The organism is Anaeroplasma bactoclasticum (assembly GCF_003550015.1).
GTDB classification, from domain to species: Bacteria; Bacillota_I; Bacilli_A; order Acholeplasmatales; family Anaeroplasmataceae; genus Anaeroplasma; species Anaeroplasma bactoclasticum.
In genome coordinates this window covers 173,015-230,246 of the sequence record NZ_QXEV01000002.1, presented here as the reverse complement: position 1 = coordinate 230,246, position 57,232 = coordinate 173,015, and the positions used below count along the sequence as shown (strand labels likewise).

Here is a 57,232-nt window from a genome sequence, read left to right as displayed (position 1 = left end):
TAAAAGAATTCAAGTCTTAAATACATTACTAACATATGTAATGTTTTTTAGCAATGTCATAAATATGAAGGCTGTAGGAAAAGCAATAAGAAAAATCAAAAAACAAATAAGAGAAAAGGTACTATTTTGGTTATATAGAATAAGCGATGGAATAAAAGGGGTTATTTCATTTTTTAGCAAGGACTTAATTTCAATAATTTACCCTAAAAGAAATAAGCGAAGACGAGATTTGTGGACTGTAATGGGGGTCAGATTTGACATCTCCTAAAATTGACAAAATTTCGTATGAATTTAAAAATGGGGAAACTCAAATTTATATTCTTTATTACATATATTATTAAATTGTTCTTTTAATATATAATAATCCTTTTTTACTGTAGTTAAGAATTGATACATAGTAATTAAATTAGCTATAGATACATCCTTTAAAGATAGATTTGCAAGTAGTCTTGCAAATGTATTTTTCATAAAGTATTCTTTAATATTGATATTGATCTCATTAATATTTTTAGGTGTAACTATGGATAGCGTTCCGCTATCATCCCTTAATACTTTAATTTCTAAAGATTCTTTATATATAATTGTATAATCATCCTTTAACATAAAATTTAGCATAATAACACCCCAAATAACATATTTTAATATCTATGATTATATTTTACTATTAGTAGATTATTTTATAAAGATAAAAAGAAAAACTCCTAAAAAGGAGTTTATGTAGTATTAATTTCTTATACTTCAGTAATAGTAAAGTTAGATTTTAATACATCTTCTGGAATTTGATAAATTATACGATTGGTACCAAAAAGAGTCGGTTCAGTTGCTGTAACAACCCTAAAGCAATGGAATGGAAAATTGTTATTATATAAGCCACTTGATTCTTTAAGTGTGTATTCTTTTGCATTATCTAGATTTATAGAATTATCTAATAATTCATTTTTTATTAAATAATATTCTGTAAAGTCTTCATGTTTCATATCTAAATAATAAATTCCTAAGAATTCATTATCAGCTACTGAAATGTATTTATTATATGAGTTTCCATTCATCATAATTTTACAATATGCATAATTATCGGATACATATAATTCATTATCTGAATAATGTATTATCATTCCTAAAGAAGGATATCCCTCTTTATTAGAATAAAATGCTCCATTCATATAAGTTAAGAAACTTGAAGCTATAGATTCACCATATGAACTAGAAACGCTAGTATAAATATCTGCCTTACCAGATACCTTAAAATTTGTTACATTAAGTCCATAGTTATCCATTTCATAGTATTTATAACCATCTAAGCTAATGCTTGTTTTAACTATAAAATTATCATCCTTTAAAACAATCTTAGTTTCTACTTCATTGGTATAAGTTAAATCATTTTCTTTAAAAATACATTTTTCATAATACCAATAATTTTGATTCTTATAATCAATAATCGTCTTACAATAAGTAGTTCTTGTATAATCCTTAGAAATACGATAAGACTTAGATACTCCTACTATAGAAGAATATCCATTTATATATTCTTCTAAGCCTTTAGAATCCGCTTCATAATCATATGAAGATACACTTTCAATAAATTCAGTCTTTTCTTCACCAGTTAATAATTTCGCATTAGAATTCACTTCTGGTATTGTTAATTCAAAATCTTTAGATGTACTTAATTTTTGATCTTGGCCAGAGCAAGATGCAAGTGCAATACCACTAACTACAATACCAAATAAACCAATTAATTTCTTTTTCATATTTTTTTATCTCCCTCTCAAATTTTTAATGCAATTACATATTAATACTAAATAACTTTTCTGTCAAATAATATACCCAAAAGAGATGGATACCATCTCTTTTGTAAAGCTAATTTTCTTCTACTTCAGTAATAGTAAAGTTTGATGCAACTACATCAGCTGGTATTGTAGAAACTAGCTTATAATTTCCCAAGATAGATCCAATCGTAACATTTCCAAATTGATAAAATGGAAACTCTTTATGCTTATAATAATAGTTTTCTTCATAAGTGTATTCATTTGCACCATCAAGATTTATTGAATCATCTAATAAACTATCCTTAATTAAATAACACTCATAGAATTGTTCTCGGTCAGTACGTTTATAATAACTACCTAGAAATTCATTATTCGATATAATAACTTGTTTATTGTCGTCATTTTCTAATTTACTATAGGTATAATTATTTAATGAATATATATCAATAGATGAATCCTGGCCTCTATTTACTAAAGAAGCATATCCTTGACTTAAAGAATAAAAGGACCGATTCCAAGAAGGTAATTCAATAAATATATATAAATCATAATTACTAGATACGGTTGTATAAATATCTGCCTTACCAGTTATTCTTGAAACTAATGCATATTCATAGCCATCATCACTAGATTCCCAGCCACTTACGTATTCATGATTATTTAAGTTAATACTTGTTTTAACAAGAAAATTATCATCTTTATATACTATTTTAGTTTCAACTTCATCTGTATAAGTTACATCATTTTGTGTACGAATAAATTTTTCATAATACCAATAGTTTTTATTCTTATAATCAACAATAGACTTAAAATATCCAGATAGAGTATAATCATCCCCCAGATAATTCGTTTTAGCTACAATTACCATGGAAGAATATCCATTCATATATTCTTCTACCTTTGCTTCATCCGATGATTCATAAATATGAGAAGAATTTTTCTCTATGAATTGAGTTTTTTCTTCACCAGTTAATAATTTCGCATTAGAATCCACTTCTGGTATTGTTATATCAAAATCCTTTGATGTACTTAATTTTTGATCTTGGTATCCGCAAGATGCAAGTGCAATACCTAAGGCTGCAATACCAAATAAACCAATTAATTTCTTTTTCATATTTTTTTATCTCCCTCTCGCATTTTTAATGCAATTACATATTAATACTAAATAACTCTTCTGTCAAATATTTTTTATAACACAATTATAAAATATCATATATATTTATATATATGAAAAGGACAAGTCATCACGACTTGTCCTTTCCAATATATGTGTATAACTCTCGCCATAGAAAAAGGGAATTTCTATTAACTAATACTATTATACCCTATTCTTTTATTATTTCAAGTATACTTTTAATTTTCTATCAAATTGATAGTTTATATATCATTATGATAGAATTTTTATAACAATATGCTTTTAGATATGTTTTCATATACTTTTTTTAAATAAGGCTATTTTTATTATATCAACTATCAATTGGGATAGAAGCATTTTCTTCTGTTTCAATAACTACTTCAATATCTCCTTGAATACCATTAATTCTATATATATTCTTTTCTTTATCTAAGCACTCTATGCTAGTAATTAAAGTATCATCATTAACTCCTACTGATTTTAATTTATAGCCATCAACAACATTAATTTTTAATATTATTGCACCAGAACCATCCTTTACTAATGCACCAGTAGATAAATCTCTACTCCACGCATTATTAAGTACAATGGTAGGATTTAATGTGTCTAAAGAATTAAACACTTGAACCATATATGTATCGCCATTACTAATTCCTATGGAATAGGCATCATTAGATGCATTTACATAATAATTATATACATAATCTAAAGATTTATGTAACCAATCCATTAGCCATTCTACCTGCCCCATCCAAGTATGGATTTCAACAAGTTCCGTTGGATTTGGCCATACATATTTTTCTAATATGTCCCATTTAATAAAATTCCTTTCAAAAGAATTCTTAAGATCATCTGTTTCTTTCAAAATATTATTAAATAATTTACATATCTTTATATAATTATCCTTTAAATAATCACTGACTAGATTTTTAAATTCATCTATTTCAAGTAGTTTATTATACCAAGGGTTTCTTTGTTTTGCCCACAATGTTAAATAACTATTTGCTGGATCTGAAATATTATAATTATAATTACCTGAGCTAATATCAAAGTCCCATAAAGGTCTAGATTTTAATTTTCCATCTTTGTCTTTATATATAAAAACTAGAAACAGATACGTCTAACATATTCATTATTTCATGAACAATATATGTTTTTGCAAAAGAATCAACATCAATATAATTCTTAACATCTTCATAGTTTTTACTTAATATTGAATTAAATGAAGTATTTAAATACTCTTTGATATAATTCGTAAATTCTACGGTATAAAGAGGATCATCAGGTTCTGGAGATTTTATTGCATAAGGATATGAATTTAGCTTAAACCAATCCTTGCCCTCTTCTATTCCTTCATCTGGTGCTCTTCTATCTAATTCTAATAGATAACCTGTATTAACATCTCTATAGGATTCATCTATTTCAACTCTATTTTCGCCAACCTCATTTTGTTCACAAACTAAATAGACACCTAAATACTCACCATTTAAGAATAACTCTATAAATTGAGTAGATGTTACATAATCCGATTCTAATAATTTACCCATGGAATATGCGATATAATTTCTTATCATAGATTTATCACAATAATTAGCAATCAATGTCCATGTTTTGGCTTTACCATTACCAAATAAATCTATTTTCTTATCAAATTTTAATTTATATGGCTTTTTAGCCATATTCCAAGTTGAATTTCCTCTACCTTTTATTTTTCCACTTAAAGAATCAAAGCAGTATTCATATAAAGCATTAGAAACAGAAACATTACAATTAACATATTCATCCTTAGAAATAATTGGAGCATTATCTTGTGTATATATTTCCATTATAGGTAATTCATAAGCATCAATTTCAAAATTAGCAACTAATACTGTATCTTCTGTAGGAGTTATACGAATCGTTTCATCCTTTTCTCCATTCGACCAAGATACAAATTTATATCCAAGATTTGGTATAGCAGTAATCTCTTCTGATTCTTCATTTTCAAGTAGAATTTGGTTAGTATTACCCTCGATATGACCATAATAGGAATTATTTGGTAATGCAGTAACATTGTAAGAAATTATCTTTTCAATCACTTCTTGTTTAACGATTACCTCACCACAAACCTCACAATGGGAACCTTCTGTTAGACCGCATTCATAAATCGTTGGGGGCAACCATAGGGTCCTCTACAACTTTATGACCAAGTGGGGCAATTTCCTCCTGTGCAATTAGTACTTTTCCACATGTTTCGCAGTGGCTACCTTGTGTCAACCCTGGTTTTGTACAGGTTGGGGCAACCATAGGATCCTCTATAACTTTATGATCTACCATTGCAATTTCTTCTTGCGCAACGAATACTTTTCCACATGTTTCGCAGTGGCTGCCTTTTGTCAAGCCTGGTTTTGTACATGTTGGGGAAACTGCTAAATCCTCAACATAATGATGTCCTAATGGATCTATTACCTCTTGCGACTTTAAAATCTTGTTACACACCTCGCAATATATCTCTGGTGTTAAGCCTGGCTCAGTACAGCTTGGTGCAACACCAAAAGCCTCTTTTTCCTTGTGTCCTAAAGCCTCAATCACCACCTGTGCTTCAAGAATTTCACCACAATCCTTACAATGGGAGCCATCAGTAAGTCCACTATCCGTGCATGTTGCTGCATATCCTTTATCGATAATAATATTTTGATGCTCGCATTTCTTTGAGCAGCTTGATAGTATCAATAAAAGAAATATTCCAAATAAAAAAACAACACTTTTCCTCATAATTGCACGAATACAAGCATTTAGATTATTCTAAATGGTGCTCCTTTCAAAATTATTCCATTGAATAAATTTCAATTTCTATAATTATAACACAAAATCACCGTTTTTGCGTTGTTATTATTAATTTTATGCACCACAATTATTTAAAAATACTAAAAAAGAACTGGTGCTAACAGTTCCTTTTCATTCTTCTTTCTTTATCTTTTTTGCATATTTATATTTTTTAATAGAATATTTTAGTTTTACTACTCCATAATAAAACCAGTGATGAATATATAAGAATGGTAATAATATATAGCCTATTTTATGTCTTAATATAGAATATCTATTCTTCATATAAGCTATATTAGGGAATACTTTTTTGAATAACCATTTTATCGTTGAGTCATGCTCAAGCTCCCTTTCCATCATTTGATGCATAGAGCCATAGGTTTTATCATGTAATAGCTTATTAGTGAATTCTTTATATTCTTCTTTTTCTGTGAATAAATCTTTTATATATTCTTCTAAATAGATACAATCGTCATAAAAGCTAGTCATTTTATATATTTTATGAATGTATTCATAATCTAATTTATTATTTTTTAAGAATAAATATAAATCAATAAAATTCCTAAAGCCAATACCATATTCCTCATAATGCTTTAAAAGATGACAATAATAATATAAATATTCATCTTCTTTTCTTTTAAAGATATATTCATTTGAATTCTCTATTTTCATCATTAATGAAAATGGATTCTTAAAATATGATCCTCCATATTCCTTTTGTGAAATCAATCTATAATGAAGTTCTATATTAAATGGATTTTTAATATAGCCTTGATCATGATTTGTAAATTCTCCCTTAGAATAGCCTAAATCTATTAAGATTTTACCTGCCTTATAGAAATCCTTTTTATCTACTAATACATCAATATCACACATAAATCTTAAAAAGGATTTAGGATAATATTTTCTTAAATGAAATCCCTTTAATATGGAATATTTAATTCCATTATCATCCATTAATTTAATGAATCTATTATATTCTATATCGAGCATGGAATCATATAAAATATAAGCATTAAATTTTGATTGTATTTGTTCTTTTATATCTATAGATGTATTTTCATCCATAGATAGATATAAAAAGGGTAATAGATGAGATTCATTTGCAATTCTTAGAGAATCCTCATCAACTACATATTTCTTATTCTCATTTTCTATTACTGATTTTATACATTCAAATACAACCATATACTTAATCTCCATTACTGATATTATACAATAATATATTAGATATTTTAAATAACAAAAATGATTTAATAATTTTATATATAAAAATAATAAGCGTGTAAGTTGATTCTTCTTTTTATAAATGATAAAATACATTCAGTTTAGATGTGAGGTATATCATGGGAAAATTAGGTAGACTATTTAAAAAAATGCATATTAAGAATTTAAAAATGTATACTGTTTTCGGAAGAAAAAAGTATATGAAGCATTTATGTAAAATATATAAAAAATATGGAGTACAATTTGAATCACAATTACCAAGATTTATTGCATCAGATGTATATTTTGATACAACTGCAAAAATATTTATTGGAGAAGGCACAACTATTACTTCAAATTGCTTACTTTTGACTCATGATCATGCAATTGAATATGGATATTATGCATGTGAGGCAAATTATAATAAAGAATTTAGAATTCAAAAAGAGATAAGAATTGGAAAATGGAGCTTCATAGGACAAAGAACCATTATTTTACCAGGAGTAACTATTGGAGATAATGTAATCGTTGGTGCTGGTTCTATTGTCACAAAGGATTTAAAGAGTAATGGTGTATATGCTGGTTCTCCTGCAAAATTCATTTGTTCCACAAGTGATTATTACAAAAGACGAAGCGAAATAGATAAAGAATATATTGTAAATACAAATTAAAAGATAGGCAAGCTTGCCTATCTTTTTTAATCTCTTCTAAATAAATCTCTTGTATATACTTTATCTTCTACATCATCAAGTAATGGTTCATATCTATTCGCAACAATAACATCTGAGATGTTTTTGAAATCATTTAGATCATGAATTACTTTATTTTCAAAGAAATATTCATCCTTTAGTGTTGGTTCATAAATAATTACATTAGCGCCTTTAGCTCTTAATCTTTTAATTACACCTTGAATGGCAGATTGTCTAAAGTTATCACTATTGGATTTCATAGTTAATCTAAAAATACCAATGGTTACAGGCTTACCTGGAATTCCACCTAATCCCATCTCATAGTCAAAGCCAAAGAATCCAGCCTTAGCTAAGATTTCATCAGCGATGAAATCCTTTCTAGTTCTATTGGATTCTACGATAGCTGAAATTAGATTTTCTGGTACATCAGCAAAATTAGCCTTTAACTGCTTTGTATCCTTTGGAAGACAATATCCACCATAACCAAAGGATGGGTTATTATAGAAATTACCAATTCTTGGGTCTAGGCATACTCCATCAATAATATCTTTAGTATTTAAACCCTTCGTTTCAGCATAAGTATCTAGCTCATTAAAGTAAGCTACACGAAGAGCTAGGTAGGTATTCGCAAATAGCTTTACTGCCTCTGCCTCAGTTAAGCCAACAAATAAAGTTGGAATATCTTCTTTGATTGCGCCTTCCTGTAAAAGTGATGCAAACTTCTTAGCATAGCTAAGTAGCTTTTCATCTCCCTTAGGGTATCCAACAATAATTCTTGATGGATATAGATTGTCATATAATGCTTTAGATTCTCTTAAGAACTCTGGAGAGAATAAAATATTATTTGTATTATATTTCTTTCTTACACTTCCAGTGTAACCTACTGGAATTGTAGATTTAATAATCATAATTGCATTAGGGTTAACACTTAATACTAATTCAATTACCTGTTCAACATATTTTGTATCAAAGAAATTTCTTTTAGAATCATAATTTGTTGGAGTTGCGATGATGACAATTTCTGCATTCTTATATGCTTCCTTCGCATCTGTAGTTGCAACTAAATCAAGTTTCTTCTCCTTCAAATATAATTCAATATAATCATCCTGAATAGGAGATATATGATTATTAATCTTTTCTACCTTTTCAGGTATAACATCAACAGCAGTTACATGATTATGCTGTGCAAGTAATACAGCTAAGGATAATCCTACATAGCCTGTACCTGCAACTGCAATATTTACTGGTTTAGAATCAATACTCTTTACCTTTTCCTCTTCCATAAAATAATTAATAGGTTCTAGATCAAATAATTCACACAATAATTCTACTTTTTCAATAGATGGCATGAATTCATTTTTTTCCATTTTACCTAAAATGATTCTAGAAATACCAGTTTTTTCTTCTATATATGTTTGAGAATACTTTTTTTCTTTTCTTAATTTATAAATATCTTTTGCAAACTTCTCCGAATTAAACTTTTTCATAGTTATCTCCTTGTTTGAAATAAAAAAATTCAAATAGATTATATATCCATTTGAATTTTTAGTCAAATAATTTTGTTATGAAATTCTTTGTTACATTTTTATTTATACAATTCTAAATATTTCTTAATTGTATTATCAATTTGATAACAATCAATACTTTTTTCTATTTTAGTTAATAAATCATTTATTACGTTTGTATCTGCAACAGCTTTTAATGCATTCGATAATTCATTAATATTATTAGGATCTACTTCTAATCCACCTTTTATATTAGATATGATTTCATGGATGCCACCATAGTTTGTGCCAATAACAACACAACCATTAATCATAGCTTCAATTACAACCATACCAAATGGTTCTACCCATAAACTTGGTACAACCACTATATTGGAAGATTCATATTCCTTATATAGTTGTTCTTTATTGATTTTACCTAAATAAGTAATATTTGAATTTTTACTCGTAGCTTCTATTACTTTATCCTTTAATGGTCCATCTCCACATATTTTAAGCTTATATTTATTATCTTTTAATAAATTGAATGCTTCAATTAGATTTAAGATACCTTTCTTTTCAACTAATGTTCCAGCAAATAAATATGTGTATTCATTTATATTTTGATTCTTTTTCTTATTGATTAATTCAAAGGTTTTATTTAAATCAAATTCAATTCCATTATTTACAAAATGGAATTTAGCATTTTTAAATAAATTAGATTTTTTAGCAACATCTAATGTGGCTAAAGATGGGGCAGTAACTATATCAACAAATTTAGAGTATTTCTTAAAATAATGCTTATGATACATTTTGAATAAGAAATTCTTACTCTTATAGCTAAAGCCATCAAAGAACCAATAATCTCTAACAGTTTGAACTTCCTTAACACCTTTTTCTTTTAGTGCCTTCCATACAATTGGAGATAGTCCATATAGATTGTTCAAATGGGCTACATCAGGCTTAAATTCATCAATTACTTTTATTAATTCTTTATAAATGGTTTTATTATTTGTTTCAACCAATTTATTCTTTAATTTTTGAAAGAAATTACCCTTATCATTGATTCTAATATCTACATTAAATTTACCAGGATTAGCTCTATAGATTTTTACTCCATTAACTTCTTCATCTTTTGCATGCTTTAAACAAAACACCATTACATCGTGTCCTGCTCTTTTCATACCTTCAGCAATTAATTGAGTAGATCTTTCAGCTCCACCAATAATATTAGGATAATAATAAGAATTAATAACTAATACTTTCATAGATAAAAATCCTTTCTATGATTTATACATATCTATATTGTATACTTTTCTATTCATTCTTTTAAATACGATATACATTGGTCCTTGAATCAAACCAAATATAGCTATAGATACACCTAAATTTATAATCATATTTACTATAAGATTCTCTACATTAAATGGTATAAAATAACAGATTAAACAACTTATAGTTGTTGATATAATAAAACTTACACCAAAGATTATGTATTTCTTTGGAGAATATTTGGAAATATTCTTAAAGAAAGTAATTGTCTCCCAGGGAATATCAATTAATACCATAGATAATATTGTAGAAATTAAAATACCATAAATACCTATAAAATTAACTAATATAATATTAACAATTAAATTGAAGATACAGGATACAATTGGTTGTATCTTATTATCCTTCCAAGCTCCAAAGGCATCTCTATACATGATAATTGTTCTTCTTATCATATGTAAATAGAAATAAATACAGAATAAAATAACTGTAAAGAAATCAAACATTAATTCTTTTCCAACCCAAAATTCAACAAACAATTGATAAAGGTTGAAAAAGCAAATTGTGCAGAAAGAAACAACAACACAATTTATCAAAAATACTCGATTAAAGAATCTTTCATTTTCTTCTTTTGTTTTTACAATTAATGAATTACCAACACCAGCGCAAAGTGATGTAAAAATAATTATAATAAATGCGGATATCGCACTTAATAGATAATAATAATTATTGTAGTTAGACAATACAACAAGTCCCAAGAATGCAGAAATTACAATATTGTCAGCACTATTAACAACTACTCCACCAACCTTATGGCACAATAGTGCTGCCATATTGGTTTTAATTTCTTTTCTTACATCTTCATCAAGCTCACCAGTTGGGGTGATATCTTTATATTTCTTTTTTACGTAAAAGTATTTTATTACATTTAATAGTAATGTAGTAATAGGTAAAAATATAATGAATAAATAATAGTTAGGATGTATGATTAAAACAATAATTTGAGCTGCATATAATAAAACATTTACAATTAGGTTTGCTATAGAGTTTATATCTTCTCTTTGATATGCAGATAAAAGAGATGCTCTATAAGCTAATCCAAAATAGCTTATAAATGTATTTAATACATATATTCCATATAGAATATATAAATTAACTGAGCTTGGAACATCATCTTTCACCAAGAATTTCAAAAATGGTAATACAGCTGCGCCAGCAACTAAAATGATTATACTGATAATATAGTATATTTTTCTATAATACTTTAGTATTGCAGATAATTTACTCTTATCATCCTGTGCAACTGGTTTATACATAGAATAAACCATTGCAGTTCCAAAGCCTAATTCAGCTAAGCTTAACACTTGCAAAATGGAAGTAAATAAGCTTCCTAAGCCTGAATACTCAGAGCCCATTATTTTAATAAGAAGAGTTCTAATAATAAATGGACATACTAATGAAACAATCTTAAAGATAAAGCCCCAAGCAACGCTAATTCTAGCGTTTCTTTCTTTATTTAGTACCATTCTTACGATTCTTCCTTTTCTTATTTAAATAACGAACTAATCTAAACTTTAATAAGAATGCCTTAAAGCCTCTTTTTCTAGATTCCATCTTTAGATATTCTTTAGAACCATCATACATATAATTATTCTCCGTGCAGTAAACAGGCTTACCAGATATTTTATTAATATCAATAGCCTGATTTATTTCACTTTCAATGAATAATTCATCCTTACTATTCTTATATACTTCTGCCTTAAATGAAGCATGAAGATTCTTTTCTCTTCTTTCTTCTGCAGTAGCATTTAGCATAACTAATTCATTATATTCAATATTATTTTTCTTTAACCATTCTTCTGTATAAGATCTATACTTTTCTAAACGGCTAGTTACAATCTTATCAATCTTTACAGTAGGAAGCATCTTTACTTCTGCATTTTTGATAAAATCAATATATTTATCTCCATCATCATTTTGTTCATTAGTAGGATCAATACATAATACTCCATCAATGTCGAAGCAGCTATTTGAAATTACTCCCTTATGATGGAATAGATTCCATTCAAAGACTCTAGGTTGAGGTAATATTTCAAAGAATATATCAACCATTTTCTCTTTTCCTGGTTCAACATAGGCTGCTAAATATATAAATTCTACATCTTTAATGGAAGACATTTTTTCCTTACAACTAATAATTGATGCACCACTAGCTACTGAATCTTCTACAATCAATACTTTCTTACAATCCTTGGGTAGCTTTGGAGAAACATTTTTTGTTTTTCCAGAAGCGATTAAGCGATTATCTAAGTATCCATTTAGATCTGTTAAAGTCTTATTCATTAATAAAGCAATCATATTTGCAACTAATAATCCAGACCTAGGAACACCAACTACTAAATCAATGTCCCAAGGAATGTTTTGTATATTATTTTCAATTAATGAACTCAAATCTGAAAAACTACGATAATTCATACCTTAACATATGCATCCTTTCATCAAAACTTAGCAATTTGTTAACATAAGTTAACAGTTTGCTACAAACATAAGTATTATACACTATTTCAAATAAAAATAAAACACCATCAAATAATGGTGTTTATGAAAGCGTATTGTTATTTACACTCTACTTTATAGAATTCTTTGTACCACTCTGCAAATTTTCTTAAGCCTTCTCTAAGTGGAGTTGCAGGCTTAAATCCGAAATCTCTTTCTAAATCAGTAGTATCTGCATAAGTTACAGGTACATCTCCAGCTTGCATTGGAACTAGCTTCTTATGAGCTTCAAAATCATAATCCTCAGGTAATACTTTAGCTTTGATTAATTCTTCTTGAAGAATTTGAACAAAGTCTAATAGACTTTCTGGATGATTATTTCCAATGTTATAAACCTTATATGGAGGAATTGGTAATCCATCCTCCCCATCCTTCTTTTCAGGTGCCTTATCAATAACTCTTTTTACACCTTCAACTATATCATCTACATAAGTAAAATCTCTTAAGCAGTTTCCATAATTAAAGATTTGAATAGTTTCACCCTTAATTAATTTATTTGTGAAACCAAAGTATGCCATATCTGGTCTTCCTGCAGGTCCATATACTGTAAAGAATCTTAATCCAGTACATGGTATATTATATAACTTTGAATAAGCATGAGCCATAAGCTCATTGCTCTTCTTGGTTGCAGCATATAAGGATACTGGATTATCTACTTTATCATCTGTAGAATATGGTACTTTCTTATTAGATCCATACACACTAGATGATGAAGCATATACTAAATGCTTCACAGGATAGTGTCTACAAGCTTCTAGAATGTTATAGAATCCAATTAAATTAGAATTAATATATGCATCTGGATTTGTAATTGAGTATCTAACTCCAGCTTGGGCAGCTAGATTAACTACAATATCAAAATGCTCACACTCAAATAAATCCATTAATTCCTTTTTATCTACTAAATCCATTTTAATGAATTTAAAATTAGAATATTTATTTAATTGTTCTAATCTCCAATATTTAATATTTACATCATAATAATCATTTAGATTATCTATAGATATTACTTGATCACCTCTATCAAGTAATACTTTACATAGATTGGAACCAATAAATCCAGCTCCACCAGTAACTAAAATTTTACTCATTTTCTAGTACTTCCTTTTTTTCATTAGATTCTTCAATACTAATTTCAACTAAAGGTTCTTGTTTAGATTCATTACCTTTTTTTAATTTCTTTTTAACATAATTTATTATATTATTTCTATAATCTTTTCTTAATAAGAATAATCCTATTACAACTAAAACATATACTGTTCCACCAATAATAATTTGAATGATTAAATCTATAGTTGAATCATTAAACCATCTTTGAACGAATATAATCGTACCATACATTATTCCTGCAGCAATTACAAAAGGAATCATTGATAAGAACATCTTTTTAAAATCTATGTTTTTTCTACAAACTATTGTTTGGGATACTGTTCCAACCAGTTCAGCTGAAACTGTGCCAATTATAGCTCCATAAATTCCAATTACAGGGATTAAAATACAAGATAAAGCTATATTAAGGAGTGCAATGATTGCTGTAATAATAATATATGCCATATCTTTTCCCATCGGAATTAAATATTGAGTTCTTATCGCTTCACCCAAAGATAATATTAGTATTATAGGAGACAAACATTTTATAATATTTCCACAAACCGCAAATGCATCACCATAATACTCTACTACAAATAAATCCGAAACTGCAATTAATCCAAGAATTGCTCCAAATGCTATAAAAAATGTAAAATAAATGGATAAGTTAAAATACTTCTTCATTCCTTCCATATCATTTTTGGCATAGCATGCGCAAGATCTTGGAAATAATACAGTTCCAACAACAACAATGATTGATGTCGGAATTTGAATAATTTTATATGAATATTCATAATATGCAACTTGTTCTTTTTGATCTGGAAAAAACCAACCTAATAATGTTTTATCAAATACTGTATAGAGGGTTGATGCAATTACTGCAATTGATAAAACAAATAATGGTTTAATATGTTCTATACAATCTTCTTTTGAAAACTTGCATGGTTTGATAGATTTAAATGCTTGCGGTAATAAACAAACTTGTCCTAGTAAAACAGATGTAGACATAATTAATGTGTATAACCATAAATGCTCAGCACTTTTTATCAACACAAAAATCAAGGTTGTTGAAATTATTTTAATTATAAAATTTTTAAGAACTACAGATTTAAAACTTTCCAAACCATAGAAAAGCCATGTAATATCAAATAATGCTGATAAAACATAAAATATTTGTAATATATATATATAGTTCTATCATTTTGTTGCAATAATGCAAAAATGGTATATGCACTAATTGAAATCAATGAAATTATTGTATGTACAAAATATAGACTCCAAAATGTCCTTCTAAGAGCATATTCATTGTTTTTTCTTGAAGCTATAACCCTTTGTCCATATTTTGAAATTCCAAGCATAGCAGCAACGATAAAATAATATGCAATTGAATACGTAAATGTATATATCCCCAAGTTTGTATCTTGTAAAACACGTGTTAAATACGGTGCAGTTACAAGAGGAATTACAAGTACTACAAATTGATATAAAATTTGAAAAATAAAATTCCTTTTTAACCCGTTACTTTTCATAATTAAACCTTTTACATATAAATCAATACAAAATATACATTTGCATTATACTAATATAATTTTTTATTCTCTTTTACCAACCTTAAAACCTCAGCTGTGTTTTCTCCAAAACCTGATACACCATGTGCCATTTGAATTAGCCAAATAGACCCCCCTATCATATTCCCCTCAATTAAAACTACATCTTCATTTTCATCTAAAGTTAAATCCCAATTAATACACCCAATATGAGGTATTAGACTTTGAAGTTTAATAGCGGCTTCAATTACTTTTTGAAAACTACTAATTTTATAATTTTCAAAAACAATATTTGTATCAGGATGAGAATTATATTTTTCATTAAACTCTGATACTGCTGTTCGCAATAAAGAGCCGTCATCTTTAACACCTATAAAAATTCCTCCCTGATGTGCATTATCAAGGAATTTGCCATTTCTACCTATTCGTAAAATAATTGGCATATAGTATATCTTTCCTTTTAATATATATGTAATGACTCTAAAAGTATTCAATGATGTTGGATTCAAATTATATAAATCTTTACTGTTTTTGACAATTTCTTGGATAAGGAAATCCTTTTTATAAATTTTAAGCAACTCTTTATATTTATCTAGACTATCAATTTCTTTATTATATATAATAGAACACCCTTGTCCAGAACATGAATCTATAGATGGTTTAATAAAAAAATTATCCAACTTAGATACAATAGAATATGATTCTTCTAGTGATATAGTAGTTCTATTTGAGTCTGTAATAATTCCATTTGCACATCTAACATATACCCTTGGAGATTTAATATTAATACTATTTCCTATTATGTCAATAATATTTTTATCACTTAAGCATTTATAATAGTGCGGATTGTTTACCAATCGTTCAAAACCAGGAATAAATAATAATTCAGGGAAAAACTTATAATCAAATTTTCCACTTATTGCATAATACTCTTTGTGCCAATAGTATGGAATCTTTTGGCCATAATTTTCTTTAAAAAAATCATCAATTTGTTTCTTTTGATTTTTCGTTAATGAAATTGTGTTTTCTATCAATCTCCTTCTTTTTTCTTTGATTTTTTTTATCTCATATTTCTTTAATCTTATACATTTTATAAAATCATAAAAATTCACAGAACTTGATTTTATTATACTCTTTATACTCATATAAAACCCCTAACATGTCAATCATTTTAAATGTTGAATTTTAGTTATGTCAAAAAACTTACCAAATTCATAATCCCATTTTCTTGGTTCGAATGGAGTTAAACCTGCAAAATGATAAAAAGTCAATTCACCAAAATAGATTTTTCCATCAATATTATACAAATCAACACGAACATGAGGAAAATCTTTTGATAATATTCTACATATATCTAGCATTCTTTCATAATTTTTAGGTTTTTTAGGCCTATTTAAATTATTTTTGTGACCTTGTCTTACGTTTAACCAATTAAAATTAATATCATAAAAGTCAAATTTAACATCAATATCTCTTTCAGTACCTACAAATAAAAACTCAGGTTCTCCATTAAAACAAAAAAATTTATAATCTGCAGGAGAATGACCATCTAGTGTATCTATTAATTCTTCAACTATAATTTTATTATTTTCAGAATAAGCTGTTTCAAGCGCCCAATGAACACCATCGAACATCTCTTTTTTAAAACTGGATAGTTTTTCTTTTAACTTATTTATATTTATGTTTTTTTTATCTTTACAAATGTATACTCCACCAGAATCTAATGTGTTTTTTACAACAAAACTATTTGGCAAAGAATTATAATCAATATCTTCAATATTACTATATGTGCCTATCGTTTTTATAATAATATCATCTAAATTCTTTGATAACACATATTTCTTAGCATTAATTTTATCTACTACAAAATCCATTAACTCGTTGTGATAATTTAATTTATACCAATTTAATTTTTCATTGAATGTTTGTGGATCATTTAAATTCATCTTATATTTTAAGCAAATTTTCCCCAAATTAATTAAATACTTTTCCGGATTATTTTTTGATTTTTTTATATGAATTTTTACATATGTTTTTTTTCTAAAAGACTCAATTAATGTTCCATTTTTCATCCTTTGTAATATTTTTTTTACTATCATATTATTTCCTATCTCCATATACATTTATATTTAAAACAATTTTACAAAATTTCCCGTTACATATGTTTAATATTGGATATTCTTTTATACTTTACTTATTTGCTTTAAAATATATTTAGATTAAGCATTATTTTGTTTTCACATATTCATTAAATATTTTTTAAATAATCTAATGCTTCTATTATTACCTTATCCATATCATAGTATTTATATTGGCCTAATCTTCCACCAAAATGAACATTAGTCAATTTATCAGCATCATTTTTATATTTCAAATACAATTCATTATTTTTATCATTATTTATCGGATAATAAGGCTCATCCCCTAGTTTCCATGCAACTGAATACTCTTTAGATATAACCGTTTTAGATGAAGTTGTATCAAATTCAAAATGCTTATGCTCGATGATGCGTGTATATGGTATCTCATAATCCGTATAATTAATTACTGCATTACCTTGGTAATTTGATTCATTTAATACTTCAGTTTCAAATTTTACTGTTCTATACTCTAATGGTCCATATTTATATTCAAAAAATTCATCAATTGGTCCAGTATAAATGATATTTTTAGCAATAGTTTCGAATTCTTTTCTATTATCAAAGAAATTAGTATTTAATTTAACTTCAATACCATCTAACATTTTTTTTATAATTTGAGTATACCCACCTATTGGAATTCCTTGATATCTATCATTAAAATAGTTGTTATCAAAAGTAAATCTTACAGGTAATCTTTTTATGATAAAAGGAGGCAACTCGGTACATGGTCTTCCCCATTGCTTTGCAGTATACCCTTTTATCAATTTTTCATAAATTGTAGGACCTACAAGATTTATTGCTTGTTCTTCTAAATTCTTTGGCTCAGCAATATGAAATTTTGACTTTTCTTCTTCAATTTTATTTTTTACATCATTAGGTGTAAAACATTCTGGCCAAATTTTAGTAAATGTATTCATATTAAATGGTAGATTATACAATTCATTCTTGTATCGAGCAACAGGTGAATTAATATAATTATTAAATACTGCAAATTGATTTATATAATCCCATACTTCTTTATTAGATGTATGAAATATATGAGCTCCATATATATGAACATTAATACCTTCAATATTTTTCGTGTAAATATTCCCAGCGATATTATTTCTTTTATCGATTACCAAACATGTATATCCTTTTTTATTTAATTCATATGCGCATATTGAGCCATATAGCCCCGAACCAACTATTAAATAATCGTAAATATCCATATTAAATCCCCTATAACCAACTTTTTATTCTTCTAAAAAACTTCTTTAAAGCTGAAGAATCATCATTTATTATTACTGACAACTCTTTTACTTTTTTCTTGTTATGAACTATCCATAAATTCATTAATCTCTCTGCCAAATACCCAAATGCACGAACTGTATTCCCCTTTCTTGAGGAAACATCAATTTTGCTTTCGATTAACATTAAAATAGGAAATAAAAAAGAGCAGAATGAATCGAAGACTTTCTTTTCACAAATAATCATATTAAATGGATAATAATAATTTAACTTTTTTATTGCACAAAAATCATTATAATAATCATTAAAATGTGTCTTTATTACATTTTCCAAAATTAAAAAGTCATTAAAAATATGATTCCCAAGTGATTCCCCATACTTATAATCTTCTTCAACATTAAAACGTTTCAAATAATGCTTTTTTGGAAGAATTACATCATATTTTCCAAAAATTTTCTTAATGGTTTTTCCATCTATCATTTTGTCATTAAACAGGCTAATTTTGGGATTTCTAAAAAATCTTCTATAATGTTCTAACCCCATAATAGAACTTTTTGAATTTTTCCAAATCCAATAAATTGCAGTCAATTCACAAAAAGTACTATTTTTATCACTTATATTTTCACCATCATAATCATAATAATCACATTGGAAAATTTTTTCCCCTACATGAATTGTTTTCCTAAGTTCAGAATCAATATTTAATTTTGTCTCTTTATGACACACAACATATATACTACACATATATTAAAACCTCAAAAAATCATTTTGCTTTAACAAGTTTTCAAAAAACAAACTTATATACAATATGGCAAGTGGCTGTAAAAAAGTAATAGAATATGAATCACCAATAAATAATACAACAAAAATACTTGCAAGAACATAATTACTTGTTTTTTTAAGAATATTCTTCAAATGCAAAAATGCATATAAATATTTCCAATAAAAAATAATAAATCCAACTATACCGTAACAGTATAAAATTTCCGTATAGTTATTATGAGAATATACCTCTCTACCAAATACATAGGCAAAATCATATGCAAAACTATATATACCATGGCCCAAAATAAATCTATTACCCATATTATCCATGGCTAATTCTACCATTAACTTTCTTTCGATAATAGAGCCATCTTCATTATTATTTATAAATGAATTAAACATCGACTCAATTCTCTTCCCAACAAAATTGTATAATATTTCATTATTTACAAATAAATAATATGCACCAATTATGGCGATTGCTGAAAACAATATAACAAGTAAAATCTTTGGGCTTCTTAAATTTTTAAAAAATATAATTAAAAACAAAACTAAAATCGGTTGGATAGTACTTTTTCTAGTGCCTGAAATAAGTACACCGAAATATAGAAACATAGACAAGATAATCCATAAAAAAATCTGCTTTTTATATATAAAAATTAAAATAAATGATGAAAATATAGCATAACAACAAAGTGCACCAAATTCAACATCGGAGCCATAGAAATCAGAGCCTATACGGCCTTGTCCTAGTGATCCAATATTGCTTAGTATGACAATAAATGCCGATACACTCATTCCTATAACGACCCCCGCAAAAAAGGAAGAAATATTCAATCCCCTATTCTTCGACTGAAATACTGCCATACCAATAAACACACCAGGAATCATTCGTTCGATTACTACCATATACGATGAATCATTTGATGTATAAATAAGTGATAAAAACACAAACAAAAAGAAGATTATATACCAATAAAATCCATTAATTGCTACTTTTTTTGAAATAATAAAGATGTCATAGAATAAATAAAACAAAATAATTATTAAAAAAAATAAACGTATATATAGACTCAATTTGGTATTAGTATAAAACACTGAACAAAAACCCATAATAAATAAAGTCAACTTATAAAAAATAGTGGTTTTATCTGTCATAGGATTATCTATATTTGAAATATTTACATAATTCTCCATGAAATTTCAAACTTTAGATTCATTTTAGATCTAAAATTTTTCTCCTTTCTAAAAAATTCTGCTTTAAATAAAAGAATCAAAATAAACTATTCAATTATTTCCGAGTATAAATCTATATACTTTTTCCCCATATTCGTTGAATTAAATGAACTTGATACAATTCTTTCTCTATTATTCGAAATAATATCATCAGGAATGCTATCAATTGTTTTACTTAACTCATCAACATTTCCTAACACATAAGAATAATATACAGCATTGATTTCTTCTAACACTTCTAAATGCTGTGGGATACTTGAAACAATAGGTATTAATCCCATAGATAGTGCCTCTAACAATGAATTTGGTAATCCTTCTGATTCTGACGAAGAAATAAAGTACTTACAACTATTCAAATATTTTTGAACATCATTTGTTTTTCCAACAAATATAACATTCTTATACTCATTAAATTGCATTTTTAAACCATCAAGCAATTCTCCATCACCAACTATGTATAAAATGGAATTTTTACTTATATTTGATTTCAAAAAACCCTCAATGGATTCATGAATTCTTTTTCTTGAAATTATGCTTGATAAACATATATAATTATTATCTCTATTATTGCAAGAATTACTATCCAATGAATACTTATCTACATCAACACCATTTTGTATATAAATAAATTTTTTAGCAAAACCATATTTATCCCTCATCAAACCAAGTAGGGATTTGGAACAAGCAACAACATGTTTACATTTTTTTAACGCACTTAAATGAATACTATATGCAATCCATGCTTTAATAAAATTCATTCTTGAAAACAAGTCTTCTTTTGGAAATACTCTTAAAGAAATAATATGTGGAATGTTTGTTTTCGTATGTGCCTTTTCGCAAATATAATCTGCTATAGTTCCATATGAATGAATTAGAGATACTTTATTATTCTTGATATATTCAGCTATCTTCTTAGGACCCTTAATTATTGCATTTATAAAAGATTCTAAGTGCAAGCATTCTACTTTAACTCCATTAGCAATATAATTATCTTTAACCGAATAACAATCAGTTTCATCAAATAAAGTCAATACCGATACTTCATACTTTTTCATTGCAGCCTTAATAATATATAATGTTTGATTTGTTGGCCCGATTTTTGGTAAATCAGATAAAACAAATAATATTTTTTTCATAATAATCTTCCTGCCAAATTTTAAAAACTTTTATCATATTTTATGCTGAAAAATTTTGCTTTTAAAAAAGCAATTATTTTTTTTAATTTCTTTTCGCCTTCTATAACTTTCAACTTAATTTCTTTGTATGGGTAATTATTTATAATTAGCCAAGTATCTAAAAGAAACTCGGCTAAATATCCACAAAAACGCATTTCATATTCAGTTCTATTTGAAATATCAACTCTTTTTTCTAATTCAAATAAGATTGGAAAAATAAAAGAACAATATGAATTAAAATACTCTTTTTTCATAATAAAGCAATTAAATATATGTGCACTTCTACACTTTGACACAATATTAAATGCATCATATGCCTTTTGATTTTTTTCTTTTAAAATTTGGCGCAATACATCATAATCATCATTACCATGTGTATGTTTGAAGTGCGACTCAATTGTCTCGATAAAGTAATTTCTTTTTTTAGGAATAAGAATATCATTATCCTTTAATAAATCAAGAATCTCTTTTTCATTTAAAATTTTATTTAGTTTTTTATTTCCCCTATTCTTATTCTTTTTGCTTACAAAATATCTACGATAATGACACACTCCTGCATATTCTACATTTGAATTTTTCCAAACCCAGTACATTGTACTTAAATCAGAATAATATTTATGTTTAAACGAAATATTATCTCCTGTATTATCACCTTGATATCCCAAAACAGGAGCGCCTTCATCAATTCCAACTTGAACCGGAATATAAATGTCATCCACCGGAAAGTTATATTTTTTATGTGTTGAAACATAGATTTTTAATTTATCATTCATACAAATACCTTATTTCAAAAATTCGTTATAATTCTCTATAAACTCTTTAAATGATTGCAAATTATCATCCTTTATAGAGTTGATGACTTTATCTTTTCCACCTATTTCATCATATGGCCATACGATTCCTAAATCAGGATCATCGTATCGAATTCCTGAATCATATTCACCATAGAACTTTTCTGAACATTTATAAGATACAATTGAATCTTCTATTACTAAATAACCATGTCCGAAGCCGGCTGGAACTAATAATTCATTCATATTCTCTCCACTAAGGTAAAAGCCTTGCCATTTACCAAAAGTAGGGGAGTCTTTTCTTAAATCCATAATTACATCATATACTTTTCCAGAAACACAACGAACTAATTTTGGTTGTTGCATAATATTCTGAAAATGTAATGCACGTATAACTCCCTTATGAGATATTGTATAAAATACTTCTTTTAAATCATGATAAATGCCATTTTGTTCAAATACCTCTTTAGAATAATCTTTAATAAATCCACCTCTATTATCATCTGCATAGAATGGCTTTATTAAATATGCATCTTTAAGGTCTAGTTCTATAAACTCCCATTTTTGCATATTAATCTACTTCCTTTAACCATTCGATTGTGCGTTTTGTACCATCAGCAAAGGATACTGTAGGTTTAAATCCACAATCATAAACTAAATCACTAATATCAAATGTATTAATATCAACATTTACACCTGTAAATGGTACATTGCCAAATAATGGTTTATTATCTTTTGCATTTGCATCACACATTTCAATAATAAACTCTTTTAATGGTCTTGCATTACCAGAACCAATCATATAACCCTTATTAGCTTTTCCGTGTAAACCAACTAAATAAAATGCATTTGCTACATCGTCGATGTATACAAAATCATAATTTTGTGTACCTGCTGTAAATTCAAGTGGTTCATTATGAATAATCTTTCTTAATGTAGTATTGATGAATCTTGGAGACTTTTCCCCAACGCCATAGGCGTTAGTGATATATGTCCAAATTAAATCAATACCAAGCTGATTGGCAATTGGCTTACATAATTCATGTGCTAATACCTTTCCTACACCATAAATATATGCTGCACCTGGCTTTGAGCCTTGCGCATACATTGCGGCATGTACTTCATATTCCATAATAGTTCCTGCACAAATAAATTTTTGGCAGCCAATTTCATGGGCAGTTCTTAAACAATCCACTGTCCACATCGCATTTTTAACTTGAACAGCCTCATCACATCTTAATGGACCAGCGGATCCAACCCATGCAAAATGATAAAATACATCATATGTTTTAGCTATTTTATCTTTTAAAGAAGCTATGTTATCTATAGATAATTCTAATGTTTCAATTTTATCATTTGCTTCTAATCTAGATGGATTAAAAGATAAATCTATAGCTAATACTTCAATATTATTTTCAACAAGTTTTTTTACTAAATTAGAACCAACAAAACCATTAGCTCCTGTAACAATTACTCTCATACTACTTTACCTTAAAGAATTCCTTTATTTCTCTATCCATTTCAAAAGGTACATCTTCTTTATTGTTAAAATATACCTTTGTGAATTCTACTATTTTTTTCATACATTCTTGGATGTGCCATCTAGGTCTCCAACCAAATGTATCTTTAATCTTCCAGTTATCAAGCTTTAAGAATGTAGCCTCATGTGGACCACCATCATATCTAGATACCCAGCTTACACCATTACCCCAAGTTTGGCAGAATAGTGCAACTAAATCTCCTGTATTAATGCAGTCACAATCATCAGGTCCTACATTAAAGTATCCTTCAAAATCTTTATTTCCATATTGTTTTTCACAAATACATAGATAAATATATAAAGGCTCTAAAACATGCTGATAAGGTCTTGTAGAATATGGATTTCTAACAACAATTTCTTGATTCTTTTCTACTGCTCTAATGCAGTCTGGGATGATTCTATCTTTTGCAAAATCACCACCACCAATAACATTACCTGCTCTAGCAGTAGAAACAGATACATCCATATCCTTAAAGAAGGATTTTTTATAAGAATGAGTTACTAGCTCACTACAAGATTTAGAATTACTATATGGATCATATCCATCTAGTGGTTCTGTTTCTTTAAATGCATGATCTGGCATATCTTCATTAAGATATACCTTATCTGTAGTAACATTTAGGAATGATTTAACAGATTTAGTTAATCTTACACATTCACAAATGTTTGCTGTACCCATAACATTTGTTTCATATGTGTATAGTGGATTCTTATAAGATTCTCTTACAATAGGCTGTGCAGCAAGATGAATTACAATTTCAGGTTGGAATTCATCAAATACACTCTTTAAGTGTTTATAATCTCTTATATCACCAATAACATGCTTAATCTTATCTTCTACCTTAGCTAAAGAGAATAAATTAGGGTTTGTTGGTGCCCCTAAGGAATATCCACAAACTACTGCACCTGCATTAACTAAAATTCTAGTTAACCAAGTACCCTTAAAGCCTGTATGACCAGTAATTAATACTTTCTTGTCTTTATAAAAACTTAAGTCTAACATATTATTTCTTCCATACCTTCCAAGGACAATTATCAGATATATATAAATCCTCAAGTTTCTTCTTTTCATTCATTGTATCCATACACTGCCAGAATCCTTTATGAACATATGCGTTTAATTGACCCATTTTGGCTAATTTTTGAAGAACATGCTTTTCTAAAATAGATTCATCATTTTCAATCATACCTAAAACAGCTGGTTCTATAACCATAAATCCAATATTAATTAAGTCACCATCCAAATCAGATTTTTCTCTAAAGGCATTAACTTGTCCATTCTTCTTCATATCAACAACACCTTTAGATTGACCAAAGTTATACACAGTTATAGTAGCAAGCTTACCAGATTTTTTATGGCATTCAATAACTGCATTAATATCGACATCTCCAACTGCATCACCATAGGTTAATAGGAATGGCTCATCATTCAAATACTTACTTGCACGTAAAATACGTCCACCAGTTTGAGTATTATTGCCTGTATCAACAACAGTAACCTTCCAATCAAACTTTGGAGCATTAAATAAATGTCTGTCTCCTGTTGCAAAATCGAATTGAACATCATTTGTATACATATTAAAATGGGCAAAATACTCTTTTATCACTTGTTGTTTATAACCAGCACAAACCACAAAATCATTAAATCCATTTGTTGCATATATTCTCATGATATGAACTAAAATCGGATAATTCCCAATTTCAATCATTGGCTTTGGTTTTAAATATGACTCTTCAGAAATCCTTGTTCCAAGTCCACCAGCTAGTATTACTACCTTCATACAAAACTCTCCTTATTTAACGTTTTTTATGCTATTCTACTGTAACGCTCTTAGCTAGGTTTCTTGGCTGATCTGGATTAATACCTTTAGCTATGCTTACATAGTAAGCAAGAAGCTGTAGATAAATTATTGCAAGACTAGCTGTAAAGAGCTTATTTGTTTTAGGTATATAAATCTGATACTTACTAGATTTACTTACATCTGCACCTTCCATAGTAAGTGCAATTACACTTGCACCTCTTGATTTTACTTCTTCCATATTTGATATGGATTTTTCTAGTAATTCATTTTGAGTTGCAATTGCAATTACTGGTACACCATCTGTAATTAGCGATAATGTTCCATGCTTAAGCTCACCAGATGGCTTTGCTTCACTATGGATATAGGTTACTTCTTTAAACTTAAGTGATCCTTCTTCTGATATTGCATAATCCATTTCTCTTCCAATAAAGAATACATCTTTTTTGGAAACAAAATGGTTTGCAAGCTTTTGTACAGAAGCCTTATCACTTAGGATGTGCTCCATCTTTTCTGGTAAGGATTTTAATTCCTTAATGTATTTCTTTTCATCTTCTAAAGTAATATCTCCTTTTGCTTCAGCTAAAGCTAAAGAGAATAAATACATTACTAGAAGCTGAGATGAATAAGCCTTAGTGGTTGCAACTGCAATCTCAGGGCCTGCATAAGTGTAAATGTGATAATCTGAATTCCTTGGAATTACAGAGCCCTTCACATTTACAATGGATAAGGTCTTAATTCCTTCATTTTTACACTTTAATAAGGCTTCATAAGAATCCTTTGTTTCACCAGATTGAGAGATTATTATTGCTAGTGAATTCTTATTTAACTTATAGTTTCTATATTTAAATTCACTCGCAAGCTCAACTCTAACCTGGCAATTCGTTAATTCTTCAATAATACATTCAGAAACCTTACCTACATTATAGGCTGACCCACAACCTAATATGTAGATATTATCTAGGCTACTAAGGTATTCCTTAGTAAGACCGATAGCCTCAAAGTCAACTAAATCATTTTTCGTATATACATTAAGACATGCCCAAACAGCCTTAGGCTGTTCTTCTATTTCTTTAATCATATAGAATGGATAATTTCCTTTTTCTGTATCAGATGCTTTCCATTCAATTGTTTTTAATTCCATTGTTGATGTTACATCATCCCCATTTAAATCATAAAATGTAAGAGATTTTTCTTTTAAGCATCCACATTGGAAATCTTCTACATAGTAGATTTCATTTGTATGCTTTAAAATGGCTGGAATATCTGATGCTAAATAACAACCATCCTTTGATTTTCCAACAATTAATGGTGAGCCTTTTTTAGCAAACCATACCTCATCCGGAAAATCTTTAAACATTAATGCAATTGCAAATGAGCCTCTTGCTCTTACCATGACCTTGTTGATGGCATCAACAGGTCCAACCTTATATTTTTTGTAATAATAATCTACAAGCTTAATTAATACTTCTGTATCTGTATCTGAATAAAACTTATAGCCATTATGCAAAAGTTTTTCTTTTAGCTCATGGAAGTTTTCTATAATTCCATTATGAACACCTAAAATGAAATTATCACTTGAAGAGTGAGGGTGAGCGTTAATCTCACTTTGAGATCCATGAGTTGCCCATCTTGTATGTGCAATACCTGAAGTTGCAGCAAGTTCGCCTTGGGCATTTACTTTATCTATTAAATTTTTTAAAATGCCCTCCGCTTTAATAATTACTGGTTCTGCATCTTTATTTCTCAAAGCGATACCAGCTGAATCATATCCGCGGTATTCAAGCTTAGTAAGACCATCCAAAAGAATTTCTTTTGCAGGATTCTTACCAACATAACCTACAATACCACACACGAGTATTTACCTCTTTTCTACAACAATTCCTTGTTTATAAATTGAATTTTCTTTTACTACTCCTCTTACACTAGAAAGTGGATAGATATTTGAATTTTTTCCAACTACTGTTCCAGGGTTTAAAACTGAATTACAACCAACTTCAACAAAATCCCCTAAGAAGGCTCCAACCTTCTTTAGATTTGTTTTTATATCAGTACATCCATTATGTATTACAACAAGTGATTTATCACTTTTCAAATTTGATGTTACTGCCCCAGCTCCCATATGGGCTTTATAGCCTAATATGGAGTCTCCAATGTAGTTGAAGTGAGGAACTTGCGTTGAATCAAACAGTATTGAATTCTTAATTTCAGAAGAATTCCCTACTACTGCATTCTTTCCAACTACAACAGATCCTCTAATATATGCTGAATGTCTTATTTCTGCACCTTCACAAATAATTAGTGGCCCATCTAAATATACACTATTAAACACTTTGGCAGTTTTATGTACCCAAACATTTTCTTTAATGAGATTATATTCATTCAAATCTAATTTATTCCCAAATTGAATGATTTCATCTTTTAAACAATTTAGTGCTTCCCAAGGGTATTCAAATTTCAAAAGATACTCATTTAAGATTGTATGACTCAAATCATACAAATATGTAATCTTTAGTTCATTCATTTTTGAATATCCCTCCTTCTAGTAATACTATAAGTATTACAATGCATATATATGCATTATAATAATTTTACCATAAATAATTATAAAAACAACGATATCACTAATTTTTGAAGAAGAATTGCACAAAAGTTTGAAATATTCTTTCACAATTGTAGAGTATGCTATACATTTCTTTTATAAAAGTAAACTTTTATAGATATAAATATTTACTTCACAAATTGAAATCTTTTGTGTATTCATTTTAGACATATAACAGAATTTTATATAATTTATATAAATAATAAAATTCATTTATATCATATGCAAAATAAAAGGAGGGAAAATCCCTCCATTTACTACTTCAATTTCTTTTGTAATCCTTCTAAGATACGGATATTTTGTTCTAAAGTTTCTTTTTCTTCTGCATCAGTAAGATACTTTAGGGTTTCTTTAGATTCTAATAAATCCATCTTAACTAAAGTTTTTACTAAATCTAGTTCTAACTCATCAAATTCAATAGTCATCTTAATCCCTCCATAGGCAATAATAGTATATTATAAATTCTTTATAGATTTCAATACTTTTTCATCTAAAAATGAAATAACTACTTTAAACTTTTGTTATAGATTTACATTTAATTCTTCTATTGCATTTATAATATCATCTACTACACTTAAAGCTAAATCAAAGGTATTGGCCTCTGCCATTACTCTTATTTTAGGTTCAGTGCCTGATGCACGAACTAAAACTCTACCAGAGGATAATTCTTTTTCTTTTTCCAAAATTAAATCCTTAATTTCTTTATTATTTAAAACTGCATCTTTATCCTTTACTACTACATTCTTTAATATTTGAGGATAAATTGTAATATCTTCTAATAATTTAGATATTGGTAATTTTAATTCAGTTAAGATATTTAAAATCTTAATTGAAGTTAAAATACCATCTCCAGTATTTAAATCATCTAAAAAGATAATATGACCAGATTGCTCACCACCAAAATTGCAATTGTTTTGTTTTAAATAAGAATATACATTTTTATCTCCAACATCAACTCTTGCAATATTGATATTTTCTTTTTCTAGTGCTTTATCAAGCCCAATATTAGACATTATTGTTGCAACTACTGTATCATTTTCAAGTAATCCCTTTAATTTCATATATTTTCCAATTAAATATAATATATGATCTCCAGATAATTCATTTCCTGCCTCATCTACAAAAAGGCATCTATCACTATCTCCATCATAGCTAAATCCAATATTATAGTTACCTTTAGCTACTACTTGACTAATGGCACCAAGACAGGTAGAACCACAGCCATTATTAATGTTTTTACCATCCGGATTATCATTAATAAAGGTAAAATTACCATTTAACTTATTAAATACTTCTTTTGCAACAAATGAAGCTGCACCATTAGCTAAATCAATTGCGACATTTAATCCAGTATAATCCTTTGCCTTTGAAACTAAATAATCAATATAAGTTTTTTTCCCTGCAGAAAATGGAATGATTCTTCCCTTTTCTTTTTCTGTATATGGAGTATCCTTAGAATCCATAAATACCTCAAGGGCATGGATGATAGCTTCATCCATCTTTTCTCCATTTTCGTTAAATAACTTAATTCCATTATCCCAATATGGATTATGGGATGCAGAAATCATTACTCCAGGCATATGGTATATGCTAGATAGATACGCAACTCCCGGAGTTGGTATTTCTTCTAAATCATATACATCAACGCCTAATGAGTTAATACCCATTGTTACTGCAGTCTTTAAAAATGGAGAAGATTCCCTTGGGTCACACCCAATAATAATTCCTTCTACATTCATTAAACCATAATAGAATCCTAAATATTGTCCTATTTTTAAAGCATGTTCTATTTTTATATCTATTCCAAATCTTCCTCTAAATCCATCTGTACCAAAATATTTGCTCATACTTAATACATCCTCGTTATATTTTTATATAGTATATCACAAATAATAATGAAAAGGTAGAACTAAAGTTCTACCAATGGATTATTATTTCTTATTAATATATCACTATATTGTATTTCAAATAAATTTATATTATTTTCATATTCTACTGCTTGTAATGCAAGTATTATAGGCATTAATAGGTGATGGAAATAAGTTGTATCAAATAATCCATGTATTAAAAAATACAAAATAACAATTAAGCTAAATACCGAATATGATCTCCATCTTAAGCTTCTTGTAATCGATGCATATAAATAAAACAAAAATGCTAATAATCCTAAAGCACCACAGGTGCCAAGCATTTGCAATATGTAATTATGATAGTTCCATACACTAAAATATAAACGAGTAGTATATACTCCATTACCAATTAATGAATGAAGTTTAAACTTTTCTATAGCGATTAAGTACAATGAATCTCTTCCTGATAATGAGGACCCTGAGTTTAAGAATCTATGAATTATATCTCCAAGGATTCCATTACATCCAAGGACAATAATTCCGGTAATTCCTAAAACAAAGAATGGAATTAAATAATATAAGTCTTTTAACATGTTATATTTTTTAATTCTTAAAGTATATGTTAAATATACTACTACAACAAGCACTATGGTAATTGCATAAGTAACGCCACCACCACGAGATGCTGTAAGTAAGCTAATAAATGAGAATACTAATAAACATGTAGTTGCAATGATTCTTTTAAATATGGATTCTCTATTTTTACAGAAATAATATACAGCTAATATGCATCCAATATTTAAAAATGCTGCATAATGATTTGGATGCATATAGCCTAAATTTAATTCTCTATTACATAAGACACTATAGAAATCATCGCCACTATTTAGTGCAAGAATTAATGTAGAAAATGCCTGAATAGAAATCATTAATCCAGTAATTAATATGGATTTAATGATGAAATTCCTAGATTTATCATTAATTTCAACAGTCATTTTAATTAATGTATAAGATAATAAAATTATTATAAAATGGCTTATTCCCAAGCCTGATAATGCTAAATCAGGAGTATTAATCAAAGATAATGCCATAGAAACTAATATTAAAACTAAAGAAATAAATATATAATCCTTCTTTAATCTTTTATAATATATTTTATAATTTTTTATTATTCGATAGATAAACAAAATCAAGCAAATGCCATACATAATAAGTACTATTACAAATGGTGGAGATGGTATTTGCCAAGTATTTGTTCTATATCCTCCAAACCATAAAAAAATCATAGGAATAAAAGAACTAAAATCACAATCAAATAATAATAGCAAGAATAATATTACAGTAAATGTAATATATCCTACTGCAGTTATATCCAAAAAATAGGAAAAAAGTGTTAATAGACTTAACATTATTATAAAATATGTAGTTTTACTAAACCTTTTAAAGTTATTACTAATTGCTTCCCATTTTTCTTTTATCATATTATCCACTCTCAAAACAATCCCATTATACACTATTTTTTTGTGAAATACAAAAAATTAAAAAAGAAGCCTAAGCTTCTCTTCTAATTAGTATATTACTATATTGTATTTCAAATAAATTTATATTGTTTTCATGTTCAACTGCCTGTAATACAAGTATTATAGGCATTATTGCATGATGAAAATAAATAGTATCAAAGAATCCATGAATTAAGAAATATAAAATAATAATTAAATTAAATACAGAATAGAATTTGAAGTGCATGCTTCTTCTTATAGATGTATATAAATAAAACATAAAGAATATTAATCCAAGGGAACCACAGGTTCCAAGCATTTGGAATATGTAATTATGATAATTCCATAATTTAGGGAAATAATAATTTGTTGTATATACACCATCGCCCAGTATTGGGTGAATTTTAAATCGTTCTATTGCTTTTTCAAATAATACATCTCTAGCATTCCATGAAAAACCATAAGATGTCATTCTAGATACAATATCACTTAAATATCCATTAATACCTAAATATATCATTATTCCTGCACCAAATAATATTAATGGAGCTATGTATAGGAAATCCTTTAATATATTTTGTTTTTTAACTTTTAAGTTATAAACAAAATATACGATTATTCCAATTACCATTGTAGTTACATATGAAGTCCACCCACCACGGGAAGCAACTACTAAATTAATGGAAAAGAAAACCAATATGGATACCATAGAGAATATTCTTTTAAGAATAGATTCTCTATGGGTAGAAAAATAATATATGGATAATATGCTTGCAATATTTAATATTGCTGCATATTGATTTGAATTAATCCATCCTAGGCTTATAGCTACTCTAAACTCATTTCCATATTCAATACTTTCTATAAATCTTTTAAGTATCATATATCCTGCTTGAATAGATATCATTAATGCAGTAATTATAATGGATTTTACAATATAATCCCTAGCTTCTTCTTTATTATCTACAGTAATTCTTACTAAGAAATAAGAACAAAATATCATAAAATAATGAGAAAGTCCAAGACCTGATAATCCTAAATCAGGAGAATTAATTAAGCTTAATAGCATAGATATAAATATAAGAATTATAGATAATAATATATAATCCTTCTTTATTCTTGATATGTATAGCTTATGATTTCTTATGAATCTATATATGAATAATATTAATGCAATAGAATAAAATATAATCATTATAATAAATTCAATAGATGGCACTTGCCAACTTTGTGTTTGGAAGCAACCAAACCACAAAAACATTAATGGAATAAATGCTCTAAAATCACAATCAAATAAAAATAGTAATAATACTACTATGGAAAATGATAAATATCCAATTGCAGACATATTTAAAAAATAGGAAAGAATTGTTAATCCATTTAACAATAAGATAAAATATATAGTTTTAGTAAAGTATTGCATCTTTTTCTTTACACATTCCCATTTTTCTTTCATTGTCATCACCATAATATTTATATCTATTTAATTTATTATACACCATATAAAAAAATAGCCCAAGTCAAATGAAATGAACTTGGGCTACATTGTATTATTATTTAAATATTTCATTATAGAAGGCTTCTTCTGTAGCCTTCCATGAGAATTTATTTAATACGGAAGTAAAATCTTTTTCTTCTACATTTAAAGTATTAAAATCATAATCATATTTTAAAGGATCTATAAATGTTACATATCCTTCAAATAATTCATGCATAATAGGAATATCTGAAGTAATAATTTTCTTTGCGCCTGAAGCCATAGCTTCTAATGGTGGAATACCAAAGCCCTCATAGTGAGATGGGAATAGAAATGCAATAGAGTCTCTCATTAAAGTCTTTGCCTCACTATCGGAAACAAAGCCTAATAGCTTTACATTACTTGGGCAATCAAATCCCATCTTATCTGAGAATACAGAATTATTAATGGAGCCTGCAATCGCGAATGTATAATTTGGATTATTCTTTGCATTTTCTGCAATCCATTTAAAATTCTTTGTAGGATCCATAGATCCCATCGCAAAGAAATACTTATTCTTTTCTAAATTATATTTAGATAATGTATTTTCATCATAAGAAAGAGAATTATAATGCTGCCAACCTAAATATCCTATAGTAAATTTATTCTTATCTATTTTATAGCATTCACTAATTTCATCTCTGGAAAATATGGAATTAGTAAATATATGAATAGATCTTTTTAATATTCTTTTGAACATGAAATTATACCAAAGAACAAATTTCTTTGAATAATATTCTGGATGTCTTTTTACTTTAGCATCATGAATTGTAATATAACCTGTATTTCTTAAAGGAGCTGAGTTGCATAAGCTTAATGCAACTCCTTTTTCTTTTTTAACAAATCTAGGGAAGGATATTTGTTCCCAAAGATTTCCTTTAAGCTTACCTACTTTAACGACCTTAATATTTTTATATTCAGGAATTTTTTCAGTGTTTTTAGGACATGCAATTATTACCATGCCCTCTTTGATATCTTTATCTAATTCCTTTAGCATTTCATATGCAACTCTTTGAACTCCGGTAACTCTTTGAGTTAAGAATTTACCATTAATGATTAACTTTTCCATCTCTTGATTACCTTCTTCCCTCTTTGATACCTGTACTGCTTGTAAAACACAAATTAAAGTCATTATTAGATGATTAAAATATAATGTATCCATTAATCCATGGATTAAAAAATATAGAATTATAATTCCTACGAATGCAGAATATAAATCTTTGCTGCATGTTCTTTTAATGGAAAAAAACAAATAAATTAAAAAAGAAATTAATCCAATAATACCACATGTTCCAAGCATTTGAAGAATATAATTATGATAATTCCAAAAACCATAACCTGCTGGGATATAATATTTTGCAGTATATACTCCTGAACCAATTATTGGATGTACTAAAAACTGATCCCATGACGTTTTAAATACATCATCTCTATGGTTTCCATCAAATCCCATTTCTTTCATATGACTAGTAAATTCTTGAATTAGCCCTGTTTTATATAATATAAATACTCCAACGATTGCAAGTAGTACAAATGGAATTAAATAATATAAATCCTTCTTTATTCTATTATGTTTAAATCTCTTATTATATAGAAAATATACTAGTAATGATAATAATACTGTAGGGATTAAAGCAATATATCCTGCTCGGCATACTGTGATAATATTGATTCCCATAAAGAATAGAATTGCAAGTATTGCAAATATTCTATTTTTAATCTTGGAATATTTTATGAAATAATACATAGAAAGTAATATTCCAAGATTTAATATTGCTGTATAATGATTGGAATGTGCCCAACCAAAACTTAATTTTTTCCAATTTATAATTGTTGAAATATCCATTCCACTCTGAAGCCTATAGAATAATAAATAAGAAGCTTCAAGTGAAATCATTATTCCAGTAATTATAATCGATTCAATTATTGTCTTTTTAGCATCTTCTGTCTTAGGTACTGTTACTCTAACTGCAAAATAGGCAAGAGTAATTGTAGCTTGGTAACCAATACCGGTCATAGACATAGTCATATTTGGGGTATTGATTAAACTTATAAACATTGCTGCTAATATGACTATAAGAGAATAGAATAAATAATCTCTTTTTAGATTTGAAATATATTTTTTAAACCTAGTTATAAATCGAACTAGAAAAAGTAAGCCATCAATAATTAATAAGCTTAATAAAATATAGAATTCTATGGATGGAATTGTAATTTGATTATAATTCCAACATCCAAAATACAAAAACAATAATGGAATAATATTTCTAAAATCAGCATCAAATATAAGCATTAGTAATCCAATTATTGTGAATGATAAATATCCTACTATAGGTATATCAAACATAAATATCACTAATGTAATTGTTGATATTAGAACTCCAAAGTAAATGGATTCCATAAAATATTTAATTTTCTTTTTAAAATCCAAGCACTTTTCCATAACCATCCTCAAAATGAAAGAGAATACCTAAAAAGATATTCTCCAATTTTTTAAGCTTCCTTGTTTTCTTCTTCCTTATCATTTTTTTTAGAGAAATCATTTTTTGATATCACCACTTTTTTATAATTAGAAAGATCCATTACAAGATTAGTAATCATTGCAACTCCTAAACCTAAAGCCAAAGATAAACCAATTGTAATTACTATGGAAACTCCGCCAGTTTTTGTTACAACATTATTGGAATCATAATATACCTTTTGATTTGTTGTTAATATAGATTTATGTAAAATAATAATCTCTTTTGTTAATGAATCTAATGTATTATAAGAATTTAATAATTTATTATCGAAAGATGTTGTATCTGTAGTCTCACCATAATCAATTTTATCTTGATATCTTTGGATACTAGATACTAAATCTTCCTTTTGAACTAATAATGAAGCCAATGTTGTATTTAATCCTTCAACCGTTGCTGATGCATCACCAGATGCAGTTAACTGACGGTCAATCTCTGCTTTAACAGCTGTAATCTTATTTTCAACAACATCTAATTGGTTTTTGGCATCTTCCTTTTTAATGATAAGCAATGGAAGAGTAGTTTCATAATCATACACATAAGTATGTGTAGCTAATTCTTCACTAAGAGCTGTCAAATTTAAATTTTCAATTTCTTTTGCAGCCTTTTTTTGCATGCTAGAAATTGTACTGTTATTAAAATTAGCATCTAATAATCTATCTCCATACTTACCAATAATATTTGTGTAGAAATTATTAATTAAATTAGCTTGAGTGATTAAATCATCAATCTTATCTTCATAGGACTTGTCATAATTTATATAACTATATAAAGCATTTGTATAATCAATTTTAGCAAGCATTTCATTTGTAGTATTTACAGGAATTTCTGCAATTGCTTTTACAAACTCTTTTGCTTGATTAACTGAATTAAAATACTTCTTTTTAACAGTTAATGTAAATGCATAAATGGATTCATTTGTATTTCTTTCAATTGTAATATCATTTTCTGCTAAAATCCCATTTACATTAATATTTGAAAAATCATTATTACCTTCTTTGATTTGAGTTAATGATTCTTCAGATATTAAATCTAAATATATAAACTTTGTTCCATCATAATATGTATTACCATCAAATGTTTCAACAAGATAATTAAATTGTGTTGTATAAACCTCATGGGATTTATTATAAAATAGTAAAATTGCAAGAAGACACACTAATGCAACTCCGGCAAATACACATAAAAGACGAATTTTACTTTTTTTATTATAACCTATCATTACTTTGATAAGTTCAATAACACTTAGTCCTTCTGGTTCTCTTTCCATATTTTCCATACCTAATATTTTCCTTTCTTTATTAAAACCACCAAAGCTGATATATTTGTTTTTCTAATATATCATCCCTAGATGTAATATTATTTCCTTTTGTACCATATATTCCAAAGAACATTAATACCCATATAAATAAATTATACGGTTCTGGTACAGATATCATAGCAAGAATAACACATAGAATGAATGGGATACATTCATATGTCTTATTTTGCTTTAAACATACATTTAAATAATTAATCATCACAATTACAAAGATTATAACACCAACGATACCTATATTACATAACCATGTTGATAATAAATCTTTACTTCTTGATGATCCAAAGCCAACACCAAACGGATATTCAAATCCAATGATTGCCATACGTTGGAATGCCTCAGTTCTAATGGAACCTGATAGATTTTTAGCACCTATTGTATCAAAGAATTTAAATATTGCTTTTTCAATATAATCCCACTCTATAGCAATTGCAATTACAGTTCCAATTAAAACAACAACTACTGCTATTAAATAACCAGTTGACTTTTTTTCCTTTATATGAAGCAAGAATTTAACAAGTAGAGGAATTAATGATAATACTAATCCAACAAAGAATGTGGATGAATAACATAATACACCAATTAGTATGCCTAAAGCTATCCATATCATATCTTTCTTATATTTCTTAATATTTAACAACATTAAAAATAATGATGGTGCTAAATAGTAACTTAACATAGAAGCTTCACCGCATGGTCCATATAATCTACTTCCTTGTACATTTCCATGTGTGCTTTGTCTAAAAATAATATCAAAAGGTAGATTAAACTGAAAGGCTAATATTTGATATAAACAAATCAAAATAATAGCAATTACTCCAAGTCTATAGGCCTTATATAAGCTACCTCTTAAATTTAGTCGTGTTCTTTTATTAATCAATAGTGTATAGAATAAATAGCAAATTCCTAAATATCCTACATGAATAATATTCGAAACTGAAAATTTTAGATTTGCATATTGATCTTTTTGATTTAATATTATAATTTCTTGATTTTGTAAAATTAAACACATTCCCAACGTTAATATACAATATATTAAAAATATTGTAAAAAACTTTGGAAATTCAATTTTTTTCTTTTTTGTTGAAACTAGTGCTTGATAAATTATAACTATGAAATACAAAAAGAAAAATAAATATGAAGGTTGAATCGATATTGAAGAAATATTTACAACACTTGCTCCTGTAAAGCCACAAAAGAATACTGCAGCATATAACAATATTTCTTTTTTCTGTTTTAAGAATGCATAAAATATTATCAACACCGAAACAAATCCGATTATTGTAATTTCCATTCTTTCTCATCACCCCTTAATTGAGATAAATCGTTTTAGCGCTTTAATACTTGAAATTCATGTTTAACCATTAATTTAACTAAATCGCTAAATTGCTTCTTTGGTATCCAACCAAGCTTATTCATTGCCTTAGCTGGATTACCCTTTAAATAAGAAGTATCTGAGAATCTATAAATGGTTGGGTCAACTTCAACAATTACATCACCAGTAACCTCATTGATACCTTTTACATTTAATCCTTCTCCAACCCAAGTAATTCTTATACCTATTTGCATGAAGGACAATTCAATTAATTCCTTAACACTATGTGTTTTACCAGTTGCAAATACATAATCATCTGGATTCATTTGCTGTAAGGATAACCACATACCCTCAACATAATCTGGTGCGTATCCCCAGTCTCTTTCAGATTCCAAATTACCAACATAAAGCTTCCCGCCATTACCCATAGCGTATTGCCCTACAAAGGTAGTTACCTTTTTACATACAAAATCTTCATCCTCTCTAGGGGATGTATGATTAAATAGAATTCCATTTACAGCATAGATACCGTAATTTCTTCTGTAATTCTGAACAATAAAATGTGCATATGCTTTAGAAGTTGCATATGGGTTTTCAGGGGAAACTGGAGTTGTTTCATCCTGATAACCATCGCTATTTACATTCTCACCAAAAATTTGAGATGAGGATTCATTAAATAATCTAGTTCTTAAATCATTTTGTTTAATTGCGTCTAAAAGACGTAATGTACCTAAGGAATTAACTTGAGCTGTATACTCAGGTAATTCAAAGGATAGATCAACATGAGACTGAGATGCAAGATTATATATTTCATCTGGTCTAACCTTTTCTAATAGTCGATTTAAGCTTGATGTATCGGTTAAATCTCCTATATGGAAGAAAAGCTTTATATTATAAATATTTGGGTCATTCACTAATGCATCTAGCTTGTCTGTCCTTAGTTGAGATTTTGAGTTAATAAGGCCATGAACCTCATAGCCCTTATTCAATAAGAACTCAGCTAAATAAGAACCATCCTGAGTGACTATTCCTGTAATTAAAGCGACTTTTCTCATTTTAGGTCTTGTTTCCTCCTTTTCCTTAGGAATTATGATTATTGCTCTACCAATTCCAGAACAATTAATTTCATTTTCACCCTTTGAAATAATCAGGGTGTCACCCTTATTCACTGTTTCACCATTAACAATGATTGTACCATCAATAACATATGCAATAATAAATGAATTTGTATGATATGTTGTATTACCATCAACAAATACTTTATTAAGTGTAAAATACTTTGAATCAAAGGTTTCAGATTTTTGAAATGGATATATTGGATTTCTTTGATCGTTATAACAAATAACGTTTAAGGAATCCTCTATATGTAATTCTCTGCCTCTATTGTAGTCATATAAACGATATGTAATATCGCTAGACTCTTGTACCTCAAGTACAAATGAACCCGCCTGGAGGGCATGTACTGTACCAGGTTCAATAACTACAAGATCACCATTTTCTACATTTCTTTTAATCAGTTTATCTTGTAAAATACCTGAATCTATGTATTTTTTAACATCTATTCTTTTTAATGCATCAATACCTGCAATGCAGGTTTTGGCTTCATTTTGATTTAAAAAATACCAGCATTCAAATTTACCAAGTGAGTTTTGCTGTTCCAAAGCATAATTATCATTTGGATGCACTTGAACAGATAAATCTTCTTTTGCATCTATTATTTTAATTAATAAAGGAAATTCCTTATCGGTATAATCACCAAATAATTCTGGATGCTTCATCCATAAATGTCTTAAGGTTTCACCTTTATATTTGCCTGATTTAACTCTAGATGATTTATTCTTATATCCAGATACAATCCAAGCCTCACCAGTTGAATCAGGGCAATCATATATATTTTTTAATTTATCTCCTGCCCATGGCTTCTTTTCGAAGTAAGGCTCTAAAAATAGTATCATAATATCACCATTTATTGCTTCATTTTAATTACAACGGCTGGTATTCCAGATACAACCGCATTATCTGGTACATCCTTAACCACAACTGAATTTGGTCCGATTACTGCATTATTTCCAACGGTAATTCCACCAACAATCTTAGCTCCAGGATAAATAATTACGTTATCCCCTATAGTTGGAGCTTTGCCATTCTTTTCACCTAACGTAACTTGATGGAATATTTTACAGTTTTCTCCAATAGTAGAAAACTCATTAACAATGATTCCTTTTGGGCCATGAGGTAAAATTGGAGGAGTTTTAAACTTTGCACCACCATGAATTGATGATCCAAAGCTACAGCAGTTAAATGCATCGCTCTTCTTTATTTTATAAAGGTATAAAATCTTTTTTAGTTTAAAGCCTTTATCCTTATTTTGAATATAATATCGCATTTTCCAGTATTTAATATGGTTATAATGCTGTAAGCGACTGATAAAAAACTGCTCTATTTTATTCATAGTATTTTCCACCTAAGTTAAATTAATTTTAAAATCTTTTTAATTTCTTGGTTTTTCTCTTTTGCACAAACTAAGATGTCATCCTTAGTTACTGCAATAATCATATTAGATACTCCAAGTAAGGAAACTCTTTGTACATTATCATTCGATACGATAATATTATTATTTGAATCTACACTAATGCATTTAATGTTTCTAATGACATTATTATCTTTATCAGAATCAAATAATTCGCTGAAGGCTAAAAAGCCTCCAACATCATTCCAGCCAAAGGATGCTGGAATTACATTAATATTATCTGCATGCTCCATCACTGCAAAGTCAATGGAGATTCTTTCAAATTCTTCAAAATAAGGCTTAACTGCTTCTGCAGTTTTCTCTCCTTCATTTTTATTTATAATCTTTGTGATTTTATTTATGGTATTAAAATGACCAACCTTATATTTCTTTAAGGCTTCCATAATCACATCATATCTAAAGATAAACATTCCAGAATTCCATAAATAATTACCAGATTCAAAGTATTCCTTTGCAATCTCGTATTTAGGCTTTTCTCTAAAGCCTAGAGATTTCGTTGGAACATTTAATTTTGGATTTCTACATTCAATATAGCCATAGCCAGTTTCAGGGTATGTAGGTTTCATACCTAAAGTAACTATATTACCTTTGCTTGCATCTTCTTCTGCAAGCTTGATTACTTTTCTAAATTCTTCTTCGTCCTGAATTAAATGATCGGATGCTAATACTACTATTGTAGGATTATCAAAATATTTCGATATAATCGTTGAACCATAGGCAATTGCAGCTGCAGTGTCCTTAAACATTGGTTCAATGATGATATTTTCATCCTTTAATTCAGCTAAATCCTCTTTCAATGCAGGAACCTGAATTGAATTTGTTGCAATGAAGATATTTTCCTTAGGTACTAAGGGGAATATTCTTTCATATGCTAAACGAATTAAGGATTTATCTGAAAATATTTTTAGTAATTGCTTTGGCTTTTCTCTTGTGGATAATGGCCAAAATCTTTCACCAGATCCACCAGCCATAATCAAAAATGTAAGAGCCATATTATTCCTCCTTTAAGGATTCTAATAATTCGATTGTATTTTCCTTAAATTTAGTAAATGTAAAATTATTTAATGTTCTTAATCTTGCAGCATTACCAAGCTTTTCTCTTAATTCCTTTGATGAAGCAAGCTTCTTTATAGCTTCTGCATAAGATTTTACATTACCATTTTCACATTCTAAACCTGTTTCATCTTTAATGGAAACCCAGTTTACACCGCTGCATTCAATATGGAATGTAACTGCAGGCTTTGCAAAATACATTGCTTCCGCAAGGCCAATACCAAATGCTTCGTTTTTGGTAATGGATGGAAAACAAAATATATCAGAAGCAAGGAAATAATTCTTCAATTCTTCATCAGAAATCTTACCTAAGAATTCTACTTTTGAATCTCCCTTTGCCTCATGCTCTAATTCCTCTGTTAAAGGACCTTTTCCACCAATTAATACTTTATAGGATTCATCTAATAATTTAGATGCTTGAATTAAATATGTTAATCCTTTATATGGTACATGTCTACCAAAGGCAAATAAAATTGTTTTGCCTTCATATTTTTCTTTAATTTTTAATGCTTCTTTTACATTATCATCTGTATATGCAATTCTTTCTTCATTAAAGCAACAAGGAATAATTGAGCATTTTTTCTTGTTTTTAGATAAGTATGGGCTCCCTTCAATATAATTTGGTGAAGTAGCTACAATTCTATCTGCATACTTTAATAATTCTTTATTTTGACCTTCAAAGAATACCTTTAATACCTTTTGTTTCACAATATCCAAATGCCACCAAAGAATAAACTTAAATGTTTTCTTCTTTAAATACTTTGTAAGTATTGATGCTACAAATGGATTTGGATAGTGGAAAATAACATAATCTGGTTTAAATTCTTCTATTACCTTTTTGAATAATTTATTATAGTCTATGCTTAATGATTGGGATGCAATTTTAGCGAAGCAAGAGGCTCTCACTACCTCTACTCCATCAACATTATCAACACTATCTCCTTTATCATGATTAAAGCAAATTACCTTTTGTTCATATTTGCCTTTAAGTGAATCAACGCAGTCTCTCGCTACTTGTTCCACTCCGCCAATAAAAGGATAATAGTATTTCGAAATATGTAATACTTTCTCCATGTTTTTTACACCTATATATTTACTCACCTGAACGGTCAAATAGAACCATCCAAGCTCCTTTAAATATTATTTTTAAATCTAATAAGATACTTCTTTTTTGAATATATTCTAAATCTAGGTCAATCCATTCATCAAAGGATAAATCATTTCTATTATGCTGTATTTGCCATAAGCATAAAAGTCCACCCTTTACATCTAATCTATGTAATTGATATGGGGTATATTCATTCACTTCATTAGGTAGTGGACTTCTAGGTCCTACTACAGAAATTCTTCCTATGAAGATATCCCAAATTTGAGGTAACTCATCTATAGAAGTTTTTCTTAAGAATTTACCAAATTTAGTAATTCTTGGATCATTTTTCATTTTGAATGCAGGACCATCTGCTTCATTTAATCCTTTAGCAATTAGTTCATCCTTCATTTTATCTGCGTTTGGACACATACTTCTAATTTTATGGAACTTAATTAGCTTTCCATTTTTTCCAACTCTTATAGATGTATATATTGGATTATGAAAATCCTCTAGCCATTTAATTAATACCATCAGTAAGATAAACCATCCAAATAGTAATAAAAAGATTCCTGATGATAATATATCAAATGTTCTTTTACAGAATGCAAAAATTGGTTTTTTCTTATATTTATATTCTTTAATTGTATTATTTTCTTTTTCCATAATAAAAAGCCCCCTTATCATAGTTTAGACAACACAAAAAATATTTCTAAAAATATTAGAAATTAATCTCTCATAACCTGATAGAAAGAGCCAAAAATAGAATCTAAAATTATTTTCTTTGCATATTGAAATGAAGCAATTATATAATTACTTAATTGTAAATAAGTCTTTTTAAAGAATCCCTTAATAGAGAATGTTAAATGAATTAATCCAACAACGATAGCAACAACAATATCAAAGGCTAAATTGTAGCACATATCGTATACTCCAGCAGAGTATACAATTTGGAATACAGAAACATTTAATAAGAATGCATAAACTAATACTTGGAATACATTACAGAATAATGTAATGATAGTTACTAATATGCTTCTTAATGTATCATTATTATTACTATAATGATTGATAATGAAAATAAGACCAACTAATAAAATGAAGCTTAAAGTAAATAAAGCAAAGCTTCTTGCTTTTGTACTATAGATAGCAGAAATAGTGAAAATACCTAAAATAGGAAGAATGTAAAATATATTATTAATTATGAATTGTAGTATATAATTTAACATTTCAATCACTCCTTTCTTCTATCTATTTATTTATAAATAGAATAAATATCCATTGTTAATTTTAGCATAACTATATTGAAAAAACAACATAACACTATTTCACTAAATACTATGAAAACATTTTATTATATAAAAACAAAAGTATACTTTTGTTATATAAAAAATGGTATGACTCATCATCATACCAATTCTATAATAACTATTTCAATACTTCTTTTATATAATCTATATCTAACTTACATACTTTTGCAATTTCCTCTATGGACATTCCAAAGTCATGCATAGACTTAATAATCTCTGCCTTACCTTCTTCATGGCCTTCCTTTTTGGCTGCATTTAAAAGAGTATAGTATTCTAATTCTGCCTTATTTCTGGCATCTCTTTCCAATTCGTATCTTTCAAGCATTTTTCTTTCTTCTTCTGTATATTGAACCATTATATGTAATCCTCCAATAGCTACTTATATCACTAGAAATTCTAATACTTACTTCAATACTTCTTTTACATACTCTAAATCAAGATCTAAGAGGTATGCTATATTTTCTATAGATGCACCCTTTTCAAACATAGTTTTAATAGTTTCTAATTGGTTTTCTTTTTTTCCTTCGGCTTTAGCTGCATTTAAAAGAGTATACTGCTCTAGTTCTTGTTTATTTTTAGCATCTCTTTCCAATTCGTATCTTTCAAGCATTTTTCTTTCTTCTTCTGTATATTGAACCATTATATATAATCCTCCAATAGCTACTTATATCACTAGAAATTCTAATACTTACTTCAATACTTCCTTTACATACTCTAAGTCCAGCCTTAAGTGCTTAGCAATATCTTCTTTTGATAAGCCAGTTTCAAATAAAATTTTAATAGTTTCTAATTGGTTTTCCTTTTTTCCCTTTTCGATGCCTTTTTCTTCTCCAATTACTATGCCTTTTTCGATGCCTTCTTCAATTCCTTCTGCCTTACCTTCTTCATGGCCTTCTTTTTTAGCTGCATTTAAAAGAGTATACTGCTCTAGTTCTTGTTTATTTCTTGCATCTCTTTCCATTTGTGCTTTTTCGCTCTTATCATAATCACATAACATGTCGGCAGCCCTCCTTATTACACTGGAATTATCATCTAGATATGGTGTCATATCTAGTGAAGATAAAAGCTTTAATGCCCTATCCAGTTCTATTTTACTATTTTCAGGTATTTTTTCAAGGGATACAGCATATACTAACATATCATCATAATCTACTTTGGTTGAATAATTATGCATTCCAATCTTTTGTATAGAATCATCTCCTGCAATATCATACTTATATAAAAATACTACTATAGATCTTCTTTTTTCATATCCCTTTTCCTTATAATCATATCCTCTAGAATGTAATACAGCTAAATAATAGAATGATCTAGATACATCATAAACATATTCTCCATTTTCATTCTTTTCGTTTGAATTAAGTTTAATTTGAGCCTCAATATCAATTTTAAGATTACTAGATATAACCTTAATATCATAATTAATGGTTTTTAAAGTACAAATATCTCTTTCTTCCGTATTAGAAAACTCAATATCTGATTCCTTTAAATTTAGATTACAAATACCATTTAATATGAATACTAAATAATCCTTCCTCCTTTGACACAGCTCCTTAAAGTAAAAATCAGTAAGTCCAATAGATTGTAATTTGTTACACATTTTAATTTCCTCCTAAATATTTATTTGAACTATCCTCCATATAAATAAATAGGAAGAAAAATAAAAAAAATTAAAAGAAAACTAAAAATTTTAAAAAAAGCACCACGAACCCGTTCGTGATGCTTAAGCCTTACAATAGATATAGGTTGTCGCCTCTTCTTTCAATTCTCTTATTATGAATTAAATGCTCTAAGGCTTCATCTAGTATCTTTCTTGTGGATGCTGCAACCTTATCAAATCCTAAGATTTGTACTAATGTTTTATAGCATCCTTGGACAGTAATACCGTTTTGCTTTGCAACAACACCGACAATACCATCCACATATTCATCTACATATATTTGAGTAGCTTCTCTATCGGAATTCAATCTTAATTTGATTTTACTCATCTGATCAAAATTCATAAAGAAATCGCCCATACGTAAAACCTTTGCAGGAATATTATCATCAACATCGGTTTTAATTTCCTTATTAGGCTTTTCTTTCTCCATGATGTTTGCAACTCTCTTATATAGATATTCTCTATGAATTGGTCCTTCTGCTTGAATTAATGCCTCAACCAATGTACCAATTCCCTTTTGTAAGGATTTCCTTGAGGTGAATAAATCTAATCTTCTATAGCTTTCAAAGTTGAAATCATCTACATCTACCGTATTATCCTCACGTAGGTATGTATCAATTTCTTCATCAGAATCATGCTTTTTAATTTGGATTGCATCTACTGCCTCATCCTCATCATGAGTTAAGGCATCAAATAATCTTTGCTTTTCTGATTCCTGATTATTTACCCAAGCTGTAGCGAATAGCTTAAAATATTTCCAGCCCTGACGCTCAAGAAGTAGCTTTTCAAGTCTATAGGTATCTGTTACATTATCGGAGTATTCACTCTTACCATCAATCATAATTGCCATTATGAAATCCTCATCCTTCTTTACCGCAAGGTCAACCTTGAATGCGGATGAGCCATACTGTGGTAATACGGTATAGCCTAGGGATTCTAAATACTCCTGTACAGATCTAATAATACCATTAGACTCTTCTGTATAATTCTTTGCAGCAACTACGTTTTCTGCAAACTGCAAATAATCTCTTAATAATAACGCACCCTTAGATGAAGTATTTGTTTTAATATCTGTATATCTTATAGAGGATACAATAGATACATTATACTTCGCTCTAGTTACAGCTACATTTAATCTTCTTTCGCCACCCTTAACATTTAAAGGACCGAATCTTTGCATGAATTTACCATCCTCATTATATGCATAGCATATAGAGAAGATAATTCTATCTCTTTCATCGCCTTGAACTGTTTCAAGGTTTTTAATAAAGAATGGTTCATCAATATCCTCTTGGAAATATTTCTTTAAGGATGGATCATCCTTTATAAGCTTATCAAGCTCACGCTGAATTTCATCAGCTTGGCTACTAGAGAAGGCAACAACTCCTAAGGATTTATCCGAATTCTTATAATGCTCAATTACCATTCTTGCAACCTTGGCAGCCTCAAATACATTCGTTCTAGTTACTGTATTATATCTACCCTCAGGATCATAATAGAAGTCAACACCAAAGCCTGCCTCATGAATTCTTGGAGTAGGTACAGTAATAAGCTTATCGGCATAGAATGCATTATTGGAGAAGGTAATTAATTCTTCGCTTCTACTTCTATAATGCCACTTTAACGCAATTGTTTCAAATGTTGCCATGGCCTTATCCAAAATAGATTCCATATCATATTCTAATTCCTCATCTGTACCAGAATTATCATCTAACTGAGCCATGAAGAAATTCGATGGTGGCATTTGCTTATCATCACCAATGATGATACACTGCTTACCTCTATAAATAGAGCCTAAGGCATCACAGGCAAATATTTGACTTGCCTCATCAAAGATGACACAGTCAAACATATTTGGCTTATTGGCTAAATATGTAGAAACAGATAAAGGAGACATTAAGAATACTGGCTTAATTTCTAAGGCAAGCTCAAAGATTTGTTCAAGTAGCTGTCTTATTGGCTTTTGTCTTGTCTTCTTTTCATGCTCACGCTCAAGTAGCTTAAACATAGATCCTTCAACAGCCATACCATTTTGGCGCTTTTGGCTGTTTTTCGCAATAATGATATCTCTATTAATTGTTAATGTCTTTTCATCTAAATCACGGAAGCCTTCAATGATTTCATCAACACTTTCTGCTTCAAAGTTCTGTAAGAAATCACCACTATGGTGAACTGCATCAATCTTATTCTTTAAGAAAGTCTTTTTAAATCTTTGAGAGATTTCATCTAGATTATAATTATTATCTAGATAATAATATAAGAATTCTTCTGCATTCTTTTCCTTAAGCTCATCAATAATCTCTAGAGTTCTTCTATAATTAGAAATATGATTTCTTTCTTGATTTACCTCAGCTACTCTATCATAAGCCTCTTTAATTGTACAGCTTGTAATATTAAATTGCTTAATCTTAAATATACGAGATAAATTCAATAAATTCTTATATTCTGCTTGTTGTTCAGAAAAGTATAAATCACAATTCTCCCAAGCAGCCTTTAAATTATTAAATGCTTGAGTAGATATAGACATATCTGGTAATTGATCAACAACCTTAATATCTAATAATATTTGTCTTAAATTAGTAATTGCATCACTACCTAAAGCCTTATTAATGCTTATAGCTGCATTATCGGCTTGAGCCTTATAAGCCTTAAGCTTAGCTAAGTCATTTAATTCCTCTACTACAACCTCAGGCTTGGCTTTAGCAACTCTATAGGATTGTACCTTAGAATCTAGTTCCTTAAATTCCTTTGTTTGAGATTTAAAGATACCCTTAGTTTCCTTCATCATTCTTGCATAATCCTGACGAATCTTAGCTAAATCTAGGGTTAACACCTCTTCTTTATAAACATTTAAAATATCGGTTTTAATCTCTTTAGAATAAGATAAGTATTTCTTAATCATATCATTGATTAATAAACGATTCTTTTTAAACATATAAATAGGCTTATATTGCTTAATCTGAACAATCTTATCTGCAACCTCTAAAGACTTCATCGCATCGATGATATTCGATGCATCAAGCCCTATCGCATGTAATTCCTTACGCACTCCTTCGATTTTCTTTAATAAATCTAAGGAAGCTTCAATATCAGCTCTTAAGCCTGATTTAATATATTCTTCAGAGATTTGATTTAAGCCATATAATGGAGATTCTCTATAATCACTAAATCCAATAATTTTAGAATATCCAGCATAATCTCTTAAAGTTTTAGAGATTCTATCCATATCCATTAAATTAAATGTATCCATGAATTTTAATTCATATGGCACTGGTTCACTCTTAGTATCTAGATATATAGAATATAAATCAAATAAAGAAACACCTAAAGAAGGAATTATTTCATGTAAGTAGCTCTCATAATTATGTAAGTTATTTCTAAAATATTCATATTTTGTACCTAAAAATCTTGTTTTAAGCTCAATATCATATCTTGGAAGAGTAGCCGTACGGTACATATTTTCAATGAATTCCTTTTTATTTGCTTTATTCGAATGAAGCTCTAAAGCGAATTCTGATAATCTTACTCTTCTTAGGTTTTCATATACGACATTTAATGCTGCGATCTTTTCCGATACGAATAATATCTTCTTTCCAACACCAAGCATAGAGGAAATCATATTCGTAATGGTTTGGCTCTTACCAGACCCCGGAGGTCCTTGTAAACAGAAGGATTTACCGTTGGCTGCATATTGGATTGCTTTTAACTGTGAGGAGTCACAGTTAACTACTGGGTATAATGGTTCATTGAAGTTTGCATCCCATGAACCATGCTCTTCACCAAGTAGTGCACGAATATTGGAATTTTCCAAAACGAAATCACGATTATAAATTAAGTCATTATACATATTCATCTTATAGAAGGAATAAATACCTAAGGATAGACCCTCTTCTAGTATTACTCCTTCAGGTAAGGCTGCTCTAGCCTTCTCTAAATATGTACTTAAGGCTTCATTATTATATGGAATTAAGTCCGTATTAAAAACGGATGTAAAATAATATCTTAGGGTTGGATTTAAAATAATTTCATCCTCGTACTGACGAATAATAAAAGCGCCAGAATCATTATTAATTTCTACTGGAATTAATAAAAGAGGAGCCTTATACTCTATATCCTCTTCCTTATAATGTAAGAAGCATACAGATAAATATAAGGAGTTCATACCCTTTTCAACAATAGAGAATGTAAATTCCTTTTTTAAAGCCTTTAAAGCTTTTAAAAGGCCATGCTGCTGCTTATAACAAATAAGCTCATCCTTATTCTCCTGAAGCTTTCTTACAGATTCATAAACAATATCATCCTCAAGATTTAATAAATCCATACCAGGCTTTAATAATTCCTGCTCTGGATTATTAGAAACCTCTAAAAGCTTCTCATCTGTTGGGAAGAACGTATAATCCCTATACTGCTTTACACCACGGAATACTTCTTCTACATTCTTATTTAAAATTGCCAGTGTTTTCAAACCCTTATCTGTATAATTTAGTAGTCTGTTTCTCTTACCTAAATCTAACAGCTGGTTGGTTACCGCAGCTAAGCGGTCTTCCAGTTCTTTTCTAGTCATAGTAACACCTCAGTATACACACATATATATTTTATTATACCATAGATAATCTATTTGGACAAAGTGGATAAATTATAATAATTTATCATTTCTAATTTTCTTTAAATAAAACTACTAATTTATAAAAAAGTGTAGTTTTAATAAGAAAGAAAACCCCACCTTAAAGGTGGAATTATTTTGATTTTTTCTTTTCTTCTTCAATTGGATATAAGGATGTTGAAATTGCAAGTATTGTATATCCACCAAAGATAAGTAATAAATAGAAAATTTGTAATGCGACTGTTTGATTCATTTTAGTAAATCTATATCCAAAGAATGCATCACTAAATAATGTAAAGAATATTGTTGATGCCATTAGGAAGGATAATACTACTTCCGTAAAATGAATCCAAATATTTTTCATTCCTAAAACATTCTTTAATATAGTTACAACACTAAATGCAATAAACAAAATCATAGTAATGATTTCTGTTACAAAGCCGAATGTAAAATATCCCTTTGTTGCATCTAGTATTAAACCAATTAAATACAAAATACCAATAGCTAAATATAATATAGGCATTCCAAATTTAACAAAATTATCGCACTTAAATAAAACAAATACTCCAAGTACTATAATTAAAAAGCCAAATGTAGCTACTGCAATTTCTAAGTAATGATTTGCAATAACTAGATTAATACTACCTACCATTATTACAATGCCTGCAATCATATGAGATATCGCAACAACTAGGTTGTTCTTATCAATTAAATTTTTCATATAAAATAAGTCTCCTCGTTTAATATAAAGTATACTATAAAATTTAAGATATGTGCAATGTGAAAATATGTGATTTCACATATACATATATTTTATTTCTTTATTTTATAAAGAAAATGTCTTAAGTTTCTATCATGATGTCAACCACACTTTTTTAGAAAAAAAGAAGATTATTTTTTAAATAACTCGTAGTAATTATAATAACTTTCTCCATTATGACCTATAAGATGTTTATTTGGATTCTTAAAGCCTAATTCATAAAGAGCATTTTCTCTTTCAACATCATCATCAAAAGATTTTGTTATAATCCTCTCGCAATTAAACAAATTAAAAGAGGATGGAATAACTAATTTTAAAATATTAATAATGATATTTTTCTTTTCGTATTCACTTTTTAAATCAAGCCTTAATAAAGAACAATTATTAAAGTAATCATTGGAATCTCGATGAAATTGCTCTAGAGTACCGACAACAATCCCATTTGCTTTATCAACTATCGCCCATCTTACAAAAAAACCATTTTCATATGAATAATTCCAAAATCTTATAGCTTCTTTCATGCGTTTAATTGTTGTGTAATGGAAATCATCACCATTACAATTATCACTATTGAAATATTTAACCGCCTTTTTATCAGAATAAACATTCAATAAATCTTTCACATCACTATCTTCAACTTTTCTTAGCAAGAATCTTTCATTTCCTAAAACAGGGAATTTCACATAAGGATCTTCAACATTTCTTATTACTCTAAGAATATCCACACCTTTTCTTAAAATGTCTTCTTCTTTATAAGAAATATTTCTAGCTTCAAGCAATCTTTCAATAGCTTGTGAAACATCTAGGGAATGATATGAAATAAATGTAGAAGCAACATATTTTAAAGGCAAATATTTATACGCCTGTTTTGAAGATAAATTATATGTATAACAAAAGTATCTATACAAATAACCAACCCAATACATTATATCCTTATTATACTTTAAAGAACCATATGTAGTCTTACCATATTGCAAGTCTAATTCTTCAAAAATATTATTAATTGTCTTGCTGTCATCTAAAAAAGCTTTGTTATCCAATTCAATAGCGATTTTTGAGTTCATGAATCTTCGAACGAAAACCTCAGAACTCATATCTAAAACAGAAACGGATTTTTCAAATAAATCCGCTTGAATATCACATAGCCTTTTTCCTTCTTTATCTATAGTTTTCATCCTAGTATCTCCTCAATATATTTTCCTTGATTTTTATATTTAATCATTGATAATTTTACTTTATTATCAGAATCGTTAATATCAGCTTGTTTTATTTGGTGATAATAGTCCCTTTCAGATGCAGAAAGATAGCATCTTTCAATTATTTCTAGATTGGAAGTTGCCTTCTCGGTTAAAAAAACAAACTGTTTACCAAGATTTGTAGCAGCCAAACAATGCTTACATTGCTCATCGGTAATATATCCATCAATAAATTGCTCAATTATACGATACATTCTATTATCAGCTATTGGAGCATAGATGTAATCGGCATTTTTAACTTTATCAACTATTTTTTTTATAATTGGATGATTTTCATATTCATTAAGAGTACCGCGATAATAGGCAATAGCTAGCATCCATTCTTGATTAACATCAAAATCAACTTTTTTTAAACCTGTACCATTAAATTTAATCATATAAATAGATGAATTAGGAAATCTTGAAATAAAAGATGATGCCTGTTCGCTTGTTTCACCGCAATAAAAGCCCTTCCCAAAATCATTGTTTTCTCTACCATAAAAAGGAGAAATATTTCCTTCTATTGTATTTCTAGCTCCATGAAATATAATCTTAAAACTAGGGTTTTCTTCTTTGTAGAACATTTCTTTTATACTATTCAGTTTTATTCCTTTTTTATAAGTAAAATTATAAAACTTTTCTAAAGTGTCTTCTGAAGGATAGTTTTCTCCACGCTCTATTCTTATAATAGTTCTTTTTTGAACCCCTATATTATTTGCCATTTCTTCTTGAGACATATTAATCATTTCTCGAACAAGTTTCAAATCATCATTAATCTTATAATTCATAAAACATCACTCTCTTTCAACTACATTGTAACACATGTCACCAACAAGTTCAATAATTATTTAAGTGACACATGTCACCAACAAGTTTATATAAAACATTTAAAAAAAGATACTTCAATTTAATATCTTTACCGTAGTCTCGATAATAAAATAGAAAAAGCCAACTAATGTTGGCTATCTCATACGTTTATAGGTTTCGTAATTCAAATAATATAGCATTGTATCTGGATTACAATAAATATCTGTTAAAGATATGTAAAGCTTTGTTTGTGTTTCACTTAAATTAATACCATATACCATTTGTAAATCTCTTACAATATCTGGTAAATACATATAATATTTAGATTCAACAATTTGTTCAATTAAAGAACAAATACCTGTTTCTTCCTTTTGTACTCTTATCTTTAATATAACAGAATCTGCGCTATAGCATCTTTGATATATTACATCCTTAGATGGTAAGAATAAGCTAGAATAGAAAAAGTCCGAATAATTATGCTCTAATATTGGATGAGTAAATCCCTTATTCTTTAATGAGGTAATGGTAAATACCTCATCCTCATATACAGAATTCTTAACTGTATCTACAAAATCATTAATTAAATCAATAGTAATTCCTTCTTCATTTAATTTCTTGATAGATACATAGTGAGATGGTTCTACCTCAATATATTCATAATTCATCACTCTTGCCTTTAAGCCTGCTTGGAATTCTGGTAGGCTTATAAGCTTTGGATCCATTCTCTTTAAGAATAAATCATCTGTAAATAATGTATTAACATAATCCTCTAAGGATAAATATTTATCCTTATAAATACATCTTACTCCATCTTGGTATCCTAAAGCATTTAAGGTTTGTTTATTAATATAATATTCCTGGAATGGAATACCAGCCTTATTCGCTAAAGGACCAATATCAGAGATGAAATAGAAATCTTCTTTTAATAATTCCTTATACATATTTAAGATTTCATCTCTTAATTTTGGTGTTGTAACTGTAAATGTCGCATTCGAATAATATGGGCTAAACTGCTTTGCAGCATAGTTAGAGAAGGATTTTTCATTAACACCAAATACCTTAGAATAAGCCTTAGTAAATTCCGCCATAGATACAGGAGATAATTCAAATAAAATAGATTTAATTTGATTATTTCTATTTCCTGCACCAAAGACAATAATAGGCTTTCTAATGAATTCAATATCAAACTTCTTTGCAGTCTTCTTTAAGATGAAATATAATTCATATTCATCTTTAATATCATATGCTTCCATTAAAGAAATATTTGCATCAAAAATAACCTTAGCTGATATTTCAATATCTACATATTGAGCTAGGGATAAGGAATGATAGAATCCTGAATCAATAACTAAGGAATTATAATATCTGAATCCATTCTTTCCCTCAAGTATTTGTTTTGATGCATCAAGTATTTGAATAAACTGCTTCTCACTTACAGCTAATTCCTCATGAAATAAATTAAACCAATACTTTTTAAAATCATCATAAATATCTTTTTCTGATAAGGTATCCTTTAAATCAAATCTAGCATAAATATCTAATACATCCTGTGGTGTTTTTAAAACACTAATACCATGAATTTTGGCATATTTTCCTAATGTATTCTGAATATTTACTCGAACATCAGAGCTTACTCTTTCATCTTCTAGCATTTCTAAAATATTTCTTTTACCCATAGGCTTAGAAGCCTTTAATTCTAGATAGCGGAATACAGATTTATCTAGCTGGAATATTTTAGAGAATTCATCAATATTTAAATGATAAGAATAATATAAATCTAAATATTCATCCTCACTTAAAATTGGGAATGGATATTTGGATAGAGTTCCTTTAATCTTATCCTTTTGAATACCATAATCTAAGGCAAGCTTATCTAGTGGTAAGCCCTCTAAATAATCCTTTAATAAACCAGAGTTCTTATCATCCGATAGGCTAAACATAAATTCCTTTAGATTTGCTTGAAGCTTCTTTATACCAAATAAAGAATTTTCAATAAATTCTAAATTAGATAGCTCCTCTAAAGCCTTATCCATTAAATAGCCATAGCGGTAGCATTCCTCAAGCTTGATTTCAAGCTCATCCTCCATAATATAGTCTTCGCCTAAATTCTTTAATATGTTCTTTTTTAAAAGAGTCATATATTCTTGATCCTTATATAAGGATTCTAAATAAGCCTTAATCTCTTCCTTTTGCTTATCAAAAGGCTCATTAATGGTTAAGATTGCATCTTGAATCTTACGAATATTTGCCTCCGTTAGATTATATTTTTGTTTTAATAGGATTTCAGGATAAAGTCTTATCATAAATAGGGAAGTAATTCCCTTTTTCTTTAAGGATTGACATACCTTATCGGATACTCCAACACTAGTTAGGGCAAATATGTTATAAACATCATGCTCTTCCTTTGATAGCTCACAAAGGCTATTATAAACATCTTCCTTTTTTATTCCTGTTTGATGAACAAATTCATCAAAGCCCAAATCTACTACATTAGATAAATCTAATCCAGACAGAATAATATTATTAATTACTGCAGAAGATATTCCCTTATCTGTTAAATTAAATAAATCATATTTATCCATAAATACACCCCCTAGTGGCCACAATTACAATCATCTTCCATTAAAGAAAGATCTAGCTTTGCTGTATTGAAGCTTTCTAAGCTTCCCTCTAAGAATGCAATAATAGAATTTTCTGGGCTTCCAGATAAGCCCATATAAATTCTTATATTTGCTTCTCTTAATCTTTGGATAGCAGGCTTGCCCATATTGCCACAAATCACAACCTCAACCTTTAGCTTTTTTAAAAGGGAAGTCATATATTCATGGCCAGACCCCTGACAAGGAATTGTCATTTTTCCTAAAATCTTTTCATCATCTGTATCGAATACAACCATAGAGGCACAATGTCCAAAGTGTGGATCTATTCTTCCTCTATCATAAGGTACTGCTATTCTCATATTACCACTCCTTTAAAAAACAAAAATGAGCATGGTAAGCTCATTTTTATTTTTGAATATCTATAAATAAGCTTCCAATCGAATTGAAATACTACACATACAACAATATAGAATCGCTCTATTTGTCTTTATTTTACCTTATTTTGGTAAAAAAATAAATAGTTAGATTTTTTACCAATTATAGATACCATATATTTATTTAAAAAATTCCATATACAAATGATTAGAATTTTTAGATACTTTAGTGAATAATATATCATCACTTTCAAATACTATATCCATAAAATCCTCTTACTTTAAGACTTTAGCTAATTCTTCTAAGAAAGAAGGAATTTTGATATTTTGTGGGCAATGTCCCATACAAGTTTCACACTTAATACAAT

Annotated in this window: 48 protein-coding genes and 2 pseudogenes (1 of these 50 only partly in view); 2 read left to right on the top strand and 48 right to left on the bottom strand. The window is 28.3% G+C overall.

Translation table 11 applies throughout. From position 1 onward, the window contains the following. A partial coding sequence (locus EI71_RS10320; RefSeq protein WP_211321000.1) for a hypothetical protein occupies positions 1-268 on the top strand: 268 nt, incomplete at its 5' end. A gap of 23 nt (positions 269-291) precedes the next feature. Here EI71_RS10320 and EI71_RS01920 read toward each other — a convergent pair. The 6 genes and pseudogenes from EI71_RS01920 to EI71_RS01890 form a co-directional block, all read right to left on the bottom strand. Continuing rightward, positions 292-615 (bottom strand): hypothetical protein, encoded by a 324-nt coding sequence (locus EI71_RS01920; RefSeq protein ID WP_119015557.1) that lies wholly within the window; start codon positions 613-615, stop codon positions 292-294. Between the two features lie 116 nt (positions 616-731). Further along, on the bottom strand, positions 732-1,748 hold the full coding sequence (locus EI71_RS01915) for a hypothetical protein (RefSeq protein WP_119015556.1): 1,017 nt from the start codon (positions 1,746-1,748) through the stop codon (positions 732-734). Positions 1,749-1,857: 109 nt separating this feature from the next. Further along, on the bottom strand, positions 1,858-2,880 hold the full coding sequence (locus tag EI71_RS01910) for a hypothetical protein (RefSeq protein ID WP_119015555.1): 1,023 nt from the start codon (positions 2,878-2,880) through the stop codon (positions 1,858-1,860). Between the two features lie 352 nt (positions 2,881-3,232). Beyond that, positions 3,233-4,979: pseudogene (locus EI71_RS10510) on the bottom strand (CotH kinase family protein). Positions 4,980-5,040: 61 nt separating this feature from the next. Continuing rightward, positions 5,041-5,613 (bottom strand): hypothetical protein, encoded by a 573-nt coding sequence (locus tag EI71_RS01895; protein WP_162849680.1) that lies wholly within the window; start codon positions 5,611-5,613, stop codon positions 5,041-5,043. Between the two features lie 225 nt (positions 5,614-5,838). After that, positions 5,839-6,894, bottom strand: a complete 1,056-nt coding sequence (locus EI71_RS01890) for a nucleotidyltransferase domain-containing protein (RefSeq protein ID WP_162849679.1) — start codon at positions 6,892-6,894, stop codon at positions 5,839-5,841. A gap of 158 nt (positions 6,895-7,052) precedes the next feature. Here EI71_RS01890 and EI71_RS01885 point away from each other — a divergent pair, with 158 nt between their 5' ends. Then, entirely contained in the window at positions 7,053-7,583 is a 531-nt protein-coding gene (locus EI71_RS01885) for an acyltransferase (RefSeq protein ID WP_211320999.1), read from the top strand. 26 nt (positions 7,584-7,609) lie between these two features. Here the strand turns inward: EI71_RS01885 and EI71_RS01880 are convergent, their stop codons facing one another. The 42 genes and pseudogenes from EI71_RS01880 to EI71_RS01675 form a co-directional block, all read right to left on the bottom strand. Continuing rightward, positions 7,610-9,088, bottom strand: a complete 1,479-nt coding sequence (locus EI71_RS01880) for a nucleotide sugar dehydrogenase (protein ID WP_119015550.1) — start codon at positions 9,086-9,088, stop codon at positions 7,610-7,612. A 98-nt stretch (positions 9,089-9,186) separates the two neighbouring features. After that, positions 9,187-10,353 carry a glycosyltransferase family 4 protein gene (locus EI71_RS01875; protein ID WP_119015549.1) on the bottom strand — a complete coding sequence of 389 codons (1,167 nt, stop codon included), beginning with the start codon at positions 10,351-10,353 and terminating at the stop codon, positions 9,187-9,189. 15 nt (positions 10,354-10,368) lie between these two features. Beyond that, positions 10,369-11,883 (bottom strand): lipopolysaccharide biosynthesis protein, encoded by a 1,515-nt coding sequence (locus EI71_RS01870; protein WP_119015548.1) that lies wholly within the window; start codon positions 11,881-11,883, stop codon positions 10,369-10,371. After that, complete coding sequence (locus EI71_RS01865; protein ID WP_119015547.1) at positions 11,870-12,832, bottom strand: phosphoribosyltransferase family protein; 963 nt, start codon at positions 12,830-12,832, stop codon at positions 11,870-11,872. Before EI71_RS01865 ends, EI71_RS01870 begins: the two co-directional genes overlap by 14 nt. Before the next feature lie 140 nt (positions 12,833-12,972). Next, positions 12,973-14,004 (bottom strand): NAD-dependent epimerase/dehydratase family protein, encoded by a 1,032-nt coding sequence (locus tag EI71_RS01860; RefSeq protein WP_119015546.1) that lies wholly within the window; start codon positions 14,002-14,004, stop codon positions 12,973-12,975. Continuing rightward, positions 13,997-15,531: pseudogene (locus EI71_RS10585) on the bottom strand (oligosaccharide flippase family protein). The gene EI71_RS01860 and the pseudogene EI71_RS10585 overlap by 8 nt, the downstream one beginning before the upstream one ends. 50 nt (positions 15,532-15,581) lie before the next feature. Continuing rightward, positions 15,582-16,694: a sugar-transfer associated ATP-grasp domain-containing protein gene (locus EI71_RS01845; protein ID WP_119015544.1), complete on the bottom strand. Its 1,113-nt coding sequence runs from the start codon at positions 16,692-16,694 to the stop codon at positions 15,582-15,584. Between the two features lie 21 nt (positions 16,695-16,715). After that, the gene (locus EI71_RS01840) at positions 16,716-17,621 is read right to left on the bottom strand and encodes an ATP-grasp fold amidoligase family protein (protein WP_211320998.1); all 906 of its coding nucleotides are present in this window, start codon (positions 17,619-17,621) and stop codon (positions 16,716-16,718) included. A gap of 176 nt (positions 17,622-17,797) precedes the next feature. After that, on the bottom strand, positions 17,798-18,901 hold the full coding sequence (glf, locus tag EI71_RS01835; protein ID WP_119015542.1) for a UDP-galactopyranose mutase: 1,104 nt from the start codon (positions 18,899-18,901) through the stop codon (positions 17,798-17,800). A 10-nt stretch (positions 18,902-18,911) separates the two neighbouring features. After that, positions 18,912-19,664 carry a DUF4422 domain-containing protein gene (locus EI71_RS01830; protein WP_119015541.1) on the bottom strand — a complete coding sequence of 251 codons (753 nt, stop codon included), beginning with the start codon at positions 19,662-19,664 and terminating at the stop codon, positions 18,912-18,914. Between the two features lie 3 nt (positions 19,665-19,667). After that, the gene (locus EI71_RS01825; RefSeq protein WP_211320997.1) at positions 19,668-20,594 is read right to left on the bottom strand and encodes an O-antigen ligase family protein; all 927 of its coding nucleotides are present in this window, start codon (positions 20,592-20,594) and stop codon (positions 19,668-19,670) included. A gap of 374 nt (positions 20,595-20,968) precedes the next feature. Next, entirely contained in the window at positions 20,969-22,057 is a 1,089-nt protein-coding gene (locus EI71_RS01820; RefSeq protein ID WP_119015539.1) for a glycosyltransferase family 4 protein, read from the bottom strand. Positions 22,058-22,077: 20 nt separating this feature from the next. Continuing rightward, entirely contained in the window at positions 22,078-22,869 is a 792-nt protein-coding gene (locus EI71_RS01815) for a DUF4422 domain-containing protein (protein ID WP_119015538.1), read from the bottom strand. Positions 22,870-22,878: 9 nt separating this feature from the next. After that, complete coding sequence (gene rfbC / locus EI71_RS01810; protein ID WP_119015537.1) at positions 22,879-23,457, bottom strand: dTDP-4-dehydrorhamnose 3,5-epimerase; 579 nt, start codon at positions 23,455-23,457, stop codon at positions 22,879-22,881. Between the two features lies 1 nt (position 23,458). After that, complete coding sequence (locus tag EI71_RS01805; protein ID WP_119015536.1) at positions 23,459-24,367, bottom strand: NAD-dependent epimerase/dehydratase family protein; 909 nt, start codon at positions 24,365-24,367, stop codon at positions 23,459-23,461. A 1-nt stretch (position 24,368) separates the two neighbouring features. After that, positions 24,369-25,430 carry a CDP-glucose 4,6-dehydratase gene (gene rfbG, locus EI71_RS01800; RefSeq protein WP_119015535.1) on the bottom strand — a complete coding sequence of 354 codons (1,062 nt, stop codon included), beginning with the start codon at positions 25,428-25,430 and terminating at the stop codon, positions 24,369-24,371. 1 nt (position 25,431) lies between these two features. Beyond that, positions 25,432-26,208 carry a glucose-1-phosphate cytidylyltransferase gene (gene rfbF, locus EI71_RS01795; protein ID WP_119015534.1) on the bottom strand — a complete coding sequence of 259 codons (777 nt, stop codon included), beginning with the start codon at positions 26,206-26,208 and terminating at the stop codon, positions 25,432-25,434. 31 nt (positions 26,209-26,239) lie between these two features. Further along, positions 26,240-28,081 carry a glutamine--fructose-6-phosphate transaminase (isomerizing) gene (glmS, locus tag EI71_RS01790; RefSeq protein WP_119015533.1) on the bottom strand — a complete coding sequence of 614 codons (1,842 nt, stop codon included), beginning with the start codon at positions 28,079-28,081 and terminating at the stop codon, positions 26,240-26,242. A 6-nt stretch (positions 28,082-28,087) separates the two neighbouring features. After that, a complete protein-coding gene (locus EI71_RS01785) occupies positions 28,088-28,750 on the bottom strand; it encodes an LbetaH domain-containing protein (protein WP_119015532.1) in 663 nt (220 codons plus the stop codon). Between the two features lie 335 nt (positions 28,751-29,085). Next, entirely contained in the window at positions 29,086-29,253 is a 168-nt protein-coding gene (locus tag EI71_RS10080) for a hypothetical protein (RefSeq protein WP_162849675.1), read from the bottom strand. Positions 29,254-29,349: 96 nt separating this feature from the next. Continuing rightward, on the bottom strand, positions 29,350-30,675 hold the full coding sequence (locus tag EI71_RS01780; RefSeq protein ID WP_119015531.1) for a phosphohexomutase domain-containing protein: 1,326 nt from the start codon (positions 30,673-30,675) through the stop codon (positions 29,350-29,352). Positions 30,676-30,737: 62 nt separating this feature from the next. Next, positions 30,738-32,159, bottom strand: coding sequence for an O-antigen ligase family protein (locus EI71_RS01775; protein ID WP_119015530.1), 1,422 nt, complete (start codon positions 32,157-32,159; stop codon positions 30,738-30,740). Between the two features lie 70 nt (positions 32,160-32,229). Continuing rightward, on the bottom strand, positions 32,230-33,633 hold the full coding sequence (locus EI71_RS01770) for an O-antigen ligase family protein (RefSeq protein WP_119015529.1): 1,404 nt from the start codon (positions 33,631-33,633) through the stop codon (positions 32,230-32,232). A gap of 97 nt (positions 33,634-33,730) precedes the next feature. After that, positions 33,731-36,136 carry a glycosyltransferase gene (locus EI71_RS01765; protein ID WP_162849674.1) on the bottom strand — a complete coding sequence of 802 codons (2,406 nt, stop codon included), beginning with the start codon at positions 36,134-36,136 and terminating at the stop codon, positions 33,731-33,733. Positions 36,137-36,186: 50 nt separating this feature from the next. Beyond that, positions 36,187-37,491: a hypothetical protein gene (locus EI71_RS01760; RefSeq protein ID WP_119015527.1), complete on the bottom strand. Its 1,305-nt coding sequence runs from the start codon at positions 37,489-37,491 to the stop codon at positions 36,187-36,189. A gap of 22 nt (positions 37,492-37,513) precedes the next feature. Then, positions 37,514-38,542 carry a hypothetical protein gene (locus EI71_RS01755; protein ID WP_147387543.1) on the bottom strand — a complete coding sequence of 343 codons (1,029 nt, stop codon included), beginning with the start codon at positions 38,540-38,542 and terminating at the stop codon, positions 37,514-37,516. A gap of 317 nt (positions 38,543-38,859) precedes the next feature. Continuing rightward, positions 38,860-40,800 carry a GDP-mannose 4,6-dehydratase gene (gene gmd / locus EI71_RS01750; protein ID WP_119015525.1) on the bottom strand — a complete coding sequence of 647 codons (1,941 nt, stop codon included), beginning with the start codon at positions 40,798-40,800 and terminating at the stop codon, positions 38,860-38,862. 11 nt (positions 40,801-40,811) lie between these two features. Then, the gene (locus EI71_RS01745; RefSeq protein WP_119015524.1) at positions 40,812-41,297 is read right to left on the bottom strand and encodes a serine O-acetyltransferase; all 486 of its coding nucleotides are present in this window, start codon (positions 41,295-41,297) and stop codon (positions 40,812-40,814) included. A gap of 17 nt (positions 41,298-41,314) precedes the next feature. After that, the gene (locus tag EI71_RS01740; RefSeq protein WP_119015523.1) at positions 41,315-42,367 is read right to left on the bottom strand and encodes a mannose-1-phosphate guanylyltransferase; all 1,053 of its coding nucleotides are present in this window, start codon (positions 42,365-42,367) and stop codon (positions 41,315-41,317) included. Between the two features lies 1 nt (position 42,368). After that, positions 42,369-43,502, bottom strand: coding sequence for a glycosyltransferase (locus EI71_RS01735; protein ID WP_119015522.1), 1,134 nt, complete (start codon positions 43,500-43,502; stop codon positions 42,369-42,371). Between the two features lie 19 nt (positions 43,503-43,521). Further along, entirely contained in the window at positions 43,522-44,181 is a 660-nt protein-coding gene (locus EI71_RS01730) for a sugar transferase (protein ID WP_162849672.1), read from the bottom strand. Between the two features lie 62 nt (positions 44,182-44,243). Further along, positions 44,244-44,744, bottom strand: a complete 501-nt coding sequence (locus EI71_RS01725; RefSeq protein ID WP_119015520.1) for a hypothetical protein — start codon at positions 44,742-44,744, stop codon at positions 44,244-44,246. 199 nt (positions 44,745-44,943) lie between these two features. Continuing rightward, positions 44,944-45,180, bottom strand: a complete 237-nt coding sequence (locus tag EI71_RS01720) for a hypothetical protein (protein ID WP_119015519.1) — start codon at positions 45,178-45,180, stop codon at positions 44,944-44,946. A gap of 48 nt (positions 45,181-45,228) precedes the next feature. After that, complete coding sequence (locus EI71_RS01715; RefSeq protein WP_119015518.1) at positions 45,229-45,465, bottom strand: hypothetical protein; 237 nt, start codon at positions 45,463-45,465, stop codon at positions 45,229-45,231. Positions 45,466-45,513: 48 nt separating this feature from the next. After that, positions 45,514-46,425: a hypothetical protein gene (locus EI71_RS01710; RefSeq protein ID WP_119015517.1), complete on the bottom strand. Its 912-nt coding sequence runs from the start codon at positions 46,423-46,425 to the stop codon at positions 45,514-45,516. A 130-nt stretch (positions 46,426-46,555) separates the two neighbouring features. Next, positions 46,556-51,049, bottom strand: coding sequence for a DUF4011 domain-containing protein (locus tag EI71_RS01705; RefSeq protein WP_162849671.1), 4,494 nt, complete (start codon positions 51,047-51,049; stop codon positions 46,556-46,558). A gap of 172 nt (positions 51,050-51,221) precedes the next feature. Continuing rightward, positions 51,222-51,809, bottom strand: a complete 588-nt coding sequence (locus tag EI71_RS01700; RefSeq protein WP_119015515.1) for a hypothetical protein — start codon at positions 51,807-51,809, stop codon at positions 51,222-51,224. Positions 51,810-51,979: 170 nt separating this feature from the next. After that, on the bottom strand, positions 51,980-53,023 hold the full coding sequence (locus tag EI71_RS01695; RefSeq protein ID WP_211320996.1) for a GNAT family N-acetyltransferase: 1,044 nt from the start codon (positions 53,021-53,023) through the stop codon (positions 51,980-51,982). Continuing rightward, the gene (locus EI71_RS01690; RefSeq protein WP_162849670.1) at positions 53,020-53,871 is read right to left on the bottom strand and encodes a DUF3990 domain-containing protein; all 852 of its coding nucleotides are present in this window, start codon (positions 53,869-53,871) and stop codon (positions 53,020-53,022) included. Before EI71_RS01690 ends, EI71_RS01695 begins: the two co-directional genes overlap by 4 nt. Before the next feature lie 174 nt (positions 53,872-54,045). After that, positions 54,046-56,472 carry a hypothetical protein gene (locus EI71_RS01685; RefSeq protein ID WP_119015513.1) on the bottom strand — a complete coding sequence of 809 codons (2,427 nt, stop codon included), beginning with the start codon at positions 56,470-56,472 and terminating at the stop codon, positions 54,046-54,048. Between the two features lie 11 nt (positions 56,473-56,483). Then, entirely contained in the window at positions 56,484-56,849 is a 366-nt protein-coding gene (locus EI71_RS01680; protein ID WP_119015512.1) for a NifB/NifX family molybdenum-iron cluster-binding protein, read from the bottom strand. Positions 56,850-57,140: 291 nt separating this feature from the next. Then, positions 57,141-57,232: the 3' end of an aldo/keto reductase gene (locus EI71_RS01675; RefSeq protein WP_119015511.1), read on the bottom strand. The gene runs 1,012 nt beyond the window's last position; 92 of the gene's 1,104 nt are visible here — the last part of the coding sequence; its start codon lies beyond the right edge, outside the window; the stop codon is at positions 57,141-57,143.

Excerpts from the sequence above, each read along its gene's own strand:
- EI71_RS01920 (WP_119015557.1), bottom strand. The coding sequence starts at position 615 with ATGCTAAATTTTATGTTAAAGGATGATTATACAATTATATATAAAGAA.
- EI71_RS01915 (WP_119015556.1), bottom strand. The coding sequence starts at position 1,748 with ATGAAAAAGAAATTAATTGGTTTATTTGGTATTGTAGTTAGTGGTATT.
- EI71_RS01910 (WP_119015555.1), bottom strand. The coding sequence starts at position 2,880 with ATGAAAAAGAAATTAATTGGTTTATTTGGTATTGCAGCCTTAGGTATT.
- EI71_RS01890 (WP_162849679.1), bottom strand. The coding sequence starts at position 6,894 with ATGGTTGTATTTGAATGTATAAAATCAGTAATAGAAAATGAGAATAAG.
- EI71_RS01885 (WP_211320999.1), top strand. The coding sequence starts at position 7,053 with ATGGGAAAATTAGGTAGACTATTTAAAAAAATGCATATTAAGAATTTA.
- EI71_RS01880 (WP_119015550.1), bottom strand. The coding sequence starts at position 9,088 with ATGAAAAAGTTTAATTCGGAGAAGTTTGCAAAAGATATTTATAAATTA.
- EI71_RS01875 (WP_119015549.1), bottom strand. The coding sequence starts at position 10,353 with ATGAAAGTATTAGTTATTAATTCTTATTATTATCCTAATATTATTGGT.
- EI71_RS01870 (WP_119015548.1), bottom strand. The coding sequence starts at position 11,883 with ATGGTACTAAATAAAGAAAGAAACGCTAGAATTAGCGTTGCTTGGGGC.
- EI71_RS01865 (WP_119015547.1), bottom strand. The coding sequence starts at position 12,832 with ATGAATTATCGTAGTTTTTCAGATTTGAGTTCATTAATTGAAAATAAT.
- EI71_RS01860 (WP_119015546.1), bottom strand. The coding sequence starts at position 14,004 with ATGAGTAAAATTTTAGTTACTGGTGGAGCTGGATTTATTGGTTCCAAT.
- EI71_RS01845 (WP_119015544.1), bottom strand. The coding sequence starts at position 16,694 with ATGAGTATAAAGAGTATAATAAAATCAAGTTCTGTGAATTTTTATGAT.
- EI71_RS01840 (WP_211320998.1), bottom strand. The coding sequence starts at position 17,621 with ATGAAAAATGGAACATTAATTGAGTCTTTTAGAAAAAAAACATATGTA.
- glf (WP_119015542.1), bottom strand. The coding sequence starts at position 18,901 with ATGGATATTTACGATTATTTAATAGTTGGTTCGGGGCTATATGGCTCA.
- EI71_RS01830 (WP_119015541.1), bottom strand. The coding sequence starts at position 19,664 with ATGTGTAGTATATATGTTGTGTGTCATAAAGAGACAAAATTAAATATT.
- EI71_RS01825 (WP_211320997.1), bottom strand. The coding sequence starts at position 20,594 with ATGGTAGTAATCGAACGAATGATTCCTGGTGTGTTTATTGGTATGGCA.
- EI71_RS01820 (WP_119015539.1), bottom strand. The coding sequence starts at position 22,057 with ATGAAAAAAATATTATTTGTTTTATCTGATTTACCAAAAATCGGGCCA.
- EI71_RS01815 (WP_119015538.1), bottom strand. The coding sequence starts at position 22,869 with ATGAATGATAAATTAAAAATCTATGTTTCAACACATAAAAAATATAAC.
- rfbC (WP_119015537.1), bottom strand. The coding sequence starts at position 23,457 with ATGCAAAAATGGGAGTTTATAGAACTAGACCTTAAAGATGCATATTTA.
- EI71_RS01805 (WP_119015536.1), bottom strand. The coding sequence starts at position 24,367 with ATGAGAGTAATTGTTACAGGAGCTAATGGTTTTGTTGGTTCTAATTTA.
- rfbG (WP_119015535.1), bottom strand. The coding sequence starts at position 25,430 with ATGTTAGACTTAAGTTTTTATAAAGACAAGAAAGTATTAATTACTGGT.
- rfbF (WP_119015534.1), bottom strand. The coding sequence starts at position 26,208 with ATGAAGGTAGTAATACTAGCTGGTGGACTTGGAACAAGGATTTCTGAA.
- EI71_RS01785 (WP_119015532.1), bottom strand. The coding sequence starts at position 28,750 with ATGAATGAACTAAAGATTACATATTTGTATGATTTGAGTCATACAATC.
- EI71_RS10080 (WP_162849675.1), bottom strand. The coding sequence starts at position 29,253 with ATGACTATTGAATTTGATGAGTTAGAACTAGATTTAGTAAAAACTTTA.
- EI71_RS01780 (WP_119015531.1), bottom strand. The coding sequence starts at position 30,675 with ATGAGCAAATATTTTGGTACAGATGGATTTAGAGGAAGATTTGGAATA.
- EI71_RS01775 (WP_119015530.1), bottom strand. The coding sequence starts at position 32,159 with ATGATAAAAGAAAAATGGGAAGCAATTAGTAATAACTTTAAAAGGTTT.
- EI71_RS01770 (WP_119015529.1), bottom strand. The coding sequence starts at position 33,633 with ATGAAAGAAAAATGGGAATGTGTAAAGAAAAAGATGCAATACTTTACT.
- EI71_RS01765 (WP_162849674.1), bottom strand. The coding sequence starts at position 36,136 with ATGGAAAAGTGCTTGGATTTTAAAAAGAAAATTAAATATTTTATGGAA.
- EI71_RS01760 (WP_119015527.1), bottom strand. The coding sequence starts at position 37,491 with ATGGAAAATATGGAAAGAGAACCAGAAGGACTAAGTGTTATTGAACTT.
- EI71_RS01755 (WP_147387543.1), bottom strand. The coding sequence starts at position 38,542 with ATGTGTTTAATTTTACAAAATCAAGAAATTATAATATTAAATCAAAAA.
- gmd (WP_119015525.1), bottom strand. The coding sequence starts at position 40,800 with ATGATACTATTTTTAGAGCCTTACTTCGAAAAGAAGCCATGGGCAGGA.
- EI71_RS01745 (WP_119015524.1), bottom strand. The coding sequence starts at position 41,297 with ATGAATAAAATAGAGCAGTTTTTTATCAGTCGCTTACAGCATTATAAC.
- EI71_RS01740 (WP_119015523.1), bottom strand. The coding sequence starts at position 42,367 with ATGGCTCTTACATTTTTGATTATGGCTGGTGGATCTGGTGAAAGATTT.
- EI71_RS01735 (WP_119015522.1), bottom strand. The coding sequence starts at position 43,502 with ATGGAGAAAGTATTACATATTTCGAAATACTATTATCCTTTTATTGGC.
- EI71_RS01730 (WP_162849672.1), bottom strand. The coding sequence starts at position 44,181 with ATGGAAAAAGAAAATAATACAATTAAAGAATATAAATATAAGAAAAAA.
- EI71_RS01725 (WP_119015520.1), bottom strand. The coding sequence starts at position 44,744 with ATGTTAAATTATATACTACAATTCATAATTAATAATATATTTTACATT.
- EI71_RS01720 (WP_119015519.1), bottom strand. The coding sequence starts at position 45,180 with ATGGTTCAATATACAGAAGAAGAAAGAAAAATGCTTGAAAGATACGAA.
- EI71_RS01715 (WP_119015518.1), bottom strand. The coding sequence starts at position 45,465 with ATGGTTCAATATACAGAAGAAGAAAGAAAAATGCTTGAAAGATACGAA.
- EI71_RS01710 (WP_119015517.1), bottom strand. The coding sequence starts at position 46,425 with ATGTGTAACAAATTACAATCTATTGGACTTACTGATTTTTACTTTAAG.
- EI71_RS01705 (WP_162849671.1), bottom strand. The coding sequence starts at position 51,049 with ATGACTAGAAAAGAACTGGAAGACCGCTTAGCTGCGGTAACCAACCAG.
- EI71_RS01700 (WP_119015515.1), bottom strand. The coding sequence starts at position 51,809 with ATGAAAAATTTAATTGATAAGAACAACCTAGTTGTTGCGATATCTCAT.
- EI71_RS01695 (WP_211320996.1), bottom strand. The coding sequence starts at position 53,023 with ATGAAAACTATAGATAAAGAAGGAAAAAGGCTATGTGATATTCAAGCG.
- EI71_RS01690 (WP_162849670.1), bottom strand. The coding sequence starts at position 53,871 with ATGAATTATAAGATTAATGATGATTTGAAACTTGTTCGAGAAATGATT.
- EI71_RS01685 (WP_119015513.1), bottom strand. The coding sequence starts at position 56,472 with ATGGATAAATATGATTTATTTAATTTAACAGATAAGGGAATATCTTCT.
- EI71_RS01680 (WP_119015512.1), bottom strand. The coding sequence starts at position 56,849 with ATGAGAATAGCAGTACCTTATGATAGAGGAAGAATAGATCCACACTTT.